Source organism: Streptomyces sp. NPDC107654 (genome assembly GCF_055639035.1).
Genome location: NZ_JBVKBI010000037.1, coordinates 1 through 53,698 on the forward strand (window position 1 = coordinate 1; position 53,698 = coordinate 53,698).

Annotated in this window: 69 protein-coding genes (1 of these 69 cut by a window edge); 49 read left to right on the top strand and 20 right to left on the bottom strand. The window is 72.8% G+C overall.

The features are described 5' to 3' along the window. Positions 1-1,041: 1,041 nt before the first annotated feature. From dnaB to ACZ7N4_RS36645, 4 genes are all read right to left on the bottom strand, one after another. The gene (gene dnaB, locus ACZ7N4_RS36630; protein WP_471367778.1) at positions 1,042-2,451 is read right to left on the bottom strand and encodes a replicative DNA helicase; all 1,410 of its coding nucleotides are present in this window, start codon (positions 2,449-2,451) and stop codon (positions 1,042-1,044) included. Positions 2,452-2,537: 86 nt separating this feature from the next. After that, on the bottom strand, positions 2,538-3,662 hold the full coding sequence (locus ACZ7N4_RS36635; RefSeq protein WP_471367780.1) for a hypothetical protein: 1,125 nt from the start codon (positions 3,660-3,662) through the stop codon (positions 2,538-2,540). Positions 3,663-4,545: 883 nt separating this feature from the next. Next, positions 4,546-5,097, bottom strand: coding sequence for a GNAT family N-acetyltransferase (locus ACZ7N4_RS36640; RefSeq protein WP_471367782.1), 552 nt, complete (start codon positions 5,095-5,097; stop codon positions 4,546-4,548). Beyond that, positions 5,094-5,894, bottom strand: a complete 801-nt coding sequence (locus ACZ7N4_RS36645) for a GntR family transcriptional regulator (RefSeq protein ID WP_471367784.1) — start codon at positions 5,892-5,894, stop codon at positions 5,094-5,096. Before ACZ7N4_RS36645 ends, ACZ7N4_RS36640 begins: the two co-directional genes overlap by 4 nt. A gap of 515 nt (positions 5,895-6,409) precedes the next feature. On the opposite strand from ACZ7N4_RS36645, the gene ACZ7N4_RS36650 reads away from it, so the two are divergent. The 30 genes from ACZ7N4_RS36650 to mobF all read left to right on the top strand — a co-directional run bounded on the left by ACZ7N4_RS36650 (position 6,410) and on the right by mobF (position 27,359). Further along, positions 6,410-6,709 carry a hypothetical protein gene (locus ACZ7N4_RS36650; protein ID WP_432158236.1) on the top strand — a complete coding sequence of 100 codons (300 nt, stop codon included), beginning with the start codon at positions 6,410-6,412 and terminating at the stop codon, positions 6,707-6,709. Beyond that, positions 6,709-6,876 carry a hypothetical protein gene (locus ACZ7N4_RS36655; RefSeq protein WP_471367787.1) on the top strand — a complete coding sequence of 56 codons (168 nt, stop codon included), beginning with the start codon at positions 6,709-6,711 and terminating at the stop codon, positions 6,874-6,876. The genes ACZ7N4_RS36650 and ACZ7N4_RS36655 overlap by 1 nt, the downstream gene beginning before the upstream one ends. Before the next feature lie 5 nt (positions 6,877-6,881). Then, positions 6,882-7,184, top strand: a complete 303-nt coding sequence (locus ACZ7N4_RS36660) for a hypothetical protein (protein ID WP_471367789.1) — start codon at positions 6,882-6,884, stop codon at positions 7,182-7,184. Then, complete coding sequence (locus tag ACZ7N4_RS36665) at positions 7,181-7,981, top strand: hypothetical protein (protein ID WP_471367791.1); 801 nt, start codon at positions 7,181-7,183, stop codon at positions 7,979-7,981. The genes ACZ7N4_RS36660 and ACZ7N4_RS36665 overlap by 4 nt, the downstream gene beginning before the upstream one ends. Beyond that, entirely contained in the window at positions 7,978-8,205 is a 228-nt protein-coding gene (locus ACZ7N4_RS36670) for a hypothetical protein (RefSeq protein ID WP_432158232.1), read from the top strand. Before ACZ7N4_RS36665 ends, ACZ7N4_RS36670 begins: the two co-directional genes overlap by 4 nt. Then, on the top strand, positions 8,202-9,665 hold the full coding sequence (locus ACZ7N4_RS36675) for a hypothetical protein (RefSeq protein ID WP_471367793.1): 1,464 nt from the start codon (positions 8,202-8,204) through the stop codon (positions 9,663-9,665). The genes ACZ7N4_RS36670 and ACZ7N4_RS36675 overlap by 4 nt, the downstream gene beginning before the upstream one ends. Continuing rightward, positions 9,662-10,081 carry a hypothetical protein gene (locus ACZ7N4_RS36680; RefSeq protein ID WP_471367795.1) on the top strand — a complete coding sequence of 140 codons (420 nt, stop codon included), beginning with the start codon at positions 9,662-9,664 and terminating at the stop codon, positions 10,079-10,081. Before ACZ7N4_RS36675 ends, ACZ7N4_RS36680 begins: the two co-directional genes overlap by 4 nt. Before the next feature lie 32 nt (positions 10,082-10,113). Continuing rightward, positions 10,114-10,458: a hypothetical protein gene (locus tag ACZ7N4_RS36685; RefSeq protein ID WP_471367797.1), complete on the top strand. Its 345-nt coding sequence runs from the start codon at positions 10,114-10,116 to the stop codon at positions 10,456-10,458. Beyond that, a complete protein-coding gene (locus ACZ7N4_RS36690; protein WP_471367799.1) occupies positions 10,455-10,745 on the top strand; it encodes a hypothetical protein in 291 nt (96 codons plus the stop codon). The genes ACZ7N4_RS36685 and ACZ7N4_RS36690 overlap by 4 nt, the downstream gene beginning before the upstream one ends. A gap of 83 nt (positions 10,746-10,828) precedes the next feature. Continuing rightward, entirely contained in the window at positions 10,829-13,240 is a 2,412-nt protein-coding gene (locus ACZ7N4_RS36695) for a hypothetical protein (protein ID WP_471367801.1), read from the top strand. A gap of 218 nt (positions 13,241-13,458) precedes the next feature. Then, positions 13,459-14,082 (top strand): hypothetical protein, encoded by a 624-nt coding sequence (locus ACZ7N4_RS36700; RefSeq protein ID WP_471367804.1) that lies wholly within the window; start codon positions 13,459-13,461, stop codon positions 14,080-14,082. Beyond that, positions 14,082-14,753 (top strand): hypothetical protein, encoded by a 672-nt coding sequence (locus tag ACZ7N4_RS36705; RefSeq protein ID WP_471367806.1) that lies wholly within the window; start codon positions 14,082-14,084, stop codon positions 14,751-14,753. The genes ACZ7N4_RS36700 and ACZ7N4_RS36705 overlap by 1 nt, the downstream gene beginning before the upstream one ends. Positions 14,754-14,846: 93 nt before the next feature. Continuing rightward, positions 14,847-15,041 (top strand): hypothetical protein, encoded by a 195-nt coding sequence (locus tag ACZ7N4_RS36710; protein ID WP_471367808.1) that lies wholly within the window; start codon positions 14,847-14,849, stop codon positions 15,039-15,041. A 26-nt stretch (positions 15,042-15,067) separates the two neighbouring features. Next, entirely contained in the window at positions 15,068-15,658 is a 591-nt protein-coding gene (locus tag ACZ7N4_RS36715) for a DUF6919 domain-containing protein (RefSeq protein WP_471367810.1), read from the top strand. 90 nt (positions 15,659-15,748) lie between these two features. Further along, a complete protein-coding gene (locus ACZ7N4_RS36720) occupies positions 15,749-15,943 on the top strand; it encodes a hypothetical protein (protein WP_471367812.1) in 195 nt (64 codons plus the stop codon). Next, entirely contained in the window at positions 15,940-16,158 is a 219-nt protein-coding gene (locus tag ACZ7N4_RS36725; protein ID WP_471367814.1) for a hypothetical protein, read from the top strand. Before ACZ7N4_RS36720 ends, ACZ7N4_RS36725 begins: the two co-directional genes overlap by 4 nt. Before the next feature lie 207 nt (positions 16,159-16,365). Further along, complete coding sequence (locus tag ACZ7N4_RS36730; RefSeq protein WP_471367816.1) at positions 16,366-16,881, top strand: Pycsar system effector family protein; 516 nt, start codon at positions 16,366-16,368, stop codon at positions 16,879-16,881. 46 nt (positions 16,882-16,927) lie between these two features. Continuing rightward, complete coding sequence (locus ACZ7N4_RS36735) at positions 16,928-17,107, top strand: hypothetical protein (protein WP_471367818.1); 180 nt, start codon at positions 16,928-16,930, stop codon at positions 17,105-17,107. Between the two features lie 125 nt (positions 17,108-17,232). Continuing rightward, on the top strand, positions 17,233-17,463 hold the full coding sequence (locus tag ACZ7N4_RS36740; protein WP_471367820.1) for a hypothetical protein: 231 nt from the start codon (positions 17,233-17,235) through the stop codon (positions 17,461-17,463). A gap of 10 nt (positions 17,464-17,473) precedes the next feature. Next, positions 17,474-18,016, top strand: coding sequence for a hypothetical protein (locus ACZ7N4_RS36745; protein ID WP_471367822.1), 543 nt, complete (start codon positions 17,474-17,476; stop codon positions 18,014-18,016). A 97-nt stretch (positions 18,017-18,113) separates the two neighbouring features. Next, the gene (locus ACZ7N4_RS36750; protein WP_471367824.1) at positions 18,114-18,617 is read left to right on the top strand and encodes a hypothetical protein; all 504 of its coding nucleotides are present in this window, start codon (positions 18,114-18,116) and stop codon (positions 18,615-18,617) included. Further along, on the top strand, positions 18,614-18,925 hold the full coding sequence (locus ACZ7N4_RS36755; RefSeq protein WP_471367826.1) for a hypothetical protein: 312 nt from the start codon (positions 18,614-18,616) through the stop codon (positions 18,923-18,925). The genes ACZ7N4_RS36750 and ACZ7N4_RS36755 overlap by 4 nt, the downstream gene beginning before the upstream one ends. Then, the gene (locus tag ACZ7N4_RS36760) at positions 18,922-19,626 is read left to right on the top strand and encodes a hypothetical protein (protein ID WP_471367828.1); all 705 of its coding nucleotides are present in this window, start codon (positions 18,922-18,924) and stop codon (positions 19,624-19,626) included. Before ACZ7N4_RS36755 ends, ACZ7N4_RS36760 begins: the two co-directional genes overlap by 4 nt. 115 nt (positions 19,627-19,741) lie before the next feature. Next, on the top strand, positions 19,742-20,329 hold the full coding sequence (locus tag ACZ7N4_RS36765) for a hypothetical protein (protein ID WP_471367830.1): 588 nt from the start codon (positions 19,742-19,744) through the stop codon (positions 20,327-20,329). Positions 20,330-20,394: 65 nt separating this feature from the next. Beyond that, positions 20,395-21,015: a hypothetical protein gene (locus tag ACZ7N4_RS36770; RefSeq protein ID WP_471367832.1), complete on the top strand. Its 621-nt coding sequence runs from the start codon at positions 20,395-20,397 to the stop codon at positions 21,013-21,015. Then, entirely contained in the window at positions 21,012-21,248 is a 237-nt protein-coding gene (locus ACZ7N4_RS36775; protein ID WP_471367835.1) for a pRL2-19, read from the top strand. Before ACZ7N4_RS36770 ends, ACZ7N4_RS36775 begins: the two co-directional genes overlap by 4 nt. Then, positions 21,245-21,571: a hypothetical protein gene (locus ACZ7N4_RS36780; protein WP_471367837.1), complete on the top strand. Its 327-nt coding sequence runs from the start codon at positions 21,245-21,247 to the stop codon at positions 21,569-21,571. Before ACZ7N4_RS36775 ends, ACZ7N4_RS36780 begins: the two co-directional genes overlap by 4 nt. Continuing rightward, positions 21,568-21,927, top strand: coding sequence for a hypothetical protein (locus ACZ7N4_RS36785; protein WP_471367839.1), 360 nt, complete (start codon positions 21,568-21,570; stop codon positions 21,925-21,927). The genes ACZ7N4_RS36780 and ACZ7N4_RS36785 overlap by 4 nt, the downstream gene beginning before the upstream one ends. Beyond that, positions 21,924-22,220 (top strand): hypothetical protein, encoded by a 297-nt coding sequence (locus ACZ7N4_RS36790; RefSeq protein ID WP_471367841.1) that lies wholly within the window; start codon positions 21,924-21,926, stop codon positions 22,218-22,220. The genes ACZ7N4_RS36785 and ACZ7N4_RS36790 overlap by 4 nt, the downstream gene beginning before the upstream one ends. A 906-nt stretch (positions 22,221-23,126) precedes the next feature. After that, positions 23,127-27,359, top strand: coding sequence for a MobF family relaxase (mobF, locus tag ACZ7N4_RS36795; protein WP_471367843.1), 4,233 nt, complete (start codon positions 23,127-23,129; stop codon positions 27,357-27,359). Positions 27,360-27,456: 97 nt separating this feature from the next. Here mobF and ACZ7N4_RS36800 read toward each other — a convergent pair whose 3' ends face one another. Both ACZ7N4_RS36800 and ACZ7N4_RS36805 read right to left on the bottom strand, forming a co-directional pair. After that, a complete protein-coding gene (locus ACZ7N4_RS36800; RefSeq protein WP_471367846.1) occupies positions 27,457-28,032 on the bottom strand; it encodes an HD domain-containing protein in 576 nt (191 codons plus the stop codon). 14 nt (positions 28,033-28,046) lie between these two features. Next, positions 28,047-29,135, bottom strand: coding sequence for a helix-turn-helix domain-containing protein (locus tag ACZ7N4_RS36805; RefSeq protein WP_471367848.1), 1,089 nt, complete (start codon positions 29,133-29,135; stop codon positions 28,047-28,049). A gap of 151 nt (positions 29,136-29,286) precedes the next feature. On the opposite strand from ACZ7N4_RS36805, the gene ACZ7N4_RS36810 reads away from it, so the two are divergent. Next, a complete protein-coding gene (locus tag ACZ7N4_RS36810) occupies positions 29,287-29,706 on the top strand; it encodes a restriction endonuclease (protein WP_471367851.1) in 420 nt (139 codons plus the stop codon). Positions 29,707-29,906: 200 nt separating this feature from the next. Further along, positions 29,907-30,491, top strand: a complete 585-nt coding sequence (locus ACZ7N4_RS36815) for a hypothetical protein (protein WP_471367853.1) — start codon at positions 29,907-29,909, stop codon at positions 30,489-30,491. A 387-nt stretch (positions 30,492-30,878) separates the two neighbouring features. Here the strand turns inward: ACZ7N4_RS36815 and ACZ7N4_RS36820 are convergent, their stop codons facing one another. After that, a complete protein-coding gene (locus ACZ7N4_RS36820; protein ID WP_471367855.1) occupies positions 30,879-31,166 on the bottom strand; it encodes a hypothetical protein in 288 nt (95 codons plus the stop codon). Next, positions 31,163-31,789, bottom strand: coding sequence for a hypothetical protein (locus ACZ7N4_RS36825; RefSeq protein ID WP_471367857.1), 627 nt, complete (start codon positions 31,787-31,789; stop codon positions 31,163-31,165). Before ACZ7N4_RS36825 ends, ACZ7N4_RS36820 begins: the two co-directional genes overlap by 4 nt. Positions 31,790-32,018: 229 nt before the next feature. On the opposite strand from ACZ7N4_RS36825, the gene ACZ7N4_RS36830 reads away from it, so the two are divergent. Both ACZ7N4_RS36830 and ACZ7N4_RS36835 read left to right on the top strand, forming a co-directional pair. Continuing rightward, positions 32,019-32,906, top strand: a complete 888-nt coding sequence (locus ACZ7N4_RS36830; protein WP_471367860.1) for a hypothetical protein — start codon at positions 32,019-32,021, stop codon at positions 32,904-32,906. Between the two features lie 425 nt (positions 32,907-33,331). After that, complete coding sequence (locus ACZ7N4_RS36835; RefSeq protein ID WP_467943824.1) at positions 33,332-33,538, top strand: hypothetical protein; 207 nt, start codon at positions 33,332-33,334, stop codon at positions 33,536-33,538. Positions 33,539-33,641: 103 nt separating this feature from the next. On the opposite strand, the gene ACZ7N4_RS36840 is transcribed toward ACZ7N4_RS36835, so the two are convergent. The 3 genes from ACZ7N4_RS36840 to ACZ7N4_RS36850 form a co-directional block, all read right to left on the bottom strand. Next, positions 33,642-34,238, bottom strand: coding sequence for a hypothetical protein (locus ACZ7N4_RS36840; protein WP_471367863.1), 597 nt, complete (start codon positions 34,236-34,238; stop codon positions 33,642-33,644). A 265-nt stretch (positions 34,239-34,503) separates the two neighbouring features. Continuing rightward, positions 34,504-34,749 carry a hypothetical protein gene (locus ACZ7N4_RS36845; protein ID WP_471367865.1) on the bottom strand — a complete coding sequence of 82 codons (246 nt, stop codon included), beginning with the start codon at positions 34,747-34,749 and terminating at the stop codon, positions 34,504-34,506. Positions 34,750-34,992: 243 nt separating this feature from the next. Further along, positions 34,993-36,378 carry a hypothetical protein gene (locus ACZ7N4_RS36850; protein ID WP_471367867.1) on the bottom strand — a complete coding sequence of 462 codons (1,386 nt, stop codon included), beginning with the start codon at positions 36,376-36,378 and terminating at the stop codon, positions 34,993-34,995. Positions 36,379-36,613: 235 nt separating this feature from the next. Here ACZ7N4_RS36850 and ACZ7N4_RS36855 point away from each other — a divergent pair, with 235 nt between their 5' ends. The 3 genes from ACZ7N4_RS36855 to ACZ7N4_RS36865 are packed head-to-tail and all read left to right on the top strand — an operon-like array spanning position 36,614 to position 38,555. Then, positions 36,614-37,099, top strand: a complete 486-nt coding sequence (locus ACZ7N4_RS36855; RefSeq protein WP_471367869.1) for a hypothetical protein — start codon at positions 36,614-36,616, stop codon at positions 37,097-37,099. Between the two features lie 5 nt (positions 37,100-37,104). After that, positions 37,105-37,434 (top strand): hypothetical protein, encoded by a 330-nt coding sequence (locus ACZ7N4_RS36860; RefSeq protein WP_471367870.1) that lies wholly within the window; start codon positions 37,105-37,107, stop codon positions 37,432-37,434. Further along, positions 37,431-38,555 (top strand): integrase, encoded by a 1,125-nt coding sequence (locus tag ACZ7N4_RS36865; RefSeq protein WP_471367873.1) that lies wholly within the window; start codon positions 37,431-37,433, stop codon positions 38,553-38,555. Before ACZ7N4_RS36860 ends, ACZ7N4_RS36865 begins: the two co-directional genes overlap by 4 nt. A 76-nt stretch (positions 38,556-38,631) precedes the next feature. Here the strand turns inward: ACZ7N4_RS36865 and ACZ7N4_RS36870 are convergent, their stop codons facing one another. Together ACZ7N4_RS36870 and ACZ7N4_RS36875 are read right to left on the bottom strand one after the other, a co-directional pair. After that, a complete protein-coding gene (locus tag ACZ7N4_RS36870) occupies positions 38,632-39,039 on the bottom strand; it encodes a hypothetical protein (protein ID WP_471367876.1) in 408 nt (135 codons plus the stop codon). A 364-nt stretch (positions 39,040-39,403) separates the two neighbouring features. Continuing rightward, positions 39,404-40,423 carry a replication-relaxation family protein gene (locus ACZ7N4_RS36875; protein WP_471367878.1) on the bottom strand — a complete coding sequence of 340 codons (1,020 nt, stop codon included), beginning with the start codon at positions 40,421-40,423 and terminating at the stop codon, positions 39,404-39,406. 129 nt (positions 40,424-40,552) lie between these two features. On the opposite strand from ACZ7N4_RS36875, the gene ACZ7N4_RS36880 reads away from it, so the two are divergent. Together ACZ7N4_RS36880 and ACZ7N4_RS36885 are read left to right on the top strand one after the other, a co-directional pair. Then, entirely contained in the window at positions 40,553-40,912 is a 360-nt protein-coding gene (locus ACZ7N4_RS36880; RefSeq protein ID WP_471367879.1) for a hypothetical protein, read from the top strand. Between the two features lie 30 nt (positions 40,913-40,942). Further along, positions 40,943-41,302 carry a hypothetical protein gene (locus ACZ7N4_RS36885; protein WP_471367880.1) on the top strand — a complete coding sequence of 120 codons (360 nt, stop codon included), beginning with the start codon at positions 40,943-40,945 and terminating at the stop codon, positions 41,300-41,302. 95 nt (positions 41,303-41,397) lie between these two features. Here ACZ7N4_RS36885 and ACZ7N4_RS36890 read toward each other — a convergent pair whose 3' ends face one another. From ACZ7N4_RS36890 to ACZ7N4_RS36910, 5 genes are all read right to left on the bottom strand, one after another. Continuing rightward, positions 41,398-42,087, bottom strand: a complete 690-nt coding sequence (locus tag ACZ7N4_RS36890; RefSeq protein WP_471367883.1) for a zinc finger domain-containing protein — start codon at positions 42,085-42,087, stop codon at positions 41,398-41,400. Continuing rightward, on the bottom strand, positions 42,084-42,632 hold the full coding sequence (locus ACZ7N4_RS36895) for a hypothetical protein (protein WP_471367885.1): 549 nt from the start codon (positions 42,630-42,632) through the stop codon (positions 42,084-42,086). Before ACZ7N4_RS36895 ends, ACZ7N4_RS36890 begins: the two co-directional genes overlap by 4 nt. A gap of 199 nt (positions 42,633-42,831) precedes the next feature. Beyond that, a complete protein-coding gene (locus ACZ7N4_RS36900; RefSeq protein ID WP_471367887.1) occupies positions 42,832-43,050 on the bottom strand; it encodes a hypothetical protein in 219 nt (72 codons plus the stop codon). Continuing rightward, complete coding sequence (locus ACZ7N4_RS36905; protein WP_471367888.1) at positions 43,050-44,105, bottom strand: hypothetical protein; 1,056 nt, start codon at positions 44,103-44,105, stop codon at positions 43,050-43,052. Before ACZ7N4_RS36905 ends, ACZ7N4_RS36900 begins: the two co-directional genes overlap by 1 nt. Before the next feature lie 586 nt (positions 44,106-44,691). After that, positions 44,692-45,327, bottom strand: a complete 636-nt coding sequence (locus ACZ7N4_RS36910) for a hypothetical protein (RefSeq protein ID WP_471367890.1) — start codon at positions 45,325-45,327, stop codon at positions 44,692-44,694. Positions 45,328-45,628: 301 nt separating this feature from the next. Here ACZ7N4_RS36910 and ACZ7N4_RS36915 point away from each other — a divergent pair, with 301 nt between their 5' ends. The 10 genes from ACZ7N4_RS36915 to ACZ7N4_RS36960 all read left to right on the top strand — a co-directional run bounded on the left by ACZ7N4_RS36915 (position 45,629) and on the right by ACZ7N4_RS36960 (position 52,520). After that, entirely contained in the window at positions 45,629-46,558 is a 930-nt protein-coding gene (locus tag ACZ7N4_RS36915; protein ID WP_471367891.1) for a ParA family protein, read from the top strand. Further along, on the top strand, positions 46,555-46,881 hold the full coding sequence (locus tag ACZ7N4_RS36920; protein WP_435059550.1) for a hypothetical protein: 327 nt from the start codon (positions 46,555-46,557) through the stop codon (positions 46,879-46,881). The genes ACZ7N4_RS36915 and ACZ7N4_RS36920 overlap by 4 nt, the downstream gene beginning before the upstream one ends. A 158-nt stretch (positions 46,882-47,039) precedes the next feature. Further along, on the top strand, positions 47,040-48,305 hold the full coding sequence (locus tag ACZ7N4_RS36925) for a tyrosine-type recombinase/integrase (protein WP_471367913.1): 1,266 nt from the start codon (positions 47,040-47,042) through the stop codon (positions 48,303-48,305). A 172-nt stretch (positions 48,306-48,477) separates the two neighbouring features. Continuing rightward, entirely contained in the window at positions 48,478-48,954 is a 477-nt protein-coding gene (locus tag ACZ7N4_RS36930; RefSeq protein WP_471367893.1) for a hypothetical protein, read from the top strand. A gap of 40 nt (positions 48,955-48,994) precedes the next feature. Further along, the gene (locus ACZ7N4_RS36935; RefSeq protein WP_471367896.1) at positions 48,995-49,498 is read left to right on the top strand and encodes a hypothetical protein; all 504 of its coding nucleotides are present in this window, start codon (positions 48,995-48,997) and stop codon (positions 49,496-49,498) included. Then, positions 49,495-49,848 (top strand): hypothetical protein, encoded by a 354-nt coding sequence (locus ACZ7N4_RS36940; RefSeq protein WP_471367898.1) that lies wholly within the window; start codon positions 49,495-49,497, stop codon positions 49,846-49,848. Before ACZ7N4_RS36935 ends, ACZ7N4_RS36940 begins: the two co-directional genes overlap by 4 nt. Positions 49,849-49,933: 85 nt before the next feature. Further along, a complete protein-coding gene (locus tag ACZ7N4_RS36945; RefSeq protein WP_471367900.1) occupies positions 49,934-51,028 on the top strand; it encodes a RapZ C-terminal domain-containing protein in 1,095 nt (364 codons plus the stop codon). Positions 51,029-51,069: 41 nt separating this feature from the next. Next, positions 51,070-51,621 (top strand): hypothetical protein, encoded by a 552-nt coding sequence (locus ACZ7N4_RS36950; RefSeq protein ID WP_471367902.1) that lies wholly within the window; start codon positions 51,070-51,072, stop codon positions 51,619-51,621. A 131-nt stretch (positions 51,622-51,752) separates the two neighbouring features. Beyond that, positions 51,753-51,968 carry a hypothetical protein gene (locus ACZ7N4_RS36955; protein WP_471367904.1) on the top strand — a complete coding sequence of 72 codons (216 nt, stop codon included), beginning with the start codon at positions 51,753-51,755 and terminating at the stop codon, positions 51,966-51,968. Between the two features lie 90 nt (positions 51,969-52,058). Further along, positions 52,059-52,520: a hypothetical protein gene (locus ACZ7N4_RS36960; RefSeq protein ID WP_471367907.1), complete on the top strand. Its 462-nt coding sequence runs from the start codon at positions 52,059-52,061 to the stop codon at positions 52,518-52,520. Between the two features lie 218 nt (positions 52,521-52,738). Here ACZ7N4_RS36960 and ACZ7N4_RS36965 read toward each other — a convergent pair whose 3' ends face one another. Both ACZ7N4_RS36965 and ACZ7N4_RS36970 read right to left on the bottom strand, forming a co-directional pair. Beyond that, positions 52,739-53,041, bottom strand: coding sequence for a hypothetical protein (locus tag ACZ7N4_RS36965; protein ID WP_471367909.1), 303 nt, complete (start codon positions 53,039-53,041; stop codon positions 52,739-52,741). A gap of 83 nt (positions 53,042-53,124) precedes the next feature. Continuing rightward, positions 53,125-53,698 carry the 3' portion of a hypothetical protein gene (locus ACZ7N4_RS36970; RefSeq protein WP_471367912.1) on the bottom strand. 161 nt of this gene lie beyond the right edge of the window, so 574 of the gene's 735 nt are visible here — the last part of the coding sequence; its start codon lies beyond the right edge, outside the window; its stop codon occupies positions 53,125-53,127.

Sequence of the window (53,698 nt, forward strand, 5' to 3'; positions counted from 1 at the left end):
GGGCTTGGAAGGTCGGGCCCGTAGGGCTCCTTTCTATGCCTTGACCTGCACGGACTCCCCCAGGGACGCCCCACAGCGAGGCCCCGTCACCCGAATGGGTGACGGGGCCGAGCCCCCTCCTACCGGGCTATTAACAGGCCCTTGCGGTAGTTACCGGCCGGTGTTGTCGGGCGCATGACCCCTGGTCGCCCGGCTCTCCGTGGTGCCGAGGCCGGGCTCACAACCTTGGCCAGCAGCGCGAGGGGGTCAAGATCGTTTACGCCGGGACGGACCTGAAAGGTGTCCTGACCTGGGGTAGTGGGTGCGGTGCCAGCCGCACCCACTACCCCCGTCCGGGGCCGCAGGGGCCCGTTAATAGCCGGTGCTGTCCGACGGGGGGCGGGAGCGTCTCGAGGGCGAAGTCTGCGGAACCGTGCGATAGGAGCCGGCCCGCAGACCGGGGCCGGGCAGGAGCAGCAGCAAGGAGGCCGGTGTCGTTCCGGCGAAGCCGCCGCCTCTCTCCTCGCCGTTCGTCCGGCGGGCCCCCACGACCACCGTGACCGTGGGGTCGGTGGTGCGGGAGAGAGAAGAACTTATTGGGGGGGCTTATTAGGGGAGCGCGTTTGCGCAGGTCAGCGACGTGGTGGCGATTTTTTTCCGTCCGGTCCGATCGGAAATCCGTCCAGGTGAGTCGGAAAAACGGCCATCGAAACGACCTGCACAGATGCCGCATCGTGCCTGGTCGTTTCGATGGCCGGATTTCCGGCGGGCGCCCCGTCGGCCGGTGCGCCGGCCCCGGACGACGAGACGTGCAGAACCGTGTGCCGGGCCGCCGCGGCCCGGGCCCCGCAGGAGCACCAGGGCGGCCTGGCGGTGCCGGCGGACCGGCTCCGGGAACGACAGCGCCCCCGGCGCGCAGGAGCGCCGGGGGCGGAGCCGGTGTGTGACTACGAGGACCACCGTGCCAGCCGAAGCGGACAGCGTCGCGTCCTCGCCCGGCCGCCGGGCAGCCCGAAGACGTGCCCGGCCGTGCGGTCATGATTTGTGCCGTTCTGTGACGATTTAGGACGAAGTGATCTCAGACGCCATGTCGACGAACCGGCTGTAATGCCCCTGGAAGGCCACCGTGACCGTCGCCGTGGGCCCGTTGCGGTGCTTGGCCACGATCAGGTCGGCCTCGCCCGAGCGGGCCGACTCCTTCTCGTACGCGTCCTCGCGGTGCAGCAGGATCACCATGTCCGCGTCCTGCTCGATCGAGCCGGACTCGCGCAGCTCGCTGATCTGCGGACGCTTGTCGGTGCGCTGCTCCGGGCCGCGGTTGAGCTGCGAGAGCGCGATGATCGGGATCTCCAGCTCCTTGGCCAGCAGCTTCAGGTTGCGGGAGATGTCGGAGACCTCCTGCTGCCGGTTCTCCGCGCGGCGGCCGGCACCGGACTGCATCAGCTGCAGGTAGTCCACGATCAGCAGGTCCAGGCCGCCCTTGGCCTGCTTGATGCGCCGGGCCCGCGAGCGGATCTCGGTCAGCGACAGGTTCGGGGAGTCGTCCACGATCAGCGGGGCGCCCTCGATGGCGGGCGTGCGCTTGGCCATGCGGGTCAGGTCGTCCTCGGTCACCGTCCCGGACCGGATGTGGTGCAGCGCGACCCGGGACTCGGCGCTGTAGAGGCGCTGGGTGATCTCGGAGCGGCCCATCTCCAAGGAGAAGAACGCCGAGGTCAGGCCGTTCTTGATGGAGGCCGCGCGGGCGATGTCCAGGGCGAGCGTCGACTTGCCCATGGCCGGGCGGGCGCCGATGACGATGAGCTGCCCGGGCTGCAGGCCGTTGGTCATCGCGTCCAGGTCGACGAAGCCGGTCGGCACGCCGGTCATCTTGCCGGTGCCCTTGATCCGGGCGTCGAGCTGGTCCCAGAAGTCGGGGACGTCCTCGCGGACGTAGGCGTAGCCGGCGGTCTGCTCGCGGGTCGCCAGAGCGTCGAGGACCTCGGCCTCCACCGCGCTGCGGACGTCGTCGATGTCGCCCTCGCCGGAGTAGGCGACCTGCGCGATCCGGGTGCTGGCCTCGATCAGGCGGCGGCGCACGGCCCGCTCGTGGACGATCTCGGCGTAGTACGACGCGTTCGCCGCCGTCGGCACCGTCTGGACCAGGGTGTGCAGGTAGGAGGCCCCGCCGACCTTGGTGATGTCACCGCGCTTGGTCAGCTCGGCGGCCACCGTGATCGGGTCGACCGGCTCCCCCTTGCCGTACAGGTACAGGATCGCGGCCTGGATCGTCTCGTGCGCGGGACGGTAGTAGTCGCGCTGCTGTAGCGGGGTGTCGAGGACGTCGGCGATGGCGTCCTTGCTCAGCAGCTGGCCGCCGAGCGCCGACTGCTCGGCGTCGATGTCGTTGGGCGGGACGCGGTCGAAGCCGTCCTCCCGGCCCGAGGGGCGGAACTCGTCGTCAGGAGCGGCGTGGGGTGCGACGATGGACATACGGATCTCCTTCGTGGGGTCTTCTGTGGCGGCCGGTTCTTGACGGGAGTGGCCGCCACAGGTGTGTTCGGATCGTGGCGCGGGGGTCATGCGGGCTGGCCGGCGCGCAGCCGGTCCAGCAGGGCGGCACCGTCGACCGGCGCCGGTTCGGAGGCTTCACGCCGCCGGCGGTCACGCTCGTCGGCCGCGCAGCGAAGGCAGTCCTCCGCCTCGAAGGACGGGTGGGCCTGGCACATCTCGACGGCCGGACGGCCCCGCTGCCCGGGCACCGACGGCTGCGGCGCCTCGGGGAAGGTCATCGCGTCCTCCAGGACCTTCCAGGTCGGCTTCATCCGGCCCATCCACTCAGCCACCCGGCACAGGTGCTCGACGTCGGCACCGGCCTCCAGGAGCTCGACGGCCTCGGCGGCGATCAGCGCGGCGCGCTTCGGCAGGAACGGACGCCCGCCGGCCTTCATGCCCTCCGCCCACGCGTCCACCACCGGCTTCGCCGCCGAGGTGTCGCCGGGAACGTCGGTCCCGCCGTCCTCCTGGTCCTTCTTCGGCGCGGCCTTCTTGGGCGCCGTCTTCTTCGGGGCGGCGGCCTTCTTCGCCGGGGCCTTCTTGCCCGCCGGGGCCTGCTTCGCCGGGGTGTCGCCCTTCGGCTCCTCCGGCTCCGGGGCCGGGGCCGGACGGTCGGCGGCCGTCTGCACGACCTGGTCGCCGCGACGGGTGTGCAGCGGAGGCTGCGGCGGGTTCTCCCGCCAGTCCGGCGTGTACGCGTCGAGCTTGTCCCAGACGTTGCGCCAGCCCACGTACGCGTCCGGCGGCAGCTCGTTGACCTGGTACGTGCGGAAGGAGTTCTGGATCCCGCCCTTGCCCGTCGACTTCACCAGGTGCCCGTCCTCCGGGTTCACCACGAGGTTGAGCTCGGCGAGCAGCTTCAGCGCGTCCTTGACCATGGTCGGGCTGCACGGCTTCTTGTTGACGCCCGGCAGGAGGAAGCAGAGCTGGTCCACCGACATCCGGCGCAGACCGCCGCCCTTGCGCCGGACGTTCTCACGGATCATCGAGCGCAGGACCATGTACAGGTGCAGCGCGGTCCGGGTCATGTCCGGCAGCAGCAGCACCCAGTCACGCACCTGGGTGTGCGTCCAGTAGTCGTTGAGGGTGCCGATGAGCTCGAACTCCTCGTCGCCGCCGTCATCCATCAGGTCGGGAGAGTTCGTCATCGGGCCACCGCCTCGGCGGCCGGGGCGGACACGGCGTCGTTCGTAGTCGTCACGCGGCCGTTGTACGCGCCAAAGCGGACACCCCCATCGGGGCAGGTCATCGGGTTATGAGAGCAAGATGTAATCAACACGGCGCCTTCGTACGCGGTCGCGACGGTTACCGTCGCGGGCTCCGCGGAGGCGAGCCGGAGGGGGCGGTGCTGCGGGTGGTGCATGGGGTGCGAACTCTCCCAATCGGGGGTAGAGAGTCGCACGTCGGTGATCATCACCGGGTAACCGGACGGGCCTATCAGCGGTGCTGCGTAGAACTAGGTCTGCCGGTTACTCTGGTCAGTGGTGACCGGGCCCCGAGGGGTCGGGAGCCCGGCGTTACCGCCGACGTACGACTCAGGGTTCTGGAGGCTGGCGAGCCGAGGACTGAGTCAAGTTGTTGAGTTGAGGGCCGCTCCTGTTGGCGCAGGGGCGGCCCTCGGCGTTACGGGGCGCGAGCAGTCATGACGGACATGGTGCGGTCCTTCCGCCGGTTGGGAAAAACGCCGGTGAGCTGGTATGACGCGTGATCGCATCCGAAGATCGTGCCGGACGCCGGTGTGGTGTTGTACCGGGTTTCCGGCGCGAATACTCCACGGTCCCGTTCTCCGGGAGAGAACTTGCGAAGCCGTCCCGCCACACGGGAAGCGCGGGCCGCCACCGGCGTGTCGCCGTGTCCCGCTGGCCCACTGACAGTGGGCACGCGTAGCCTGCTGACCATCGCAGGCACCTCCTCTACAGGTGCTTGATCGCGGCGCCGACCACCACAACCGGCGAGCGCGATCGACAGGCCCCCGCGGGGGCCTGTTTGCGTTTCGCGGGACATCTTCCTCCCTCCGGCGGTCACGCGGGGTCAGCCAGCCGATTCCGGAGTGTCGGCCTCAGCGAGCAAACCGTGGCTCGGGTCCAGTTGCGCCGCGCGCTGGGCCACCCAGCCTGAGACGACGCCAGGCTCCGTGACGGTCCGGAGGTGGCGGAACCCCTGCTGGCGGTAGTAGGCGTGGAGCCGCGGATTGGTCGTCCAGGCATCCAGGCGAAGCCACTGGGCACCTGCGGCCGCAGCTTGATCGCCAGCCCAGTTGAGAATGCGCGTCCCGAGGCCAGTGCCGGCGAACTCTCGGTCGACGGTCAGTTTGTGCACATAGAGGGCCGACTCGGAGCGCTCCTCCGGAGTCCAGAGCCGCGGATCGGCGTCCCGATCCAGCGTGACCGTGGCGCACGCGTCAGCGGCCGGGAACGGCTTGATCATGTAGACCTCGCCCGCACGGATGCTGGCGAGTATGTGCTCAGGCGGGAAGGGGTTCGACCACTGGTCGATGCCCTGTGCAGAGAGCCAGCCTGCAGTGTCGGTGCGGAACTTGAGCAGCCGAGGCAGATCGGCTTCCTCCGCCTGCGCGATGATCACTTCTCGGCTCCCCAGGGGAAGCGAGGCCGGGCCTCATAGTCCTCCGGGTTCTTGATCCGCTCGTAGACGATGACGTTCCGGTCCCCCGGCACGATGTTGATGGTCACCTGCACCGGCTCGTCGCCTTCAGCGAACGTGGTGGCGATGTGCTCGGCGACCGGGGTGCCGGGCCCGAGCTGCAGACGCCGAACCTCTTCCGGCGTGGGCATGCGGATGTAGATCTCGTCCAGGGCAGCCACCAGCTCCTTGCCGAGCTCGGCGAACACCTGATTCGTCCCCCGGGCCACGTCTCCGGGGGTCATCCAGTCGGTGCCCTCGACCAGGGAGAGCCTGGTGTACGAGTCGTTGAGGTCGTACGGCTCTCGGTCCAGGTAGCGCGTGCGCCGGCGGGCGGCAGCCGTCTCGCCCTCAGCGAGGCCCAGGCGATCCCGGACCGCCTTGGGGGGCTGGACGATAGCGACCTCGATGTCCTGGCTGGGCTCCCGCCCGTCCTCCGAGGCGATCAAGTGGGTGTAGATGTCGACCTCCGGCGGCTTGCGCCGGAACTCCTGCTGCGGGCGGTAGACCTTCGGCCGCATCTCCCGCACGAAGTAGCCCTTCGGCCGACGAGGGACGATCAGCCCTTCGTTGACCAGGAGCGACAGGCCCTGACGCACTGTGGACCGCGCGCTCGTCCCGTACTTCTCGCGAAGCTCGGCCTCGGTCGGGAGCTTGCTGCCAGGGGGCAGAGTGCCATCGGCAATCTGCGCGCGGAGGTCATCCGCGATGCGTTGGTAGATCGGTGTCGTCGGCCTCATGAGGTCCATATGTACCCGTCACGATCACCATTGTCCAGTCAATGAGAACCATCGGAACGATGGGCTTGACGTCGCCCACTCTCGGTGCCAACATCATCGCCACGGGCATTGTCCAGTCAATGCGAACGAACCAGACTGTTCGCATTGCAGGGCTATTGCTTGCAGGGCACAGCCATGCCTGAAACGCGCCCCTTCTGAACGTCCAACGGGACCACCGCGCTCGTCGCGGAAGGCCGGGGGAGGGAGCGCCTGCGGCTTTGAGAACTCAACAGCGTGCTTTAGAGGACAGAAAGAACAGCCCTTTTCGCTGGTCAGAAGGCCATGTGGGCCGCCAGCGAGAGGTTTCGTCCAGACAGATTCGGCCCGGCGCATGCCCGTACGGATGTGCCGTGGCCGTGGCCGTCTGGCCGCGCACGACAACCCCCGCCCGAATGGGCGCGGCCCCGGATCAGGTGGTTGCACACCCCCGGGGCCACTTCGGAATCCACCACACCACAGCAGGGAGTGGAACCGCGATGACCAGTATCCCCAACCCCGCCGCCGGCACCCTCGCCGCCGCCCTCAAGCTCCGCGACGACGCCTCGCAGATCCTCGGCATCGACGTCGACCTGGTCCTCGGGCCGCCCGTCGGGATCGAGGGCCGCGCCGCCCGCCAGGCCCGCGAGGACGCCCTCGCCGACATGGTCGCGACGGGCTTCGTCCAGCCCAAGCAGGTCAGCCGCCGCGCCGAGCTCGCCGTCGTCCTCCTGGAGGAGCTCGACGAGCTGGAGTACGCCGCCGGCCTCGTCGACCTCGATCTCGGGGCGGTGGCCTGATGACGGACACCACCCGCCAGCTCCTGGCCGACATCCTGGAGCGCGTCAGCTCGAACCCCGCCGAGTGGTCGGCCCGCGACACGGAGACGATCAGCCGTCTCCGCGCGGCCGCCGAGTGGGAGGAGGCGTCCGAGAAGGTCGTCGCCGCCGCCCGGATCGGAGGGTGACCGCGATGACGCGCGCCGCCCTCGCCTTACGCGACCTGTTCCGCGCCGGCCTCGACCTCACGGGCCGGATGCCGTCGCAGCTGCTGCTGCTCCTGGTGCCGCTGCTCGCGGTGCTGGCCTACGGCTCCGGAACGGTCCTGCTCGACGCGCTGACCGCGCTGGTCACCGCCGTCGCCCAGGTCACCAAGTGCCTGTTCTGGCTCGGCGCGCTCGGCGTGACCGTCCGCCTGGTGCACCGCCTGGTCGCCCAGCACCTCCGCAACGCCCCGCCCGCCGCACCCTCCGAGACCCGGGAGCCCGTCGCATGATCCGGATGATCCGTACCAAGACCCTCCGGGCCCTTCAGGAGGGCGCGGAACTCGCCTCCGTCCTGGAGGCGGACCTCGAACTCGCCGAGAACGCGATCGAGGGCTTCAAGGCCGACGCGGCCGCCGACGCGGGCCTGCGCCAGCAGTTGGTGACCGACCTCGGCGAGGTCCGTACCGAGCTGGTGGCCGCCGAGTCCCGCAACACCGACCTCCACCGCCTGGTCGAGCTGCTGGTCGGCGCGACGAAGTACGCGTTCGACGCCGCCGACGCCCCGACCGAGGTGGTCCTGCATGAGGGCCGGGTGCGCAGTGCCCACCGCGACCGGAAGTCCGCCCAGGCCGCCACCCCGTACCCGGACGGCAACTGGGTGCCCTCGCAGACCCCGGACCCCGACCCGCTGGGCTGGAAGATCCAGACGGCCCCGCTGCCGCCGCTGGCCGCGCCGGGCACCGCGGGCGAGATCGAGGCCCTGATGGAGCGGCTGGAGCGCCCGGCGCTGGAGCAGCTCGACGAGGCCCGCGAGCTGGAGGCCGTCCGGTCCCAGCGCGACACGGCGATCGAGAACACCGAGACCGCCGCGGCCGCGCTGACCGCCGAGTCCCTGGCCTTCGCCTTCCACCGCGCGGCGGTGACCGAGGCGGTCACCGAGATCGCCATGGCGCTGTCCGCCGACGACCCGCGCGCCGCGCTGCGCGAGGTCTCCGGCCTGCTGCTGCGCCACGCCGAGACGTTCGGCATCGACCCCCACGGCTCCGAGACCGGCGCCGACACCAAGAAGAAGGGAGCGGTCGCGTGACCGCGCTGATCATCCGCAAGGGCGTCGGCCGGGACTGGACCGCCGCCGACTACGACTCCTACACCGTGCTCGCCGAGCTCGGCACCCCCCGCCCGGCCCTCCTGGTGAGCAAGGCCCGCCGGGGCCGGCCGCTGCGCCGCGCGATCCGCGCCGCGCTCCGCACGGTGAAGGCCCCGGCCGTCGCCGCCGTCCCGGCCGTCGTGGACAGGGGGCTCGCCCGATGACCGCGGCCCCCGAGGAGAAGCCGGTGTCGTGGGCCGAGCAGTCCGCGAACGCCGAGAAGATCCGCACCGAGGCCGAGCTCGCCCGCGCGCAGGCCGCCGAGGAGCGCCGGCGGCGCGAGCAGCTCGACGCCCCCGAGATCGCCAAGGCCCAGGCCAGGGCGGAGGCCATCGCACGCAAGGCCCGCGAGGACGCCGAGGCCGCCGAGAAGGCACGCGCCGCCGAAGCGGCCGCCGAGCAGGCCGAGGCCGAGCGTGTCGCCGAGGTCAAGCGCCGCGAGGAGCGGGCCGCCAGGGCCGTGAACATCGGCGTCGTCGCCGCCCTGCTCGTCGCCCTCCCCCTGCAGCTCCGGGCGTTCTGGAACCCCGACCGCTGGTGGGAGGTCGTTGTTCCGTTCGTCCTTGAGGGCCTTGCGTGGGTGTTCATCCGGCAGGCCGAGGCCGCGATCACCGCCCGCCGGATGGTGTGGCACTACCTCGCCGGGGTGTTCGCCTGTTCGGCATTCGCCGCGACGGTCAACGTCCTCGACGGGGTCATGCACGCCGAGATCGGCCCGATCTTCGGTGTGGTCGGCGGTGTCTGCTCGCTCGCCGGACCCGGCATCAAGGTCCTGCACGAGTTCGGCGCCCGCGACAAGCAGGCCAAGGCCACCCGCGCCGAGCGCAAGCTCGCCGAGGCCGAGGCCAAGCGGGTCGAGGCCGAGGCCAAGGCCCGCGAGGTCGAGCTCGAACACAAGCGCAAGGTCGAGGCGGAGCGCCGGGAGGAGCAGCGGGCCGCCGCCGAGGCCAAGCAGGCCGCCGAAGCTGCGCGCCTGGAGGAGCAGGACGAGCAGCGCAAGGCCACGTACCCGGAGGTCTGGGAGAGGTACGAGGCGATCCTCGCCGCGAACCCGCTGGGTGCGATCTCCCGTGACCGGGCGTGGACCGACGCGCAGCGTGCCGCCGCCCATCCGGCGGTGTGGGACCGGTACACGATGCTCGTCACGGCGGCCCCGGCGAGCGTGAAGCCGACGGAGCTGTGGCCCGCCGCGTGGCGGTCGGTGTACGCCCTGCCGGTCGGTCAGACCCCCGAGACGCTCCGCGCCGAGCTCGCCGCGCGGGCCGCCGTCGACGAGGTCCTCGCCGAGGCCGACTACTCCTCCGAGAAGGCCGCCGTCGACGACCTGCTGGCCGATCTGTTCGGCGGTGACGACGACGACCCGAGCGGCAGCCGCAAGGGCGGCCGTGGCGGGCCGGGCGGAAGCCCTACAACCCTTGTGGGTAAAGGGCAGGGCGGGCCTCGCAGCGACGACGACAGGCCCCTCGAAGAGGCCGACCTCGACAAGGTGCGCGACCTCGCCGACGAGCTCGGTGATGCCGCCAAGCTGAGTGCGTCGAACGTGCGCAAGCGGGTCGGCTGCCGACCCGCCTACGCGATCCGGCTTCGTGACGCGGTAAAGGCGGAGCGGGGGATCGAATCGTGAGCGAGGCGATCCCCGCAGCCTTAGCCGGAACCGTGTACGAGGCGGCCGTGGAACGCAGCGGCGGGCACTGCGAGTGCCACCTCGACGAGCCCGGGAACTGCGGCCTGGCCGACGGGGACAAGCCCCGCTGGCACAAGACCGGGAAGCGCTGCCACGAGCGGGGCGAGCACCGCGCCCCGCTCCTGGTGGCCCCGGTCGACCCGGAGGTCTCCGACCGGGACGCGATCACCCTCCCCCTCGACGAGGTGATGGTTCTGTGCCGCGGCTGCTACGTCCGCCGCCGCAACAAGGCCACCCGCGAACGCGAGGCCCGCAACCAGGCCGCCCTCCTCGCCGACGAGAACACCCTCTTCCCGTCAGACCTGTTGGGTCCAACAGGTCCAACCCACCCTGAGCAGCAGCGCGACGCGGCCTGAGCCGCCCGCCCGAATCCCGGAAGGGACCGCACATGCCGCGCCTCGTCCGCGCCACCCGCTACGCCGCCGGCCTCGCCGTCGGCCTGGCCCACATGCTGCTCGCGCTGTGGGCCGGAGTCGCCGCCGGCACCTACGCCTGGCAGCACGGCTACACCCTCCCCCTCGACACCAGCTCCTCGGCGGCCTGGAACGGCGCCCTCGCCATCGGCCTCCTGGTCGCGATGGGCGCGCTGCTGTGGCCGCAGCCCTGGATGACCCAGGTGCGCTACCTGGTCCAGGGCCGCCCGCTGGCCCCCTGCCCGACCTGCGGCGCGCTCGGCGAGCCGCCCGCCGCCCACAACGACCTGAACACGACCCCGAAGGAGATCACCCCGTGAGCGCTTCCGCCGCCAAGCCCTCCCGCCGGATGCCCTGGCGTCTCGCGGTGCTCATCCCGGCCGCGACCTACGTCGTCATCTGGCGCGGCGTCCCCGGCATCACCCCGATGCTCGCCTTCAGCTGGCTGACCGCCCTGCTCACCGGCGGCGGCCTGGTCGTCGCCGGGCTCTACGGCCCGCAGATGCTCGCGGCCGCCGGACGCGCCCAGAAGGAGGGCGCCGCCCGCCGCCGGATCAAGGCCGAGAAGGCCGCCGCCAAGGCCAAGGCCAAGGCCAGCAAGAAGTAGCGCGACCGCGGGGCCCGCAGCTTGCCCGGCCCGGGCCCCGCATCCCTCCACCCCCTGAACCTTCGAGAGCGAGGACGCTCAGCATGACGGACATCTCCCCCGAGCCCGCAGCAGGCGGTCCCGGCGACGAGCGGATTCCGGACGACCTCTCCAGCCTGTTCGCCGACGACCCCGAGCGCCGCGCCCGGCTGGAGGAGTCGGCCCGCGACGCGGTACGCGGCACCAGGGCCGGTATGGCGGACGCCACCACCGGCACGCCCCGCGACCTGCCCGTGGCCGCGCCCGAGGCCGGCGGTCTCGTCTTCGACGACGACCAGGACCCGGACGCCCTCCCGGTCCCCCTGCCCCGGTCCGACTCCGACGGCTGGACCTGGAAGGACGCCTTCCCCACCGGCACCTTCGACTCCGCCGCGTGGGCGCACCGCAAGAAGGTGTTCCTGCACAAGCTCGCCTGGCACGCCGGACACACCCACGTCTACGCGTGGCAGATGACCCGGCTCTCCGGGATCGGAGTGGTGGCCGGCGCCCGCGACGCCTGGCACTACTACACCGCCCAGGAGTACGCGGACATGGTCGACACGGCCCGCCGCAAGAACATGGCCCCGGACATGATCGCCGCGCTGCGCGAGGAGCGCCTCGAGACCGCCCGGGGGCGGCGCCGCGAGCCGATGCTGGTCGGCTCGGTCACCGCGGTGTTCACCGTCGTCGCGGCCGCCGTCGCCGTCGCCCAGGTCTACGGCCTGCTCGCCGCCTCCCCGGCCGCGATGCTCACCCTCGGCATCCTGTCCGCCCTGGGCCTGCGCGAACACCACCGCCGCAACCCCGACGCGAGCCTGTCGGCCGCGTTCAACGTGGCGGCCGCCCACACGGCCGGCCACGCCCCGCTCACCGACGACCTGATCAACCGGGTGCTCCGCATCGCGAAGGTGTTCACCAAGGACGAGCACCAGATCACCCTGCTGGAGCCGATCCGCCCGGCCGAGATCAACGGCATCGAGGCCAAGTTCAAGCTGCCCGACGACATCCAGGTCTCCGCGCTCCTGGCGAAGAAGGAGGCCATCGCCGGCGCCCTCGACGTCGAGACGCACTGGCTCGACATCCGGCAGGACGGCTCCCCCACCCGGGTCTCCTTCTGGTACTGCACCTCCGACCCGTTCGGCGAGCCCCGCGTCTCCCCGCTGGTCGCCGAGCCGGAGCGCCAGGACGTGTGGAACCGCGGCATCCTGATCGGGTTCAACCGGCGCGGCCTGCCCGTCTACCTCAAGCTGCGCCACGTCATGGCGCTGCTGGGCGGCATGTCCCGCACCGGCAAGGGCATGTTGCTGCGCAACCTGATCGTCGGCCTGGGCCTGGACCCGCGCATCAACCTGCGTCTGGTCGCCGGGGCCAAGCCCGGCGAGCACCGCGGCTACGCGCCGATCTGCAGCACGTTCTTCGGCCGTCGCCCCGACCGGCTCATCCACCTGCTGGAGGGCTTCCTGCGCGAGGCGTACCGGCGCGAGGCCGTTCTGGAGGACCAGGGCCGCGCGAAGTTCGGCGAGAAGGACCTCGCGGAATTCCCGCTGGAAATCCTCATCATCGACGAGTACAAGCAGTACGCGAATTCGTCGATGCGGATTCCCGACCCGAGCGACGACGAGGGAAAGCGCACCATCAAGGCGTGCGACCGGATCGCTGAACTGCTCGAAGAGATCGCGGCGTTCGCGGCCGCGCTGAACATGACGGTCCTCATCTCCACCCAGGACCCGGACGCCAACACCGTTCCGCGCGGCTACAAGTCGAACACCGGGGCCCGGGCGGCCACCCGCACCGGCGGCGCCGTCCAGACCAACGCGATCCTCAAGGACGGCGCGACCGGCGCGGGCCTGCGCGCCCACGAAATCCCGGAATCCCTCAAGGGCGGCGCCATCGTCGATATTGACGGAGCGCCCGGCGAACTCATCCGGTCCTATTTCATCGAGGACGAGGAATACGACGGTGCCGCCGACCTGATCGCGGCAGGGCTCGAACTGCGTCAGGAACTGGACCGCGCGCCGGGCCAGTTCGTGGACGAGATCGAGAACTACCTGATCGCCGTCACGGGCGCGTCCTCCCTCGCGGGCGGCCCGACCGGATCGGGCAGGCCCGCCCCGGCGGCGCACGCCGGCGGTGTCGGCACCCTCGTGCGGGTCAGCGTCCTGGAGCTGCTGCTCGACGCGTTCGACGCGGACGCCGACCGGATCACGATGGCCGACGTCCGCGCCTACCTCACCGACCACGACCCCGAGAAGTGGGGGCCGCTGGACGGGGAGGCGGACGCCGCCTACACCGCCCGCGTCGGCAAGCTGCTCGTCGCCGACGTCGAGGAGGCGCTGGAGGGCACCGGCGTCGAGCTGGTGGCCAAGTCCGGCATCCGCTTCGGCAAGGGCCCCGACGGGCGCGAGATCAAGGGCTCCGGCCTCTTCCGCAAGGACGTCGAGGCCGCCGTCGAGGCCGCCCGTAATGCCCGCAAATGACCCCCAGGGCGGGACCTAGGGCGCCCGCCATAGGCGCAGGTCACAGCCCATGGCGCTCCCTGTGGCGGCGACCCGGCACCCCCGGGCGCCGCCACAGGGTCCACCCCCCGGCCCGAGGGTCCGCCCTACGCCCTGACCTGCACAGATGCCCGCCGCCCCGGGTGCTGCCACAGGTCCCAAACCACCCCAAAGCGATCACACGAGGAGAGACGCCGATCATGCCGTCCACCGACCGCTTCGCCCCCCTGGCCGCCCGGACCGAAGGAGAAACCGCCGTGACCGAGTCCACCGTCGACCCGACCACCGCCGACCACGTCCGCCAGCTCCTGGCGGAGGCCAAGCTCGTCGAGTCGGCCTTCGAGACCACCCCGGGCCCGGCCGTCGCCCCGGCCACGCCGACCGTGCCGGTCCCGCCGCCCGGCTACACCCTCAAGACCGTCCACCACACCACCCCGGACGGCGGCAGCCGCGTTGAGTACGAGGTCGTCCCCCTCGCCCCGCTCACCCCCGCCGGCACCCCGGCCGGAGCCGGGAAGGAGCCCGGCGCGCGGCGCAGCCTGCCGGACTGGCTCACCGCCAACAGCCGCAAGATCAAGGCCGCCGTCTACCTCGCCGGAGGCGGCGCCGTCGCCGCCGGAGCCGCGATCTACGGTCCCGCCATCGGCGCGGGCATCAGCGCGGCGGCCGCGGGCGTCTGGGCCGCCACCGTGCTCGTCCTGAAGATCGTCGGGGTCGTCTTCGGCGGCCTGCTGGTCCTGCGCGTGCTGTGCGGCGGCAAGAGCAAGAAGCCCCGCACCGGCACGTTCGAGGGCACCCTGTCCGGCACCTGGAAGCAGGACTGATGGCCGCCGGACCCCTGCAGATCGTCTTCAAGGGCCGCCCGTCCTTCGGCGGCCACTGGGTCGACTGCCCCGAGGCGTCGCCCGGCTGGGGCGGCACGAAGGTCATCAAGCTGTACGTCACCCCGGCCGGGGTGGTCGGCAGTTGCGGGCAGACCCACCGCCCGCGCGGCGACGACGGCCGCAAGGCCAAGGCCGCCGAGTGCGTCTTCCAGGTCAACCAGGTGACCAAGGAGGAGCTCCAGGCGCTCGCCGCGCCCGGCAAGACCGGCCGGGTGCGCGGCAAGCTCCCCACCGGCAAGGCGGTCGACGCGCAGATCATCTCCCTGGGAGCCGCCTCGCCGGGAGGCGGAACACAGTCCGGCGGGGGCAAGGCCGCCCAGGCGTTCGGCGCGGCGAAGAACGGCAAGGGCGCCCCCGCCGCGCCCGCCCGGGTGCCGCGCGGCGGGGGCGGCGCGGCCGCCGCGTTCTTCAACGCCATCGCCGCGACCGCGACCGCCGCGGGCACCGTCGCCGGATCGGCCGCCAGCATCGTCGGCTCCGCCGCCGACCTCGGCAAGGAAGGCGTCGGCCTGGCCCGCGACGGCGTCAAGGAGGCCGGCGCGTACGGGGCCCGCAGGCACGAACGCAAGATGGCCAAGGGCGACGACGGAGACAGCGGAGACGACGAGTAACACCAGCTCGAAGCCGGTTGGACCTATTGCTCCTAACAGGCCCAACCGGCTCCCTGATCCACCACCGACCACCCCGACAGGGAAGGGAACGCGATGTACGAGGCAGGCGAAGAGGTCCTGATCGTCAGCTGTGAGGACGACCCCCGCGCGGCCGGCCGCACCGGCCGGATCGTCGACGAGGTCGCGCCCGGGCCGCTCACCGACTTCCGCTGGACCGTCAACGGCATCGGCCTCCTGATCGGCCCGGTGCTGTGCCACGGCCACGAGCTGCAGTCGACGGGGCGGTGACCGCCGTGACGCTCAGGCTCCCGTGGATGAGCCGCGCCGACCGGCGCCGCTGGGCCGCCGCCCGCACGCTCGCCGACCTCGGCGAGCTGATGGCGCTGTGGCTGGAGGGCGAGATCGGCTCCCGCCCCGGCTACCAGCCCCGCTACGGCCCGGACGAGGAGACCGAGCACCTGGTGCCCGTCCTCGCCGCCCTGTGCCGGGCCGGGTACGTCACCACCTGCTCGCAGCCCGGCCTCGCCGGCCCCGGCTACGACGGACGGTGGTGGGAGCAGCGCGCCGCCGTCGAGCTGGTCGTCACCGACCCCGACCTCAAGAGCCGTCTGGTCGAGGCCGCCCGCACCGCCGGGCTGGTCGTCGTCGTCAACGACTACGTGCGCGGCGACGTCCAGGACCGGCGCGTGCCCGTCACGACCCGCGACGGCGAGCGGATGACCTCCTTCGGCGGCCGCATCGGCCGCGCCGACATGGCCATCCAGTGGCCCGGCCTGAACGGCCGCCTCTACCAACAGGTCACCCACGGCACGTACGTGTCGGTCATCGCCCCCGAGTACGGCCCCGCCGGCGAACGCCTCTGGGAGGCCCTGCGGCCTCTCACGAAGACCCCGCAGACCTGTTAGCCCTAACAGGTCCAACCCTCCCCCGCCGTGCCCGCCCCGGCCCGTCCGGCGCGGGCACGGCGGCCGCCCACCGAACCGAAGGAGGCTGCTGTGCAGCTCTCGATCTCCGCCGTCGTGATCCTGGCCATCGTGCTCGTCGTCCTCATCCGGGGAGGCCACCTCAAGTGGCCCGCCGCCCTGGTCGCCGTCCTGTTTGGCTTCTTCCTCGCGGGCACCACCGTGGCGCCCCAGATCCACGACGGCCTCGACGGGTTCACCTCCACCGTCTCGAAGATCAACCCGTGACGCTGCTGGACCGGATACGCCGGCGGAAACCGCCGGGCCACTGGTGCCCCCAGTGCGACGGCGACGACGTGCTGTGGCAGGAGCAGGGCGACGGCGGACGGGTGTGGTGGTGCGCCGACTGCGGCCACGAGTGGGGCCACCCGGCGGCCCGCCCGCTCACCCGACGACCCGTCGCCCGACCGGCCGTCCGCACCGACGCCGACCCCTACGCGTGACCCGCAGCTCCCTCCAGGCCGCCCCCGCATCGGGGGCGGCCTTTCGCATTTCAGGGCCGGTTGACCCTGTTGGGTCCAACAGGTCCACCCTGGCCAGATTGGCAACTAGAAGTTGGCCAACTCTGTATTGACATAGCCAACTCTGAGTTGGCATTCTGTGGGTGTGGGCAGCGGGCCCGCACCGACCGAGACGAAGGAGTCGCCCTGATGGAGCAGCAGCCGCAGACCGCGCCGCAGGCCCCGGGCCTCGACGAGCTGATCAGCCGCCGGGCCGCCGCCGCCGACGCCAGGCTCCTGCAGGCCCGCACCGACGTGGTCGGCGAGATCGCCCGGACCGACAGCAAGGCATCCGCCCTGCTCGCCGCCTTCGGCATCCCGCTGGCCGTGCTGGTCGCCGCCGTCCCCGGCCACGACCTGCCCGTCCCGGCCGCGATCCTCGTCGGCCTCGGCGCGGTCGGCCTGGTCGCCGCGATGCTCGTCGTCCTCCTGGTCGTCCGCCCCCGCCTCGGCGGCAACGTGCGCGGCTCGTACCTGCACTGGGCCACCTGCACGCCGGAGGAGGTCCGCGCCGACCTCGCCGTCGACCGCAGCGCCGAGCGCGTCGTCAAGCTCTCCCAGATCGCCGCCGCGAAGTACCGCGCGCTCAAGACGGCCATCGACATCACCGCCGGCGCCCTGGTCCTCCTGGTCCTCGCGCTGGCCGCCGCCCTCGCCCTGAACTGACCGCCGACCGAACCCGTCCCGACGAACCCCGAGGAGATCCGCAACGATGCTCACTGACCTGATCCGCCGCATCCTCACCCGCCTGACCACCCCGCTGAAGACCGCCACGTACTCGTGCGGCAAGTGCGGGCTCAAGGTGAAGGTCACCGACTACCCCGACCGCGTCAGCCACGTCCTCGACCTGGCCCTCGGCCACAACTGCAAGCCCCAGCCCAAGACCCTCTGACCCCCGGGGCGGGCGGCCACCGGCTACCCACCACGCGCCGCCCGCCCCGGGTCCGCCCGACCCGCTCCAGGTCGGAGCAGGGGGCAGCCACATCGTCCCTCACACCCGAAACGGAGCCCGACACCATGACCCCCACCCGCCCCGACACCCCCCAGGCCACCGCCGCCAAGAAGCGCCTCGACGCTGCGGCCGCCGCCCGGGACAAGGCCATCGAGGCCGCGCACCGCGCCTACTGGAGCGCCGTCGCCGCCGAGATCGACGCGAAGAACCTCACCCAGGTCGCCACCGCCGCGCACCTGGACTTCTCCCGCGAGCACATCCGCAAGCAGATCAAGCGCTACGTCGAAACGAACTGAGGAGGACCCCGTGGCCTGGTACTGGTGGATGATCCTCGGCGCCGCCCTCTTCGGCGCCGCCCGCTGGTGGATCGCCGACGCCGTGCAGTCCTCGACCGCGTGCACCTGGTGCACCCGCGTCTCCGGGCACCGCGTGGCCGGCCACACCGACGGCCAGTGCCAGGCGCCCCGCAGGGACCAGGAGCTGCGCGAGCAGTACGAGAGCGCCCTCAAGCGCCAGAGCGCCCAGCAGGAGCAGGCCCGCGCCCGCCGCGCCGCCACCCGGGCCGAGGAGGCGACCCGCGCGGCCGCCCGCCTCCGCCTCATCAAGGTCGGCACCATCACCACCCGCACCGGCCGGGGCGGCAACGAGATCCACGTCACCGGCTGGGAGTTCGACGCCGCCCACCTCCCCGGCGCCGAAGGCCGGGCCACCAGCACCCCCCGCCGCGCGTACCACCACACCGGTGCTCCCGAGGCCGCCCACGGCTGGACCCTCGACGAGCTCCACGCGATGGCGCACGGCGGATCGTGCCGCTGCGACGTCGTACGCCTGGCCAGGTACGTGCGCTGAATCAACCCGTCCGCGATCCGGAGGCGGCCGTCACGGCCAAGCGACCGACCGCCCCCGGCTCCCCGTCCCAGAGCAGAAACCGAGGAGAGAAACCAGCATGAACCACCGCTCCACCACCTTCGCCGCCGCCTACGTCCTGATGCGCGTCGCGGCGGATCACGCGGACCACTGGGGGCAGTCGGACTTCGACGCCCAGTGCAAGGGCGCCACCGACGACGCGCCAGTCGAGTACAAGCACGAGGACGGCACGACCGTCACCGTCGGCACCGCCGGCGGCCGCCGCGCCTGCCTCCACCACGTCCTCCAGTACAGCGCCACGCAGGGCCTGGTCCTGGTGGCCGGCACCCGCGTGCTCGGCATCCGCCTGCACCCGGCCGCCGTCGCCGCCGCGCTCGCCGTCAGCGGACTGACTCACTACGCCGCGGACCGCCGCGTGCCCCAGGGCCTCCTGCACCGCCTCGCCAAGGCCACCGGCAAGGAGCGCTTCTACAAACTGTCGGATTTCGGGATGAACGGCGCGTACTGCCTCGATCAGAGCTGGCACCACTCCTGGGAGACGCTCGCCGCCGCCGTCGCCAGCCTCAAGGCCCGCGCGCTGTGAGCGCCGAGCAGACCGAGCGGATCCGCCGCGCGGCCGCCGACGCCCACACCGCCCTGCAGCGGCTCACCGCCGCCACGGCCGGGCTCACCCCCGAGGGCCGCACCGTGCTCCTGGAGGCCCTGCACGACGGGCGCACCGACGGCCTCCTGGTCGTGCTCGGCGGGCTGATCACCGCCACCGGCGAGGACCTGCCCGAGGGCGCGGCCGCCGAGGACATCGACGAGGCCGCCGCGTACGTCGAGGACTACGCCGGGCAGCGCCTGGCCCGGGCCCGCACCGCCCTGAGCGCACAGGAGGACCGGACGTGAGCATCACTGACGAGACCGGCGCCGCACTCGGCGGCGAGTACGACGACTGGTTCGACCGCGGCTACCTGCGCGGCCTGGAACACGGCCGCTTCCACCAGGCGCCCGAACTCGCCGCCCGGATCGAGGCCGCGCCGCCCGAGCTGGACATCCGCTTCCGCGGCGAGCACCTGACCGTCCACACCACCGGCAAGGCCGCCTACGCGGTGCTGTGGGAGGAGTGGTTCGGCAAGGACGCCTCCACCTGGGTCCGGCACGCCTCCCCGGCCGCCGCGCACGCCTGGGCCCACCAGGTCGCTGCGCAGTGGCTGTGCAACGAGACCGGCTACCGCTCCGGCGGCGGCACCCTGCAGAGCTGGGGCCGGACCCCGTGGGCCGCCGAGCGCGACCTCGTCCACGGCCGCTGGCACGTCGCCGTCGGCCTGTTCCCCGGCGTCACCTACGCCAGCACCGAGACCGAGGACCCCGAGGCGGGGTGGGCGTTCCTCACCGGCACGCTCACCGCAGCCGGGTTCCCCGCCGAGACCTGGCCGGCCGCGATGCGTCAGGTCCGCGACGAGGACCTGCCCGACCCGGAGCCGGAGGCCCTGCCCATCGCGGCCGCCGCCCCGGCCCGCACCCCGGAGCCGGAGCGCACGAGCTGGCGCACCCGGCTGCGCCAGCTCCTCGCCCGCCTCCTGGCCAGCCTCCGTCAGACCCGTTAGTCCCAACACCCCCAACGGTGACGTCCCGGCGAACCCGCCCGCACCGTCACCCCGGCACGACAGCATGAGCCCGGGGGCCGCCGAAACCGGCCCCCGGGCTCACCGAGAGGAAATCATGACCGACACCGCCGCCAGCACCACCACCGACGGCCCCGCCTACTCCACCGAGGCGTACGCCGCCGTCGAGAAGGCCAGCCGCTCCCACCGCACCACCCTGTACGTTCCGAGCGTCCTGGAGCACGCCGCCGAACTCCTCACCGACCTGTGGGCCGCCGGCGAGCGCCACGGCGTCACCGCCTCCGAGTGGGGATGGTCGGTCGACCTCGCCAGCGGCGCGCTCGACGTCGTCTCCCGCCGCTACGAGCGGCCGGAGAAGGAACGCACCGCCGAGGAGACCTTCGCCCTGGCCCGGCACCTGCTGGAGGCCCTGACCTCCGACGAGATCGGCCTGAGCGCCAAGCCCGGCCCCCGCGCCAGCGTCATCGTCGAGCGCGGCGCCGACACCCCGCGCGGCGGCTTCCACGGCGACGCGAACCTGATCGTCGGCATCGCCTCCAACGCCGGATGGGACATCGCCTTCAACCAGAACGGCGCCTCCCTCCTGTCGATCGCCGCCCCGGCCTCGAAGGCCGGCGCCTCCCAGGTCGCCGAGATCGTCCGGGCCCTCGTGCACGGAGAACTCGGCAACCCGTTCCGCCGCTGACCCACCACGACCGACCCGAGGCGGGGCCGCCGAAACCGTCCCCGCCTCCCTCCCGAGGAGCCCTCGTGACCGCCTGGTCCAGCACCACCCTTGTCCGCATCGCCGACGACTACGACCGCGAGATGGGCGACAGCAACGCCCCGCTCGACAGCCGCTTCGGCCGCTACCTCGCCCAGCACATGAACGACCTGTGGGACGAGGACCGCACCGACCCGGCCGCCTTCCTGGTGTGGGCCTGGAGCGTCGGCACCGGGCCGATCATGTCCCCCGGCTACGTCCGCATCCGCCCCGACGTCGGCGCCGTCCGGCTCACCCAGTCCCAGGAGGACGGCCGCCTCCTGGTCGAGGTCGAGACCCCCGTCCAGCACGGCCAGCTCGCCCCCAGCGTGCGCCCGCCGTACGCCGCCGTCCGCGACTGGGAAACCGACCGGTACGCGTACTCCTCCGACGGCCTCAGCCCCCTGCAGGCCCCCCAGGACGAGTCCAAGCCCGCGCTGCTCCTGGCCGCCACCCTGCGCGTGCCGGCGGACGGCTGGACACTGCACCGGCCCGCCGGGAAGTGGCCGGTCGAGGAGCTGCTCATCGACGACGCCAAGCAGGCCGTCGCCGTCGCCGTGGCGGCCATCAACCGCGACGTCGGCCCGATGGTGGCCAAGCTCGTCGGCGCCGAGGGCGGCCACTGGTGAGCGGCCTGCCCGACCCGGCGCAGATGTCGCACCGGATGCTGATCGCCGTCCTGATGCACCACGGCGGGAGCATGGACCTGCCCGCGGCCGCGCTCGACGCGGAGGCGACCGGCACCGCCGACGGCACCCACCATGCCGTGCAGCTCGCCACGCTCGACGACGGCACGGTGCGGCTGTCCGTCGTCGCCCGCCCGCCCGTCGACGGCGCAGGCATCGAAGTCCGCGACGCGTGAGCATCCGCCTGCCCGGCGTCCTGTACGCCGCGCTGCAGGTGTGCCACCCCGCCCCCGGCGCACTGCCCGCCTGGCTGAGCCGCCGGGCGGCGCGGTGCGCCACCGGGGCGGTCGTCGACGTCGGCCAGGAGCACGCCGAGGAGCTGGCCGACCTGGTCGCCCACGCGTGGTGGGAGCTCCAGCAGGACGACACCGGCGACCCGTTCACGGCCGCCTTCACCGCGGCGTGCGCCGCCTACCTTGACCCCGCCGCCCCGCGCCCGCCGCTCGACCCGGCCGGGCCCGGGGCGGCACACTCGACACTGTCGGAAGGAAACCGATGAGCCCACAGACCCGCGATCGGGTGGCCCCGATCCCCCGCACCATCGACGGCATCGCCGACGCCCTGCCGTCCGCCCAGCGCGCCGCCTTCAACGCGGAGGCCCGCACCACCGAGGCCGCCGACCTGGAGGCGTGCCTGTCGAAGTGGTGGGGCATCGCCGTCCTCGAGGCCGCCGCGCCGAGCGACACCGTGACCCCGCCCGGCACCGCCTCCATGACGACCGTGTTCCTCCGCCGCATCGCCGCCGGCGGCGCGATCGACTGGAGCGAGATCGACGCCATGCGCGAGCGCCGCGGTGCCCGGCACATCGACTGGGACGCCATCGACCGGGCGCGCGCCGCCGCCGGAGCGGCGTGAGCGAGTATGACGAAGACGACGGCTGGCCCGTCGTCCCCTCCGAGAACGCCATGGCCGTCCTGGAGCACGCCGCGCTCACCGACGCCGACGCCTTCAGCGCCTTCTTCGCCGTCACCGTCGCCATCAGCGAGGCACACGAGATGGGCATCCAGCCGCCCGGCGCGCGCATCGACGACGAGGCCGCCGGCACCTGGACCATCGACCTCCCGCGCGGCCACGGCATCGCCCGCTACACCTACACCGGCAAGCCCCCGACGATCCTCGACGAGGTCGTCATGCTCCGCCTCGAATGACACCTCGAAGCCCCCGGCCGCGAACCCTGCGGCCGGGGGCTTCGGCATGTCCGGGGACCGGTCCCCTGACGCGTTGGGGACCGAGCAGAACGGGACGGTGCGGCTGACGGTCCGACACGGGGACCGTCCCTCTGACGAGCCTTCGGGGACCGTGCGCGGGGGACCGTGTAGCACGTCATCGGGGACCGGTCCCCGTGCACCGGACGGACGACATCGGGGACCGAGCGGTCACGAAACCGCGCCGACCAGCGGGTAAAGCGGGGGCAAAGTGCGCGCGGAACACGGTCCCGGAAGAACGCCAAGAACAGGCAAAGCGCGTGTGCGCCGCAGGTGCGCCAGGACCGTCATGGGACGGAGACGGGGGACCGTCGTGGGGACGCTGCGGGGACCGGGACGGGGACCGTCCTGGGGACGCCGGGGCGGTCGCCCGGGGGCCGAGGCGGGGACCGTCCTGGGGGCGCCGGGACCGTCGCCGGAGACCGGGGAAGGGGGCCGTCGCCGACGACGGCGACGTTTCGCCCGGCGGCGCGGCCCGCCCCCGCCGGCCTCGCCGCGGCGACGCTCGCCGACCACCGTCCGCAGTCGCCTCCCGGGGAAACCGTCCGCGAATCGCGGACGGCTCCCGGGCCGGATTCCCCGCCCGGCAGACCCGCCCGCACACCTGCCGACAGACCCCCTGGCAGACCCGTACCGAGCCAGCAGCCCCACCAGGCCAGACGCCTTTTCGGCAACCTCCGATCACGAGCTACTGTCAATGATCCCTGTGGCTGACTCGATCACCTGTCCACAGGTTCAAGATCAAACAAGACCTAGGCACAAAGGGACCTCCCCCGGCGGGGGAGGTCCGGCACGGCCGGGCCGAACAGCGCACAAGCGCACAAGCGCACAAGCGGGGAGGGCGGCCGGATGGCCTGGCTGACGAAGATCAGGGCGGACGCGCAGGTCGAGTACCGGCTGCGCGAGCAGGCCGGATGCGGTGTCGTCGAGGCCGACGCGGCGGAGACCCTCGTCCTGGACGACTCGGTCGACGCCGCCGTCGACTACCGGCTGCGACCGGAGGGCGACGGCCACCTGGTGTGGGTCGGCAGCGGAATGAGCGCATTCGGGTACGCGGCGGGCGAGCACCTGGACGACGAGGCGAAGGACGCCGCACGCCGGATCATGAACGGCTGCCACCCCGCCACCGGCGCCCGGCTGCTCGCCTCCACCGCCTCCGTACGCGTCCATCCCGACGCGCACCTGACGGTGGCGCGGCTGACCGAGGCGATCGAGGCGCTGGCCGCCGAGAAGGGTGTCGAGCCGGCCGACTTGTTGGAGGGCAAGCCGAAGCAGCAGCGCGAGCTCGCCACCCAGCAGCGGATGGTGCACCGGTTCGGCGAGGGGCAGCGGGTCCAGGTCGGCACGCTGCACAAGCTCGCCCGCGCGGCCGGCCTCGACCTCGCCGACGTCTACGGCACCGAGACGGTCGAGCGGGCGCGGGCGAGCATGGGCAAGCGGATCGACACCCGCGTGCGCGGATGGGACCTCGTGCTCGATCTGCCGAAGTCGGACAGCACGGTGTCCGGGCTCATGCGCGACCTCGACGAGCGCACGTTCCGGGAGCTGGTGCAGCGGGCGAAGGACGACACGGTCCGCCAGGCCGAGGAGTGGATCGGCTACGCCGTCACCGGCGAGGACGGGGAGAAGGTGCGCATCGCGACCGGCGGTCTGCTCGGCTGGTCGGTGGAGCACCTCGCCGCACGTCCGGTGACGCCGGGCGAACCGGGAGACCCGCACCTGCACGTCCACGTCACGATCGCCAACATGGCGCTGTGCGAGGACGGTGAGTGGCGGGCCGTCGCCAACAGCGGGAAAGACTTCCACCGGCACGCCAAGGCCCTCGACGCCTTCTTCAAGGCGCGGGTGCGGGAGCTGACGTACGAGACGTTCGGCGTGCGCCGCGAGTACAACCCGGAGACCCGCGCGTGGGAGATCCGGCACGTTCCCGAGGAGCTGCGCGACGCGTTCTCCCGTCGGCACATCGCGCTCGACGAGCGGGTGGGTTCGGACGCCTCGCGGGAGGACCGGCAGCGCGTCGCCGACGAGACCCGTCGCGCGAAGGTCGACGCCGACGCGTCCGGGATGAGGGCGAGCTGGCGCACCCGCGCCGAGGCGGTCGTCGGCGACGTCGACGCGATGGTGGCGGCCGCCGCGCCCGGGCCGCCCGACGGGGGCGGCGGTGCGGGCATCGACGGTCCCGGCGGCGGCCCGCAGCGGCCCGGTCCGGACGACCTCGCGCGGGTCGTGTTCGACCCCGAGACCGGGCTGACGGCGTCGGAGAAGTCGTTCTCCCGCGCGCAGCTGCTCGCCGCTGTGGCGACGGCGATGGAGTTCGGCATCGGCGCCGAGCCGGGTCTCCTGGACGACCTCGCGGACCAGGTCCTCGCCGTCGAGGGGTACGCGGTGCGCCTGCCGCACGTCGGCTCCACCGTCATGTCGTCGATGGACCGCTACACCACCCGCGACATCCTCGACGCCGAGGAATTCGTCACCGGCCAGGCACTGGCGCGGTTCGACGAGGGGGCGGTGCAGCTGACCGCCGAGCAGGCCGCGGCCGCCATGTCTGTCTTCGAGGTCGCCAACGGCTTCGCCCTGTCCGACGAACAGCGCGCCGCCATCGAGCGGACGCTGACCGCCGGGCACGGCATCGACGCGCACATCGGCGCCGCCGGCACCGGCAAGTCCACGCTCATGGAGGCGTGCCGGATCGCGTGGGACGCCACCGGCCACACCTACGCCGGCGCCACCGTGTCCGCCGTCGCCGCCAAGTCGCTGGACGACGCGTCGGGCATCCCGGCCCGCTCGATCGCCTCCTGGCTCCAGCAGATCCGCGACGGCCAAGGGCTCACCGGCATCGACGTCCTGGTCGTCGACGAGGCCACCATGTCCAACGACCGGCAGGCCGCCGTCCTCATGACGGAGGCGCAGCGCACCGGCACGAAGCTGGTGGCGATCGGCGACCCGCAGCAGCTGCAGGCGATCGGCCCCGGCGGATGGTTCAAGGAGGTCCACCGGCTCGTCGGTGGCCTGGTCCTCACCGAGAACCGGCGTCAGCGCAACGACGCCGAGCGCGCCGCCCTGGAGGTGTGGCGCACCGGTGACCACGAGCAGGCCCTTCGCATCCTGGCCGACACCGGCCGGGTGCACGCCACCGAGAGCGCCGTCGAGGCGCACGGGCAGATTCTGACCACCTGGGACGAGGTGCGCGGCCGCTGGAGCGACCCGCACGACCTGATCGACTCGCTGACCGTGCTGGCCGCCAAGAACGCGGACGTGGACGTGCTGAACCTGGGGGCCCAGCAGATCCGCCGGCAGCGCGGCGAGCTCGGCGCGGAGCACCGCTACGCCCTGTCCGGCGGCGCGGAGCTGAACCTCGCCGTGGGCGACCTGGTCCGCGTGCGCCAGAACGACTACCGCAGCAGGCGCGGCGAGGGCCCCGACGTCCTCAACGGCTACCGGGCCGTGGTCACCGCGATCGACGAGGACCACCGCGTCGAGATCACCTGGCGCGACAAGAAGACCAGCGAGACCGTGTCCGCCTGGTACGAGCCGAAGGCCCTCAGCTCCGGCGCCCTCTCCCTCGGCTACGCCATGACGGTCGCCGCGAGCCAGGGCCTCACCAGCGAGGTGAGCCTGCTCTACGGGCACGGCGCGAACGCCTTCGCCGTCTACCCGGGCATCACCCGGGGCCGTGCCGAGAACCACCTGTGGCTTCCCCTGGCCGCCATCGAGGACGACGACACGCAGGCCCGTCTCGGCGAGGCCCGCACCGAGGCCGAACGCCTGCACCGCGCGGTCACCGCCTTCGCCAAGTTCCTCGGGCAGGACCGGGGCGACTACATGGTCTCGGACCTGCTGCGCGAACCGCCGGCCCCCGCCCGCGTGCCCGTCCAGGCCGTACGCGATGACGAGACCGCCGCCCGTGCCCGCGAGGGGGCCGTCGCCCATGCCCGCGAGGAGTCCGAGGCCGCGCTGCGGCGGGCCCGGGCGGCGACCGCCGTCTCCACCGGCCTCGCGCGCCAGGCGCAGGAGGAGGCGCTGCGGGCCGCCGCCGAGGCACAGGGGGACACCGCGGCCGCCGACGTCGCCGTGCAGGTGCAGCCCGCCACCGAGGACGACGCCCGTGAGCGGGCCGCCAGCGAGAAGCGCCTGGCGGAGATCCAGCGCCTGCGGGAGATGGCCTCGGTGCAGTCCTGGAAGACCCGGCCGTACGGCAAGCGGTCGGACGCCGACCTGGACCGGGCGATCGGGCTGGCCTACGAGCGGGCCGGGATCGCCGAGCGCGCCGCGGCGCAGACGGCGGAGGAGGCCCGCGCCCTCGAGGAGCGCCTCGCCCAGGAGAAGGCGTCCGGGCAGACCCGCGGGCAGGCGTTCGTCGCCGCGGCCGCCACCGTGCTGGACCAGGCGGAGGCCAAGGCGAAGGAGGCGGCCCAAGAGGCCGCCCGCGCCCTCAACGCACGGAAGGAGGCGGAGCAGAGGGACACCTATCTGCGCGAGTACCTGGAGCCCAAGCGAGACCTGAGCTTCATCGAGCGGCGTCGCGCCAAGCTCACCCTGAAGCAGTTGGACGCCGACATCCGCGACGTGTCCGCCGAGCGCGCGGCCCTGCGGGCGGAGGCGAGCCGGGCCGCGAACGCGGCGGACAAGGCCCGCGATGAGGCGTGGAAGCTGGTCCGCGAGAGCAACTTCGTCGGGCAGTTCCGCGACCTCGATGCCGACAAGCCCGCGCCGAAGGACATCGACGTCGTCACCGCGCGGCTGGCCGCGATGCGCGAGCGGCTGCCCGACGTCGAGATGCGCCTGGACCGCCGCGACGCCCAGAAGCTGGCCCGCCTGCAGGGCGACGTGACCCAGTACACCGACGCGGCCGCCAAGAGCCGGAAGGCCGTGGCGGCCGGCCAGGCCGAGCGGGCCCTGCGCAAGACCATCGCCACGAAGTACCCCGAGCTGCACGACATCGAGACCAAGGCCCGCCGCTCGCACATCGTCGAGCAGAAACGCGCAGCCGCCGAGCAGTCCCGGGCCCGGGCCCAGGAGTCGGCCGGCTACCACCACCAGCCGCCCTCCCAGGGCCGTGGAGGGCCGTCCATGGGCCGGTAGACCTGTTGGGTCCAACAGGGCCAACAGGGCGTGAGCAGGCGTGCGTAGGGCCCCCGGCCGTAAGGCGAGTTCCGGGGGCCCGTGGCGTGCGCGGCGGTCAGGACGGCAGGAAGTTCTTCTGCCACTCCAGCGACGGCATCGACAGCGCGGCGTCGGCCAGGGCCTTCGCCGACGGCGTCTTGAGGCTGGCCAGGCTGGTGTCGATCCAGTTCTGGGTGAGGCTGTAGCCCTGCTCCCGGTACTCCACCGCCTGTACCAGGCACTCCAGCTTGTCCGCGTCACGGGCGACGATCGCCTCCGGAGTCTCGCCAGCCTCGTACTCGTCGACCGCGCCCTGCACACCCTGGCGGACCGCCGGGTGGGCGTTGGCGACCTGGTCGGCGGTCACCTCCTGGTTGGGGGCGGCCCTGATGTACTTCCGCCCGATGTGCGGGATGTCCCCGACCCGTGTCTCCTGCGAGTCGTGGAACAGGCACATCAGCGCGACCCGAGCCGGGTCGACGCCTTCCATCATGGCGAGCACCGAGCCGATCACCCCGACCCGGAAGGAGTGCTCCGCTACGGACTCCGGGGCCTTGTTGCCGGTGAACCACCAGCCGGTCCGTGCGACGCGCTTGAGCACGCCCATCTCGGAGATGAAGCTCGCGGTGCCCCTGGTGGTGTCGTCGGCCATGCGGTCCTCCATCGTCAGCGGTTGTGATCGAAAACGTAGTGGACGTGGCCCAACTCGTGCCGCGATCTTGCTGAGATGGCCGTCCCGTCCAAGAGCTGGGCGGCCCGCTCGCGCAGCGGCCCGGCGAGCGGGCCGGCCGCCTGCGGCAGCCAGGGGAACGCCGTCAGCAGAGCCCACAGCGAGTGCGCGTACAGATCGACATAGCCGGGTGCCACGTGCAGCCCCCGGGCCAGGCCGCGCAGCAGGGTCACCGGATCCCAGCCCGTCAGGTCACGGTCGCGCATGAAGGCGTCGTCCGCCTGCGGAACCGGCAGCGCACCGAGCCACAGCGCCCAGTAGTTCAAGTTCGCGGCCTCCGCCGTGTCGTCGTCGGCAAGGGCACGGTCGATGAAGTCCAGCAGCGGCTGCGGGTCTCCCAGGCGGGCCAGTGCTGTGGCGGTGGAGCGGGCTTCCGCCCAGTGCGGCGACCAGCCCCTGCGGGCCAGGAGATCACGCCGACGGTGCAGCGTGTGCGCGGTCCACGCGGCCGCGTCGGGGCCGCGGTCGTACGAGGCCAGATACAGCGCCTGGCGGTGCAGCAGTGCCCCCGATCTCCCCTGCGCCGCCGCCTGCTCGGTGGTGGCCCGAAGGTGGTCGAAGAACACCGTCCGCTCGGCGGGCGCCAGCTGGGGCGCCACGGCGACCGGGCCCCGCCGGGGCCTGGGTAACCGCCCGGCGAGCGCGGGCGGAACGGAGCCGTTCAGCGCCCAGGCCAGCATGTGCGCGGTGTCCCGGGTGTGCACCCACACGGCGAGCGGATGGGGTCCGCCGGTGTCACCGCCCAGTCCGGCGGCAATGATCCGGTCCGCGTCCATCGCCGCGTCCAGCCACTGCACCAGCGCCCCATCCGCGCCCAGCGCGGGCAGTCGCCGGCGCAGATCCAGCAGCGCCCCGGCCCGCATGTTCGCCAGCGGCCGCCGCCCGGACTCCCAGCCCTGCAACGTGTCCAGCTCCACGCCCAGCGCTTCCGCCAGGGCGGCCTGCGTCAGCGGGATGGACTCGCGGACCAGGCGCAGCACGAAGCCGGTGACGGCACCTGCCGATGTTCGTCGCGGCCTGCCCATACCGGCCTGCTCCCCGGTCGCCCTGCGCACCGAAACCCGTACTCACGGTCAGTCCTACCGCACTCAGCGTCCCCATACGGTCGCCTTGCGGTCAACGTACGACGAACGAGACCGCGTCCTCCGCGACCACGCCACCCAGCGAGGCCCCCCGATGACCAGCACACACACGGTCCTGTACGACCCCGAGGGACGCATCGAAGGCACGCTCCCCCTCGACCGCACGACCCACCAGTGCCTGGCCAAGGCCGTACTCGCGTGGACGGACGACCCCGGCCTGCAGACGGCGGACTACCAGCAGCTCGCCCTGCTGCTGGCCGGAGCCGCCCAGGCGGTGGCCGGCGACGTCCGCCGCGCCGCCGCCCGGCTCCCCGAGGACCACCAGGCCCGCGTGCTGGCAGACCTGGTCCTCGAAGAGACCGACCGGTGCCTGTCCGGCGGCCTGCAGGGCACCGCGTCCTGCGTCCAGGACCGCGCCGGGCTCGTCCGTGCCCTGTACGAACGGCTGGACCGGCTGACCGAGGTCAAGCAGCTGCACACCACGCTCACGCCGGACACCGCCCCCGCACCATGACCAGCCACCGCCGACGCCGGCGCTGCGGCCTGCCCTGGTGGGCCTGGTGGCAGACCTGGCTCCTCGGCGGCGCGCTCGCCGCCCTGGTCCTCGTGGTCCTGCGGCCCCTGTAGACCCGGCTGGACCGGGGTCGGACGTCACGCTCCCCCGGTCCAGCCGGCACCACCCGACCGAGCACCACCCCGACGAAGGGAAGACCAGTGACCACCGCAACCGCACTTCCCGCCCCTGCCGATGTCGCCGCGCGGGCCCGTGAGATCCACGGTGCCTGGCAGGCCGACGCCGAGATGAAGACCGTCCTCGACGGCTGCGCCAAGTACAGCAGCGACTGGGACGACTTCTACGGCGGCCCGCTGATCAGCACCTACAGCGTCGCCCGCGACGCCGGTCACCTCCTGGACGACGCCCTCAAGGTGATGGCGCTCAAGACGGCCGTGTACGAGCTGACCGGCGACGAGCTGCTCGCCGAGCTGCCCGTGCCCGTGCCGGTCGACGTCACCTGCCACGCGCTGTGCGCCCAGTTCACCGCCCTGTCCCGCGTCCAGCAGCGCACCGGGCACCTGTTCGTGCACTCCACGGTGAACGAGCACGCCATCGACACGCCGTGGGACACCGGCGACTTCACGCACCAGGCGTACGAGGCCGCGTTCGGCCCGGTCAGCGAGCGCTACTGGATCCCGGCCGCCGAGGCCGAGCGGCGCCGCCAGGTCCTCGACACCGCGTACGCCGCCATCGGCATCACCGACCGCGGAATGACAAGCGCCATCGACTACGCCGCGGCGTAGGCTCCGGCTCGTCCTCCGGCTCCGTCCTGGGCGGCGGGGCGATTCGGTCCGGCTCCAGCCCCACCTTGTGCGGGTGCACGCACGCCGGCGTCCGGTCGTCCAGGGTGTAGCGGAAGCCGTCGGCCGGGTCGAACGGGCACTCCCACGAGGGGCGCGAGTACACCACGAACGCCTCGCGCGGCAGGCGCTTCGACGGGCAGATGCCACATGCCGGATGGTCCTCGCCCTGGGCGAACGGCTCGCTCATAACGGCACGGTAGCCGAGCTACGGCACCCGCCGGGACCGGAACACCCGAACGTGTACGGCGCTCACCCCACAGCAGCACGGGGTGGGCGCCGTCGCACGTCATGCCCTGTCAGCCCTGTTAGGTCTAACGGGGGCAACCGTCAGACCTGGCGGGGCCGGGGCGGCGGGTCGCCGCACTCTCGGGCCAGCGCCTCGGCGGCCGCGCGGGCGTCGGCGGCCCGGTCCTCGGCGTCCTGCGCGAGGTAGCGGGACGACTCGTAGCCGGTGGCGTCGACGAGCCGGTGCAGCAGCGCGGCCCGCTTGTCCAAGTAGTGCAGTCGGGCATCGGCGCCGGCCGTCAGGTAGTGCTCGGCGGAGTTGAGCAGGCCGACGACTTCGGCGATCAGCACGGTGTCCGTACCGGGCGGCAGGGGCTGGCGGGGGGTCACGGCGTCTTCCCGCTCAGCAGGGCCAGACGCTCCATCTCCTGGAGACCGTCACCGCAGCACTGCCCGCACACCAGCCGCCGCCGGTTGGGCTGCTCCGGGAGCCGGATGTCGTAGGGAAGCCGGGCTTCGTCCTTGAAGTCGCGCAGGTCGTAGTCGCACTCCGCGCAGACCAGCCTGGCGGCGCGGGCTTGTTTCTTCGACCAGGCGGGCCAGTCGGCCGACAGCGCCATGTTGAGGATGGCCATGCCCTCGGCGCGGGGCTGGAACAGGTGGAAGGTCCAGCCGGGGCTGTCGTCGGGAATGTCGCCGATCCTCTCCTTCAGCGAGGGCATCCACCGGATCAGGTGCGTCAGATCGTTGCGGACGATCCGGACCTCTTCCCCGCGCCGCATCGCCTTGCTGTGGGAGCTGGCGAGAGGGAAGCGGAAGGCCGTCACGATCGTGTGCGGCACCTCCAGCAGCTCCAGGTCCCGGCTGAGGTCGGCGGCGGTGGCCTTCCACTCGCCGCATCCGTCCTCCCGCCACAGCGCGAGCCCGTCGCCGTTGAACACCCCGGAGACCTGCACCGTACTGATCACGCGCCGTTGTGCGGCCCGTACCTCCGGGGCGACTGCCTCGGACATGGTCTTCACCTCGTCTCGTCGGCGCCGACCGTAGGTGGCCGTCGTCTGCGCTGGTCAACGAGCCGGACCCTAGCGCCGTCGCGCAGTGCGCCGCCCGGTCCTCCACCAGATCCTCCGCCCGGTGGTGGACGACGTCTGTTCCGGCCGGTGTCCGCTTCGCAGGTCACGCTCCCTCCCGCACCGCCGAGACGCGGCGGCCGCGCGCCAACTACAGGGAGAGAGCAAGGCAGTGGAGACGAGGACGACGGGGGTCTACCGGGAGCGGGCGGAACGCCGGCGGCGTACGCGCGGCACGGGCGAGGCCCGGGGAGACGGCTGGCAGCGCACCGAGGAGGACGAGAAGCTGCTGCGACTGGCCACCCGCTACAGCACGCTGACGCTCCACCAGGCCGCGCACGCGTGCTGGGGCGGACGGATCGAGGCCGCCCGGCGGCGGGTCCGGCTGATGACCGAGGCCGGGCTGCTGCTGCGCAGCGCGGACGTGCGGTGGGCCCGGACGGTCCTGTGGCCCACCGAGCGCGGCACACGGATCGCCGGCACCGGGCTGAGCGCCCCACGGCCGCCGGGCGAGCGGCTGCTGCACCGCCTGGCCGTCGCGGACGCCGGGATCGCGCTGGAGACGCACGGGTACGCCGTGCTCTCCGAGCGGGAGGTCCACGCCGCCGAAGCCGTGCCCGGCCGCGCGGCGGAGCTGCTGGCAGCCCTGCGGGTACCCGGGGTACCCACCGGTGCCCGGCGCGGCGAGACCCTGGCCGTACCCGTCGGCGCCCGCGCCGTGCACTGGCCGGACCTGGTCGCCGTGCCGCCCGGGGACCTCCCGGTCGCCGTCGAGGTCGAGCTGACCCCCAAGCCCACGGCCGCGCTCCGTACGATCCTGCGGGCCTACCGGCACGCGCAGCGCCGCGCCCTCTACCTCGGCACCGCCCCCGTCCTTCGCCAACTGCAGGGCGCCCCGGGCCCGGACGGCCGGTGGGTCGACGGCGTCGCCCAGGACGTCGGCCTGCTCCCGCCGGGCGGGCCCGACCCGGGCGCCGGCGGACTCCTGCGCGTACGCCCGTTCACCGCCGTCGACGCCGCCGTCGACCGACAGGTCGCGCGGTACACGCAGCGCCGCTGATGGACCTCTTCGCCGGGCGTGGGGGCCAACGTGGCGGCCGTCAGGCGGGGTTGGGGACGTCTGCACCGCAAGAAATCTCCGTGACCTGCATCACATGGGGTCGGTGGAGCGGCGTACGGGCGAGTTCTCCACAGAACGGGCTTTGACCTGGCGTTTTCCCTGAAGAGGGATCAGCTCGTCTGCTTCGCGCGCGTGTTAGGCGGACGGGGAATCGCGTTCTGGGCGGACGCGGAGGAGGCGACGGTTCGTGGTGACGCTGGACCGGAGCACCACACGGCCACCAGTAACGTGGTTGGGCACCAAACGCCCTTCGGAACGACGAAGGGAGACCGCCTTGCGGAGCCGATGCTTGCCGGCCTGGCTCCGCCGGGATCTCCCACTCGCCTGATGTCGGGTGCCCGCTCACTGTGAGGAGACCGGAGACCTTGACGACCATTGACCGTACCCCAAACGACTTACCGCGCCACCCCAACCTGCTCGCGTGGGTGACCACCCTCACCGCGCTGGTCTCCATCGTCGCGGTGGTCGTACTGGCACTGACGCACAACACAGAGGCCGCGACCGCCGTCGGCACCATCGGAGGCGCGGTGACCGCCCTCGGCGGCTCCTGGGTGAACCTCCGCCGCCGGTAGTCCCGCTGGCAGCCCGCCGCGCGGCCGGTCTGCAACTGGATACGGGGTGGATAACGCGCAGCTCACGCGCGTTGCCACCCCGGCATCCGTCTGTCGCCACCCGTCAGCGGGCGTCGGCCCCGTACGCGGTCTCCTGCAGCGCCCGCAGGATCAGCCGGAGCTCGTCCTCGTCGACGGCCTGGACGACCGCGCCGAGCTGCACCGCGCAGCGGGACACCAGCGACGCGGCCACCTCCAGCATCGCCATCTCGCTGCGCGAGCACTTCAGCGCGCCGGGCCGGGAGATCATCAGCAGCCCGATCGTGTCCCAGTCCACCGAGGGGTGCGTACCGCGGCGGTCGATGACCGGCTTGTCGGCGGTCGCCGACAACTCCGCCTCGTCCTCCAGCAGGCGCCGCAGCCAGAACCCGTCCCGGTGCGCGCCGAGCAACCGGGTTGCCGCCCGCATCCCCTCGTTGCCCACGCCCTGCAGCAGTTCCTCGGCGAGCTGCTCGCCCGTCGTGGTGTCGGTGGCGTTCGTCATCGGCCTCTCCGTTCCCTCGCTGGCCCCGGCCGGGTTGGCTGGCCCCGCCTCACTGTGCGCGGCCGCCGCTCCGCGCCCGCGCCGCACACGCCGGACGATCGCCCGGAAGCCCTCCCCCACCGCCGTACGCACCAGCGGGTCCTCCGCCAGCTCGCGCACGGTGTCCATCCACTCCATCGCCGTCTCCCGTCGACCGTCGGGCAGCACGCCCGCGAAAGGCGCGCTGCCCTTCACCCCCTCTGTGGAGAGGGGCGGTGCAGGACAGGAGAGGGAGGCGAATCGGCTGGATGGGGTGACACCGCGGCGGGCCCGGGCGGGCTGCTCGGGGTGAGGTAGAGGGGTGCGGGGAGAAAGCGGCGGGCGGCGCGGTGTCGCCCCGGGAGACGGCTGTCCGGCCTCCGGCGGCGGGCTGTCCGGCAGCCGTCCGTGAATCGCGGACGAGTCAGCGGCTGCTGCCCGGGCCGGGGCGGTCCCGCGTCCGCCAGGGCGAGGGCTCGGTGCGCTGCCGGAAGAGTTCGCGGGCTTCCGCGTGCTCCCGGCGCTGCCGTGCGGCGACGCTGGCCGGGATCACCCTGACGTGCACCTCGACCTCGTACGGGCCGTGGACGCTGGCCTGGCCGATGGCCTGCATGGCGTGGGCCAGGGCCGCGGCGGCTTCGGCAGGGTCGGCGAAGGGGCTGTCCGTCATCGCAGGCGTCCTCTCGTTCGGCGGGCGTTGGAGGAAGCCTCGCCCGGGCGCGGGCAACCGTGGCGGGACTCCGGAGAGGAACGCGCTCCGCTCCCGCCAGGCGGGCGGGGAGTCGCTCCTTCGCCCGGCCGGCGGGCAGCACCCACGCGTCCCACGGCCGTCGCGGCTACAGTCCACGCGACGGGGGCCGGAGCCACTGGCATTGGCTCCGGCCCCCGTCATCGGGCGGTGAGGACGCTCGGGTCAGTCGGTGTCCTCGTGCGGTTCGAGCAGGGCGAAGTACGTCGCGCGCTGCTCGTCGGTCAGCTCACCGTCGAGCGAGAGCGCCGAGCGCAGCGCGCTCAGGGTGTCCGCCGCCGGCGCCTTCCAGGTGTTGTGGGCCTGGCGCTGGATCTCCCCGATGGTGGCGTACGCCTCGGCGGGGAAGCACCGGATGTACCAGTCCAGCGTCTTGGCCACCGACGGCGTCAGGTTGAGGTGCCACCACGCCTCGAGGCCCTCACCGTCCTCGTCGTCCTTGAACATCCCGACGGACTCGGCGAAGTCGAACAGCACGGCGGCCCGCACGGTCCGGCCCAGGTGCTCGGTGGGGACGATCTCGTCGAGGCTGGCGGCCACCGACCAGGCCAGCGTGCCGGCGACCTCCGAGACGGAGTCCTTGTTGCGGTGGCGCAGCACCCACCGCTTGCGCACGTCGGGCCGGTCGTACAGCGTGTGCTGGAAGTCGACGGCGAACCGGTCGCGGACCTCGACCGCGCCGGGCGAGAGGCTGTCGGGGTCGCCGCCCGACATGGCGGTCTTGACGCCCTGGTAGGAGCGCTGGCGGGACTCGACCCAGTCGTCCGCCACGGCCCGGGCCCACTGGTCGCGGCCGCCGACGACGGCCTGGGGCAGCGGCACCTCGGAGTTGCCGCGCGAGATGTAGGCGCGCAGCGTCGAGGCGGTGATGCCGCCGAGCTCCGCCAGCTCCGGGGCGCCGATCAGCTGCGCGCCGGTCAGCTCGGGGCTGGAGACGTCGACCACGCACCGCTCCAGCGGCAGCGCGTTGTCCTGCTCCTGGTGGCGGGCGGCCCACAGCGCCAGGTGGTCGAGCCAGTTGTCCGGCCGGGCGGCGTCCGGGTCGAAGGTGGCCACCTTGGCGACGTACGCCCTGGCCGGGTCGGCGCGGCCGTCGAGCATGTCGGCGGCGGTGACGGTGACGGCCATGCGGGCCTTGCGCTTCTCGTAGTCCTCCTCGACCGGGTTCCAGACCTGCCCGGGCCGGTACCAGGTCTCGCCGTTCCACCAGTAGCCGCCGGCCCGGAACAGCAGCTGCTCGCCGTCCCAGTCCATGTGCAGGGTGGAGGTGTCGCCGTCGCGCAGCAGGAGCACGGTCCGGCCCAGCTCGGGGTGGTGGCGCACCGCCCAGCCGAGCGTGTGGTCGATCGGGTCGGTGGTGAACGCGCGCCAGCCGCCGTCGGCGCGGTTCTTGTCGAAGCGGCCCCACATGCCCGGGCCCTTGTTGCGGCCGACGGCCTCGATGGCCTCCGCGCCGTCGTCGAGCGGGAGGTGGGAGTCGTCGACGAAGGGCAGGCCCGGCACCGGGTGATCGGTGCGCAGGCCGTTGGCGAGCGGAACGACGTGACTCAAGGCTGATTCCTCGTTTCCCTTCGAGTGCTGCACACGTTGTGCATCACTGAACCTGTCTCCCTTATACATGCACGCCAACCCTCTTCGTGCAGCGAAATCCGGCCAACCTGCCCGGCAGGCGTCCGCGAATCGCGGACAGTGGTGATCACGTCGGATAAGCTCTCCTTATCCGACGCGACAGAACGGGACATGACACCCCGTCAACCCGGGCGCCGGACACAGGGAGGGAAACCGAGTGAGCACCCCCGAGTACGAGCGCTTCCAGGCCGCGACGATCCGCCGCCCCGACGACGTCCCGCCGGCGACCCCGCTCTCCTGGCACGCGGAGCGGCTCACCGAGCACGACAACCGGCTGGCGAACCGCTCCCTGCGCGAGGACTTCCCGTACGAGATCGAGCGCGGGGACCTCGGCGACGCGCTCGCCGCCATCGCCTTGCGCGAGTCCATGCACCGCATGATCGAGGCGCAGCGCGGCAGCAGGATCCGTGAGGCGATGGAGATGGGCGCGACCTGGTACGAGATGGCCGCCGCCCTGGACATCACCCCGGACGAGGCCCGCACGCTGCTGCGCGAGTGGGCCGAAGGACAGCACCGCCTGCACCGCGGCGACGTCGAGCGCGCCGCCGACAGCCCGCTCGGGCTCACCCCCGAGCGGCACGCCCAGGTGCTCGCCCTCACCGAGCTGGGCGACAACGAGACCGTCCGGGCGGCGGTCCGTTGACGGTGGTGACCGAGGACGACGACGCCACCGCCCGCGCGTTCATCGCCTACTACCTGCACGACGTTGCCGCGAACGCCGCCGAGGACGGGCACCCCGCCCTGATCGAGGCGGCGGCCGCCGAGCGCACCGCGTGGGAGGACCACGGACGGCTGGAGGGCAACACCCCGCAGTTCGTCTACGGATGGGCGCAGCAGAACGCCGTCAGGGCCGGGCAGGACGCCATCTTCGGGCGCGGCACCCGGGAGGCGTGGGAGCAGGCCAAGCAGCAGATGGAGGCGGTCGGCCGGTGGCTGACCGCCCACGGCTACCCGACGGAGGGAGTGACGAGGAAGTGACGGTCACGGTGGAGACGGCGGTTGACGCCGGCGACGTCGGCGAGCCGGACGGCGCCGGGGCGCCGGCGGTGCTGGACCCGGCCGTCGCCGAGCGCCAGGCGCTCATCGAGCGGTGGGCCGAACGCCACGGCGTCGACGCCGCCCGGCGCCTGGCCGAGGCCGAGGACCTGGCCGACGCCGTACAGAAGGAGATCACCCCGGACAACACCGTCGACACCTACAACAAGAGCTGGCGGGTGTGGCAGCGGTTCTGCGCCGACGCCCGCCTGCCGGAGCTGGAGGCCACCCGCGGCTCGCTGGTGGCGTTCGTGGCGTGGATGCTGCGCGAGGGCCAGCAGAACGGCAAGGGCTACGCTCCCAGTTCCGCCTCCACCCACCTGGCGGCCGCCGTCGTCGGGCTGCGCCAGCGGGGCGTGACGGTCTCCGGCGACGACCAGGCCGCAGCCCGCACCGCGCTGGAGGGCCTGGCGGTCAAGCTCCTGCAGGCCGGGGAGCGGCGCGGCCGCGGACAGGCGGTCGGCGGCGACATCGACGGCCTGCGGGCCATCGCCCGCTCCTGCCCCGACACCCTCACCGGCGACCGGGACAAGGCCCTCACGCTGACCGGCTTCCACTACGCCAGCCGCTCCCAGGACCCGGCCGGACTGCTGACCGGCGACGTCACCCTGCACCCGCGCGGCCTGGTCGTCGCCGTGCTCACCGGCAAGACCAAGCACTCGGTGCGCAACGCCAAGATCCGCTACGCCGACGATCCCGAGATCTGCCCGGTGCGGGCCTGGACCGCCTACCGCACCCGGCTGGTCGCCGAGCACGGCCCGCAGTGGGCCGACCCCTCGACGCCGGCGTTCGTCGGCATCGACCAGTGGGGCCACATCACCGGCGGCATGGGACCGGACTCCGTCACCCGCGCCATCAAGCGGATCTCGAAGCGGGCCGGGGTGCCGATCGCCTGGACCGGCCACTCCCTGCGCATCGGCCTGGCCTCCGTCGGGCGCAAGAAGGGCAAGGACGGCATCGCCATCGCCGACCAGGGCGGCTGGGCCCGCCACTCCCGCTCGATGCTCGGCTACATGCAGCGCGACGACGGCTGGGACGACAACGCCTCCGCCGGCCTCGCCTGACCGCACACAGCTCAGCCCCGGTCGGACCCGTTGGATCTAACAGGCCCGACCGGGGCTGACGTGTGCTTGCTGCTGCTCAGCCGTTCCCCAGCTCGATGAGACCCGGGTAGTCCTCCTGCGGGTGGTGGACGCCCGGGAAGACGCGGACGCGGTCCGTCCCCACCTCCCGTACGCCCCACGGCGCGTCCGGGAGCGTCACCTTCTCCGTGTACGAGTTGCAGCCGTAGACACAGGTGAAGTGGTCCTCCCAGAGCGTCACCTCCACCCGGTCACCCGGCAGTCGCATGACGTGGATGAGGACGGCGTCCTCCTCGCAGTCGCACTCCTCGCCGTGTAGACCGTCGGCGCTGCCGCACGGGCACGGCTTGCCCGGCTCCTGATCCGGGTCGTCCCAGGACATCTGGGCCGCCACCGCGCGCCGGGCCGCTTCTTCCTCGTCGACGGCGGGGCCGGCCGCCGTGTCTTCCCCCTGCTGAGTCGTCATGTGCTCGACGCTACCGGCGCCATCGGCGCCCGCCGGACGACTTGGGGCACCTTCTCGGCGAAGAGGGAGGCTGCGGCCGAACTGGAGGGCACCACAGACAAGTAGTCGGCGGCCGACGTCGGAGGGAATCGCGCCGAACGCGCTGGTCACGGCGATGCTCAAGGCCCGCGCCGGTGAAGAGCGGTGCAACCCGGGGCGCGACCCAGGACGTGACCCAGGGCGCGACGTAGGAGGAGACCTAGGACGCGACCCAGGGTGCGACCCGCGAGCGGCGCGGCCGCGGGCCGGATCGTCGCCATGACAGCCCCCGCCCGCGGCCAGCTTCGACGTGGACGCCCGGCCCAACGAAGGACGCCCGGCCGGGTCACGCCGCGAGCCGCTCCACCTGATCGTCGGGACAGCCGATCGCCCGCCACTCCCATCGCTCGTACGGGAGCCGCTGGAGCATCGGCAGCGGGGCGTAGTCGATCCGGATGCCGATGCCGCGGATGCGCCGCTCCAGCCGCGCGGCCCGCCGGTTGAGCGCGTCCTCGTCGCCGTTGTCCAGGACCAGGCGCACGACGGGGAACTGGTCGCTGCGCGGGTAGCGCTGCTGCCACAGCAGACGCGTGACGCCGTTGGTGCCGCGCTCGCCCTCCCAGTACGTCGCCCGGCTGTACGCCTCGTACGCGTAGAGCTTCTCGACGAGCCGGGACATCGACATCGTGTAGCGGTCGACCTCGACGAACTCGACCTCGGCACCGCGGTTCGGGCGGTACAGCACCGCGTCGGAGATCACGCCGCGCACCTTGTCGATGGTGTGGGCGACCTCGACGTCCCAGTCCATGAGGGCCGCGTTCCACTGCACCAGGGTCTCGGTGACGGCCAGGCCGTGCTTGGCGAGGCCGGCGGCGATCGCCTTCTCGCCCGTCGCGGCGTTCGGACGGATCGGGATGTCACCGCTCTCCAGCACGGCCCGCTGTCCGGCCGTCGTCAGGTGGTAGGCGTTGTGCCGCCCGGACTTGCCGTGGCCGACGAACCCGAGCGTCTCCAGATCGCGCAGCGCCCTGCGGACGTAGCCGATACCGGCCCGGTTCTCCGTCGTCACGGTGGCGATCTGCAACGCGGTGGCGATCCGTACGCGGGCCAGCATGCCGATCGTCAGACCACGCTGATGCGGGGTGGAGGACAGTGACCTCTCTCCTTCCTCCGCCGGGTCGGAGTCAGGAGTAGAGGTGTCCTGCTCTCCGGAACCCCCTTGACCCGGCTCCTGACCTGCGGATTCGCCGCCATCTGCACGGCCGGACGCGGACCCGGAGCCGTTCCCGGACGGGTGCCCGTCGGGCTGCCCGTCGGCAGGCCCGTCGCCCGGAGTGTCCTGGCGGTCGTGATCGCGGTTGTCCACGGTGGTGCTCCTTCGTGATCGCGGGGCCCCGAGCCGGGCGCCCCTCTCACCTGCTACGGGTGTTGAAGATCGGCTCGGTGTGACACTGCGGGCGAAGAACTTCGGGAGCGGACGGCGACAGGGCGGCTCATGGAACTGGCAGAACGGGCAGCGCCCGGAGTCGAGCAGCACGCCGAGCAGGCCGCCGAGGCCGCCTGCCACCTCGCGGACGCGGCAGGCCCGGGCGGGTGGAACACGGCGGCCGCCGAGGACGTCCTCGACGCGATCGACACCCTGACGGAGGCCCTGGGCAGTGCCGGGCCGGAACTGGCGCGGGCCCTGACCGCCGTGGCGGCCGCGACCGACGGCGCCCGCCGGCTCCTGGGCATCGACGTCGACCGCCAGGAGCCGGAGCAGCCCGCCGCCGCGGCGACGGTGCCCCCGGCCCGCAGGCCGCCGAAGCGGCGCGGCCTCGGACCGGGCTTCCAGGGCATCCGTACGGCCCGCTGACCTTCTCGGACCGCCGCTCGTTGACGGGGCATGGACGACAGCCCCACCCGCGCCTTCAGTGACTTCGCGGAGCCCCAGGACGCCGCAGATGCGATCGTCGACGAGGTCCTGCGCCGCCGCCTCGACATCCAAGCCGACCGACGGAAGATCCGCTATCTGCAGCGGTTCGAGGATCGAAAGCCGCGTCTGGACGAGGGCTACAGCACCACGCAGGGGGTGGCGGGGATCGAGGAGGCTGCTCTGTGCCTGGCCCTGGGGCATGTGCTGGGGACGGGGGCACTGGGGCAGCCGGAGAAGTTCGTCCAGGAGTCGATCCTGCGGCGGTACGTCCGGCCATTCACCGACTGTGAGGTCGTGCCGTCCGCCAGCGATGTCACGGACGGGGAATGACGACGGGCCCCATTAGACCTGTTGGGCCTAACAGGTCTTACAAGGGCCCGTCTGCGGATTCGTGAGCGGGTCTGTCCGGGGGTCTGTCGGCGGGTCTACCGGGCGTCGGGCACGGCGACCGGGTTGTCCCCGAGGTAGCCCAGGCGCTCATCCACGTTCGCCTCGGCCTGCCGCTGGCGGCCGACGTGCGGCTTCTCGGCGGCCCACCCGGTCTTCGTCTTGCACTGCTCGCCCTCGCCGGCCTCGCACTTCTCGCACGGCAGGCGCAGGACCTCGACGGCCACCGCGGCGTCCCGCTCCCGGCGGCGCCGGGCGGACGCGGCCTTGGACTCCCAGCCGATGCCGATGCCGTCCATCGCCTCCGGGTAGGTCGTGGTCTCGCCGCCGGGGCGCTTGGCGTCCTGAGCGAGCTTGAGCAGCTGCCAGACGGTCGGCACGATCGCCGGGCCGCCGAAGCCCGGCCGGTCGGTGCCGCGCGCGGCCACGCCCCACGGGTCGTCGGAGTCGCGGAAGCGGGTGGCGAGCGGCACGTCGCCGTCGACGATCCGGGCCAGCAGGCCCATCCGGTCACCGGTCTCCCGCACCGTCGACGCGGTGGAGCGCAGGGAGTCGATGACGTCCGCGAGTTCCACCGGCGACGCCGGCACCTCGGCGGCCCGGGCGAGCTGCCGGAGCCTGAGCTCGATGGCCGACAGCTCCGTGGCCAGCTCGTCCAGGGTGATGTGCCGCCCCGCCATCACGGCGGAGGTGTCGGTCTCGGCAGCGGTCTCGTGGGTGTTCTTCACGGTCGGGTCTCCTTCTCGTTGGTGGTCGTACGGGCTGCGGGGATGCCGAGGCGGGCGACAGCGTCGACCTCGGCGGTGAGCCGGGCACGGGCCCGGGTGAGCTTCTCCTCGGCCGCGCGCTTGGCGGCCCGGGTGCGGGCCAGGGCCTGCTTCTGGCGCTGCTCCCGCTCGGTGAGGGTCCGAAGGACCTCCTCGTAGTGCGCCGTCTGCTCCGCCGCGATCTCGGCGCCCGGGCGCTGCGGGCTCCTGTGGCCGGTCCGGTCGCGCTCCCTGGTGCGCTGGTCACGGGCGAAGGCCACCAGCTCGACGGCGACGACCCACTTGGTCCGCTTGTGCGGCGGGCCGGTCAGCAGCACGAGGGCCGGGAAGTCCTCCGCGTACCGGTTCTGCCAGTTCGAGACGGCGGCCGCGCTGACGCCGACGAGCCGGGCGCCGGCCGCCAGGGTGACCAGCTCGCCCTGGCGGCCCTGGTACTCGGGCCGGAGCCAGACCACGCCGTCGGCGCAGTCGGCCGGTGAGCCGGGAGGATCGGGTTTCTGGTGCATCTGCGGGTCTCCTGTGGTGGGCCCGGGCCGGGGCCGGTGGCTGCTGGGGGGCTTCGCCGCCCCCCAGACCCCCGCTCCCCCGGCACCGACCGGCGCGGTCAGCGCTCCCGTGGTGCGGGTGCGTGCGCGCCGGACGGCACCGGGGCCGTGGCCTGTGACCTGGGCAAGTTCTAAATTTCCGACCGGAAATGAGGCGGTCTCAGTCCGCGTCGGGGTCGGTGCATCCGGTGTCGAGCTGGAGGTAGGCGCGCTTGCCGTCGTCGTAGTCCCTGGCGCTGGTGGTGCGGAACTCGCGCTCCAGGACGTCGAGGACGGCCTTGACGGTCTCCTCGGTGCCGCAGATCCGGACGTCCGCGATCCCGGGCAGGTACCTGCGCTCCGGACGTTCCGGGCGCTCACGGCGGGCACGGGCGGCCATCAGACGAACGCCACGCGCGCGACGACGGCCAGGAGCTCGCCCGCGTCGCCCGCGGCCTGCAGGGCGCCGGGGTCCTCGGGTGCCTTCACGGGCCCGGCGACCAGGACGTGCTGGACGCGGTCGAGCAGGTTCCACCACTGCGCCGGCAGGCTGACGGTCTCGGCGGCCCGCCACAGCTCGATGTCGTCCTCGCCGTCCGGGCCGACGTGCACCAGGCCCTGCAGGGAGCGGTCGGCGATCCGGGCGCGCACCCGCCAGTGCGGGTCCATGTCCGGCATCCCGTGCAGGCCCCAGTGCTCCCAGTCGGTGCGGCGCTCCAGGTCCTCGATCCCGGCGTCCTCGGTCTCTGGGTACAGCACGAGCATCGGCATCGGCTGGCCGTCGGGCGTGTCCGTCTTCATCAGCGTGACGCCGTAGTTCGGGGCCAGGTGGTAGGGGTCGACGCCGTCGGGCAGGTCGAGGTCGTCGAGTGTGAAGACCTTGATCCCGGCCTTGCGGAAGGCGTCCATCGGGTCGGCCGGCCGCTGGCGCGGCGGCGCGTCCCGGACGACCTTGACCTTGTCGGCGATCTCCTCGGGGGAGGCCCCGCCCACGGCCCAGTGGTCGAGCGCGTCCTCCAGGAGGTCGGAGGCGTCCGCGTCGGTCATCGCCTCGACGGCGGCCAGCGCGTCGGCGGCCGCCGACGCGTCCGTCTTCCCGGCCCGGGCCAGCGGCGCCCACGTCCGGGTGGTGGGCGAGGCGGTGAACCCGGGGGTGGGCACCGTCGCGTAGACCGCCGCGGCGAGCGCGACGAGGGTCGGCCGCTGCTCGGTGCGGAGCTTCTTCGCCAGCGTCCGCTGACACGGCTTGCAGCCGGTGCGGCAGGCGGCGACGAGGCGGGCGGCGAGTTCGGTGTCGAGTTCCCGCCCTGCGCGGTGCGGGAGTTCCTCGAGGATCGCCATGTCCGGCAGCGGCTCGTGCCGGTGGAGGGAGTTGGCGGCCGCCGATGCGTGGGCGGCTCCGGTACGGCGCGAGCGGTTCTTCGCGCGCTGCTTCTTGCCGTGCTTCTTGACCACGAGTTTCTCCTCGGTGGCGCGCAGCGGTTACCCATGACCCGATGCACGCGGAGAACTCGGTGGACCTGCGCGGGCATACGGAAGTACGTCGTCGAAGACGAGCTGGTGGTGCTCTCCGCACTGATGCGCTGGGACCGTGTGGTCCTGGCACCTTCGCCTCAGATCGCTCCCAGTCATGGGCTGAGGCTGGCTTGGGCCTGTGCGTGGCCGTGCACCTCGCACGATATCCGGCGGGTCTGACAGTGGTCACCGGAACGCGCGAGATCCGCCCGAAAGAGGACGGTGGGGAAACTCCGGAGTTCGCCGGCGGACAACTCCCGGCGCCCACCCAGGGTGTAAAGCCACCTGTACACCAGGGTGTGACAGGCGCTGTCCCGCACACCCGCTCCGACCTGCGCGTCCTGCCCCCCAGACATGTGCCCACCCACTCCCCTCGTCCCTCAAGGAGTGGGTGGGCACATCTCAGTTGGTCAGGAAGGTCGGAGCGGGTGTGCGGGACAGCGTGGAAGTACGGGGGATGGCAGTAGTTAACGGAGTTGGGCAGTTTCGGGGCGGGTGAGGCTGGTGTGACGGTGGGTCGGGAGTATCAGGCGGCGGAGGGCGAGAGCGGGGCGGGGAGTTCGGCGGGCGGGGTGTCGGCGGCGGTCGGTTCGAGGACGGCCTGGAGGCGGGCGGCGAGGCTGGCGAGTTCGGTGGAGTCGGCGCAGGCGCGTTCGTCGTGGAGCTCCTGGGCGGTGAACTCGTCGAGGACCTGGTCGAAGCTCAGGGCGTTCGGCCCGTAGTGCTCGGGGAAGACCCGGGCGAGCCACCAGGCGGCCGCCCGCCAGTCCGGGCGCAGGTAGCGCACCTGCCGTTCCTCGACGTTCAGGCCGGTGACGGGGTCGGTGTAGGTGCGCACGCGTTCCTCCAGGACCAGGCTCCCGGCACCGGCCTGCAGCACGCGGGCGAGTGCCCGGGTGGCCATCTGCGAGCGGGCGAGTTCCACCCGCCGGTACAGGTCCACGAACTCGTCCTCGCGCGGGTCGGCGGGTTGTCCGTCCTCGCGGGCCTCGGCGGCGGCGCGGCCGCGGGCGATCCACCGGGCGAGGGTGGCCCGGGAAACTCCGGCGGCCTCGGCGGCCAGGACCGTGTTGGCCCCGACGGCGGAGGCCCTGACGATGGCGTCGACACGCTCCGGGGTCAGCAGGCAGGGGCGGCCGGGGCGGCGGTTGCTCGATCTCATGACGGCGGACCGTACGGACGCCGCTGGCTACCGTCGCGGCCTTATCGCGCGTTGTGCGACAGACCCACGCGGGCGCGTGCGCGAGGTCTCACGGGGGACGCGGGCCGGTTCCTGCTGGTCAACGCGGGCGCCGATCGGTCCTGTTGGACCCAACAGGGTCAACCCCGTTAGGGGCAGGGGTCTGGCCTGCGGTTTTCCCCGATCGAGCGGACCGGGGCGCGGTGCACGTACGGGCCGTGCGGAGACGGTACGGTCTGGCGGTGACGACAGCACGGGGAGAGGCCCGGATGAGGAGAGAGACATGGTCCAGGTAACGCTGGAACCGCTGAAGATCCCGGAGCGGCTGCTGATGCCCACGGTCTTCGAGCGGGCGTGGACGGAGCCGGCCAACCGGCTCAAGCCGCGGATCCTGCTCCCCGCCGCCTTCACGGGCCCGGCCCCGATCCTCCCCGGCGAGCACCGGGTGTTCATGGTCTTCAACCGCAAGGGGGGCGCGGGCAAGACCACCACCACGCTGGAGCTGGCCTGCGCCTGGGCGGCGATGGGCTACACCGTGCGCGTGATCGACGCGGACCCGCAGGACGCGGGCCTGTCCGGCTGGCTGGAGCCGGTCTTCCCCGAGGGCCTGTCCGTCGAGAACCGCCGGACGCTCAAGGACGTGCTGTACGAGAAGGTCGGCCTGGACGAGGCGACCTACTACACGCGGTACAAGAACATCTACATCGTCCCCAGCTACGAGGACTGCGCGGTCGCCGAGTACGACCCGGCCGTCTCCGGGGAGCGCACCCTGCGCCGTGCGATCAAGCGTTCCGAGGCGCCGGTCGACATCACCATCGTCGACTGCCCGCCCAAGGTCGGAAAGCTCTCGACCTTCACCCTCGCCATCGGCGGCAAGGTGATCGTGCCGAGCCAGGTCAGCGCGCTGGACGCCAAGTCCAACAAGTCCCTGCGCAAGACGATCACCGACGCGCAGGACGAGTACGACGTCGAGGTCGTGGCCGCGGTCCTCACCGCCTGGGACGTCACGAACATCGCCAAGGAAGTCGGAAACGAGATGGCCGAGCACTACCCGGGCGCGCTGGTGTGCCCGGTGCGCAAGACCGTGGACGCGAAGTCCGCGCCGGGCGAGAACAAGGCCATCCGCGAGTTCAGCAGGCGCTCGACCACCACGCGCGACTTCGACCAGGTCGGTCGGATGCTGGTGGCGCCGCGAGAGGAAGCAGCAGCATGAGCAACGGACTGCCGTTCGGCCAGGGGAGCATCCTCGGCAAGGAGCTGGGCGACAAGGCACCGCAGGCAGCGCCGGGCACCAAGGAGAAGGTGCCGGCATACGTGACCCCGGACACGATGAACCGGCTGCGCAACACGGTGGTCGCGCTGCAGCGGCTCTCCCTGGACGACGAAGACGTCGACGAGCCCATCTCGCTGTCCGCGTACGTGGAGGCCGCCGTCCTCGCGCAGATCCGCCGCGACGAGCGCGAGCACAACAACGGCAACCCGTTCCCGCAGCGCCGCCAGAAGAACCTCAAGACCGGCCCGCCGGTCACGAAGTAGCCCCCCGGCCTCCCGGCCGCGACGACGGGCCCCGCCGACTCCGGCGGGGCCCGTCGTGTGTCCGCACGTCAGCGACGGTTGGGCCTGTTGGTTCTAATGGGTCTAATTCACCGTTCGGGACGTGGGGCTGTCCGGACGTGGCTACCGTGCGATCCGTGATGAAGAAGCCCGACGTCCTGGAGGAGCTGCCCGAGCTCCGGGAGGCTGTGGATGCCGTGTGCGAGCGGGCGCCCTCCGAGGCCCGCCGCCGGCAGATCCGCGCCCATGCCCGTGAGCTGGTCCGCGCGCTCCACCACCCCGAGCATCCGCTGACCGTTGCCGACGACCTGGCCGACATCCTCGACCGCGACTCGCTCCTGCAGTACGACCGCCTGGCCGTCGCCGGCGAACTGCGTGACCGGGGCGAGGCGGCGCCCACCAGCGAGGCGACGGCGATGGTGCGCTCCGGGGTGATGGTGCTCCTGCAGCGCGAGATCGGCCTGGAGGTCTTTCACCTGCGCCAGCTGCGGGAGCTGCCCGGCAAGGAGCCCGTCGACATCGCCCGGCGCGAGCGCCTGCGCGCCAGCCTGGAGACCTGGTCCGACCTCATCGGCCGCCGCACCCTGTGGACGGTCGACGGCGGCCTGCTCTCCCATGGCTATCCCCAGTGGGTGCGGATGCTCGCCATGGCCTCGGTCGTCCTGGACACCGGATCGCGGGTCGGTGAACTGTGCGCGCTGCGCCTGGAGGACCTCTCCCCCGTCCTGGAGGAGGTGCGCGTCACCCGGCGGCCGCAGAACGCCCGCCCCGACACCCCCGTCTCCGTCGAGGTCTACCCGCTGCGCCGTGCGACCCGGGCCGCGCTCAAGCGCTGGCTCCAGGTCCGCCGCCTGCTGATGACCGACGTGACGGGCGGCGCGGACTGGCTGTGGGTGTCGGTGCGCGGCAACCACGGCGGCGTCGTCGCCGAGGGCATCGACCCGCAGTACCGGCCCGCCGGCACCGCTCTGCAGCCGCGCGGCGTGGCCCGCAGCTGGACCAGCACCGTGGAGCGGGTGAACCTCAGCCTCGCGGGCACCGAGGGCTGGGAGCCGCTGCCCACGCGCATGGAGCAGCTGCGCCGCGGCGTCGCCGCCCCCGAGCTCCACCTGGTGCCACCCGCCCCGGACGCCGAGCGCGCCGCCGAGTACATGACCATGCTGGAGAAGGCCGGCGCCAAGCTGTCCGCCCTGCCCGACGCCGAGGCGGTGGCCACCACCGGCCGCACCGCCCGCCAGCAGGCCCGCCACGCACTGCGCGAGGCGTGGCGCGAGGGTGTCGAGCACCGTGTGCAGCTCGCCGCCCTCGGGGCCAGCGGGCTGTCCGCACTCGACATCCCCCGCACCGGATGGGAGCCGGAGCTGCTGCGGTCCCTGGACCTGGCCGCGCACTTCACGCCGCTTTAGACCTGTTGGACCTAACACCCCTGACCATCGCCGCAGGTCGGGGGTGTTTCTGTGCCGCAGCCACTTTTAGCCAACTAGGAGTTGGCCAACTCTGTATTGACATAGCCAACTCTGAGTTGGCATTCTCAAGGGGTCGGGCCAACCGGGCCCGGCGCACCGGGAGGGGAATCTCGTGGAACTGCTCGTCGCCGTCATCGCCATCGTCGGAACGCTGCTGGGCGCCGTGGTCAGCGGGAAGTTCCAGGAGCGGGCCGCCGGCCGCACCGAGAACGTCGTGCGCGGCGAGCAGCTGCGCCGCGACCGGCTGGCGGCCGTGGCCGACCTCGCCGAGGCGATCAGCACCCACCGGTCCCTGATGTGGCGCCGGGGCGACGCGGTCCTCAAGGAGGCCGGTGCCGAGCGCGTCGACGAGCTGCGTGCCCGGACCCAGGAGTCCCGCTCGAAGGTCACCCGCCCGCTGGTCGCGCTGCGCGTCCTCGTGACCGACCCGGCCGTCCGCGCGGCCGCCGACCGGATGGTCACCCTCACCTACGCCATGCGCGACGCGTACACCACCGCCGACGCCCTCACCCGGGCCCGCGAGGACGCCAAGAACGCCTGCGACGCCTTCGTCGACGCGGCCGCCGCCTACCTCGAACGCACCGTCTGACCGACCACCCACCCACCGCTACGTACGGGAGAAGCCCACCGTGATCTTCGGCAGGAACAAGGCCAGCAGGACCACCACGACCACCACCCACACCCCGACCGGCATCGTCCACGGCAGCCTCCCGCCCCGCCCCGAGCCCCCGCGCGTGGAGTACGTCGGCATCACCCTCGCCGAGGTCGAGGAGTTCGAGCGGATCCTGCTCCACTCCGAGGAGTGCACCCGCCGCTCCCGCCCGGACCTGGGCTACAGCAGCCGCAACAGCGACGTGATCGCCCGCCTCTACCAGAGTGCCGGAGCCGTCTCCGTCGTCCAGCCCGACCCCGAGCTGGCCCGCATCCCGGTCCGGCAGGGCGACTTCCAGTGGCTGGAGTACGCGATCCGCGACATCGAGATGTACCGCGGTGACCCCCAGACCGCCCGCGACGGCCGGGCGCTCCTCAACCGCCTCAACGCCCTGCTGGGCCGGACCCGCGCCGTGATCCACATGGGCGGCACGCCCGTCTTCGACCCCACCGCCCCCGAACTCCCCAAGGAGACGATGTGAACAACGAGACGACGTCGACGGAGCTCGCGACGGTCACCCGCGTCGAGACCGCCGCCGAGCGCACCGGCACCACCGCCGGCGGCGAGGACCTGGCCGTGCTCGCCCCGGCCGCGGCCGCCGCGCTGAACCTGCTCGCCGACGCCATCAAGCGCGGCCGCGCCGACCAGTACGCGATCGTCGAGGCCCTCAAGGCCGCCGGTGTCCACGAGGCGTTCGCCTCCGTCTTCGACGCCGCCGCCGAGCGCGTCATGGACGAGGCTGAGGACCCGTACGACTTCGACGACCGCCTCCAGGCCGACAACCTCGGCGGCGCCGCCTCCGACATCCGCCGCGCCTTCCACTGGCTCTGACCCACCCCGACGGGCGGCGGCACAAAGCACCAGGCCGCCGCCCGTTAGACCCGTTAGCCCCAATGACTCCAACAAGGAGACCCGCATGCCCCGCGTCGAGATCACCTCGTTCGGCTACCTGCACGGTGCCGAGCCCGACGCCCGCATCAAGCTCGACCTCCGGCACCATTTCCGAGACCCGCACGTCAACCCCGAGCTGCGCTACCTCACCGCCCACGACCAGGCCGTGCGCGACGCGGTGATGGCCACCGACGGCGTCGAGCAGCTGCTCCAGGCCGCCGAGGCCATGGTCGACGCGTATCTCGCCGGGCCCCGCCAGGACGAGCCGGTCACGGTCGCGGTCGGCTGTGCGGGCGGCCGGCACCGTGCTGCGACAGCGGCCTCCGCACTCGCCGAGCGCTGCGCCGCCCGCGGCCTGGACGTCGACCTGGTCCACCGCGACCTCGCCAAGGACGTCGTCGAGCGCACCGAGACCGTCCCGGCCGGACGGCGCTCCTGGTCGGTGGACTGGCCGGGGTACACGCCGGTGGACATCACGCCGCCCGAGCTGCTGCCCGCGGCGCTGGCCCGGCAGGTGCCCGACTGGGCGGAGGCCGCCGCGGTGCCGACCGATGTGGACGACTGGGACAGCCGCCGGGCCGCCGCGCTGGTCCCCTTCGAGCTGGACGCGCGGGGCTGGCCGCTGCACCCGCAGGGCCGCACCGGCCGCACCGGCCGGAATCTGGGCCGGTGGGGCGAGAACTCGGCAGCGGACCCGATCGTCGTCGCGGGTACCGGCGACCAGCGCCAGGTTCTGCTGATCACCCGCGACGACCTCGAGGAGGAGGCGATCCCGGGCGGCATGGTCGATCCGGGCGAGACCGCCCCGATGGCCCTGGTCCGAGAGCTGCGCGAGGAGACCGGCGTGGACCTGGCCGGACACCACCCGGTCATCCTCGGCCGGGCGATCGTGGACGACTGGCGGGCCTCGGACCACGCGTGGGTGGCCTCCACCAGCGCCCTGTACCTGCTGCCCGCCACCGTGCCCGCCGTCGCGGGCGACGACGCGGCCGATGCCAACTGGTGGCCGTTCGCCTCCCTCGACGCCCTCGACGCCGCGCTCACCGCCGCCGGACGCACCCTCTACGCCGCCCACCGTCCCCTGCTCCAGCGCGCCCTCGACCACCTCGACCAGGGCTGACACACCCCAGCCCTACAGTGACGCCCCAAGGAGGGGACAGCGTGTACCAGAAGCTCACCGCTGGCACCGTCGGCGAAGCGCGGGAGATCATCGGCCAGGCGGCCGGGGAGATCGACGCCGCCCTGCAGGCCCGCCCGGACGCCGACGAGACCGCCCTGCCGCTGCGCATGAGGATCTTCCTGGTCCTGCCCGACCTCGAAGCCGAGGGCCCGGTCTTTCCGCGCGAGTGCGCCGAGGGCCTCTACACCGACTTCGGCGCGAACACCGTCGTCGAGGCCAGGACCATCCTGGACCGGGCGCTGAGCCGGATCAGCGTGGAGTGCACGCTGCGCCCGCCCCACCGCCGGCACCGCAGGGCGACGCAGGACCGGCCGCTGCGGGCCACCGTCCACTACGACCTGGCCGACCTCGACCGCGAGGGCCCGCTCAGCGTCAACGAGTGCCTGTTCATCCCGTACGAGGGTTTGCCGCCCGGCCTCCAGCCGCGCAACCTGCACCCCGAGTACCGGATCCGCGACTGGCGGCCCGAGCCCCGTCGGCCCGCCCCGAGGCCGCGCCGCACGCTGCTGCAGCGCCTGCTCGGACTGGGCTGACGGTCCACGTCAGAGCTGGTCAGACCCGTTAGATCCAACAGGCTCAACCTGGCCCCGTCCGTGAGTCGCGGACGGGGCCTCGGCGTGCCCCGGGCCGAATCCCGCCCTACGGCCGCCCGGTCGGCGCCACCATGACGAGGTACGACCCCGCGACCCCGCAGGAGAACCACGCCGTGATCCGCGACCACCATCGGCTCAAGGGCGGCGCCGCCCAGCTCGGTGCCGCCCGCCCCGGCCTGCCCGGACCGTTCGGCGTCTGGCCCGCCGACGACCACCAGGACGACGAGGACCAGGAGCACGGTGACCGCCGCGCCGTCGCAGCGTTGGACCGGCCGACCGGCGGATGAGGAGCGCGCCGTGCGCCGCCGTGGTTGGGCCCGGCGCACGGCCGCCTCCGCGGCCTGGCTGTCGTACGACAGCGGACGTACGGTCCGGTTATGGACGACAGCGGCCCTGAGCCGGGTCCGCGCTGCCTGTGGTGCGGCCAGCCGTTCCCCGAGGGCGCCTCTCCCCGTCGACGGTACTGCGCGAGGCCGCGCGGGTGCCGGGACAAGGCGTACCGCGACCGTCGCCGTGCCAAGCAGGCCCAGCCCGCCCGCAACGTCCTCGCCCGCGCCGGGTACAGCCTCGACAGCCACCTGCAGAAGGTCCGCGAGGTCCTGCTCCGGTCCGTGCTGGGCGAGGACGCCTGGCCCGGCATCTTCGCGCTGGCGGCCGCGGGCATCGAGTCCCGCGCGCAGGACCTGGTGCGCGTGTGCGTCCTCGAGGAACGCGCCGCCGGCACCTCCTGGGAGCAGATCGGCAAACCGTTCGGCATCAGCGCGGACGCCGCCCGCAAGCGCTGGGGGCACTGGGCACTCGCCCCGCATCCCGACGACGACCAGCCCGGAGACGGCTGACCCCGTTGGACCCAACAGGTCCAATGGCGCGCTCTCGTGGAACCGCGCCGTGCAACGCACGAGGAGCAAAGCACCTCAATACGGGTGGTCCGGGCGTGCCGTACGGAGTTCCACCGCCGTCAGCGCAAGCCTGTGACCTGCGGAAAGAACACTTCGTGGAACTTCGTGGAACCACTCCACGCGCGCGCGTGTCACGAGGCGGCCGCGGCCGGCCCCGGTCACGACCCGGCGGACACGTCCGCCCGGCCCCGGCCCCGGCCGCGCCACCGCTCCAGCAGGGCGGCGAGCAGGCCGCGCTTCTGGGCCCGCTCGACGCGGCTCTCCCACTTCTCGACCGTGCGCGCCTGGTAGCCGGTCCGCTCGCTGATCTCCGCCGGATCGACCCCGGCCGCCAGGGCCCGCGCGGTCGCCTCCCGCGCCCGGGCCGTCAGCCGCAGCCCCGCCTCGTAGTGCGCGGTGCGCTGCCGTCCGATCTCGTCGAGCTCGCGCAGCACCTGGTCGTCGTCCCCGTTGGCCTCCATGGCGCCGATCTTGCCCGGCCGCCCCGACATCCGTCCGCGATTCGCGGACAGGTACAGGTCAGTGCCGGTTGGACCCGTTGGGGTCAATGGGTCCATTCCCCGGGGGCGTCGACGCTGTGGCGGGCGGCGCGCAGTTCGGCCAGGAGCTCCAGGACCTCGGCGCGGGCGGCGCGGGCCTCGGCGCCGGGGGGCTTCTCGGCGCCGGGCGAGTCGAGGATGTGGCGCAGCGCGTTCAGCCGGGCGGCGAGGCCGGGGCCGTCGAGCTCACGGTGCCAGTCGGCCAGCTTCTCGGCGGAGGCGTGGCGGGCCAGCAGTGCCCAGGAGTCGCCCAGGCAGGCCAGGGACCACACGGCGTCGCGCAGCCGCGGCGCGTTGTCCCGGCACCAGGCGGCACCGGCGCGGTCGCGGGCCCGCTCGGCGCGCTGGCGCTGGGGGTAGCGGTCGCCGCGGTAGGAGGCGGCGTCGCGCTCCAGGCGCACGAAGCGGCTCTCGGCGCTGGAGCGGGAGGCGAGCCCGAGGGAGTCGGCGACCTGCTGCCAGGACGCCCCGCGCCGCCGTGCGGCCCGGGTGAGGTCGCGCTCCAGGGTGTCCAGCGCCGCCCGCGCCTCGTCGAGCTGGGTGAGCGCGGCGAGGACGTCGGCGGCCGGCACCTCCGCC

Coding starts and splice junctions, on each gene's coding strand:
- dnaB (WP_471367778.1), bottom strand. CDS start 2,451: ATGTCCATCGTCGCACCCCACGCCGCTCCTGACGACGAGTTCCGCCCC.
- ACZ7N4_RS36635 (WP_471367780.1), bottom strand. CDS start 3,662: ATGACGAACTCTCCCGACCTGATGGATGACGGCGGCGACGAGGAGTTC.
- ACZ7N4_RS36645 (WP_471367784.1), bottom strand. CDS start 5,894: ATGAGGCCGACGACACCGATCTACCAACGCATCGCGGATGACCTCCGC.
- ACZ7N4_RS36650 (WP_432158236.1), top strand. CDS start 6,410: ATGACCAGTATCCCCAACCCCGCCGCCGGCACCCTCGCCGCCGCCCTC.
- ACZ7N4_RS36655 (WP_471367787.1), top strand. CDS start 6,709: ATGACGGACACCACCCGCCAGCTCCTGGCCGACATCCTGGAGCGCGTC.
- ACZ7N4_RS36660 (WP_471367789.1), top strand. CDS start 6,882: ATGACGCGCGCCGCCCTCGCCTTACGCGACCTGTTCCGCGCCGGCCTC.
- ACZ7N4_RS36665 (WP_471367791.1), top strand. CDS start 7,181: ATGATCCGGATGATCCGTACCAAGACCCTCCGGGCCCTTCAGGAGGGC.
- ACZ7N4_RS36675 (WP_471367793.1), top strand. CDS start 8,202: ATGACCGCGGCCCCCGAGGAGAAGCCGGTGTCGTGGGCCGAGCAGTCC.
- ACZ7N4_RS36685 (WP_471367797.1), top strand. CDS start 10,114: ATGCCGCGCCTCGTCCGCGCCACCCGCTACGCCGCCGGCCTCGCCGTC.
- ACZ7N4_RS36695 (WP_471367801.1), top strand. CDS start 10,829: ATGACGGACATCTCCCCCGAGCCCGCAGCAGGCGGTCCCGGCGACGAG.
- ACZ7N4_RS36700 (WP_471367804.1), top strand. CDS start 13,459: ATGCCGTCCACCGACCGCTTCGCCCCCCTGGCCGCCCGGACCGAAGGA.
- ACZ7N4_RS36705 (WP_471367806.1), top strand. CDS start 14,082: ATGGCCGCCGGACCCCTGCAGATCGTCTTCAAGGGCCGCCCGTCCTTC.
- ACZ7N4_RS36710 (WP_471367808.1), top strand. CDS start 14,847: ATGTACGAGGCAGGCGAAGAGGTCCTGATCGTCAGCTGTGAGGACGAC.
- ACZ7N4_RS36715 (WP_471367810.1), top strand. CDS start 15,068: ATGAGCCGCGCCGACCGGCGCCGCTGGGCCGCCGCCCGCACGCTCGCC.
- ACZ7N4_RS36730 (WP_471367816.1), top strand. CDS start 16,366: ATGGAGCAGCAGCCGCAGACCGCGCCGCAGGCCCCGGGCCTCGACGAG.
- ACZ7N4_RS36735 (WP_471367818.1), top strand. CDS start 16,928: ATGCTCACTGACCTGATCCGCCGCATCCTCACCCGCCTGACCACCCCG.
- ACZ7N4_RS36740 (WP_471367820.1), top strand. CDS start 17,233: ATGACCCCCACCCGCCCCGACACCCCCCAGGCCACCGCCGCCAAGAAG.
- ACZ7N4_RS36750 (WP_471367824.1), top strand. CDS start 18,114: ATGAACCACCGCTCCACCACCTTCGCCGCCGCCTACGTCCTGATGCGC.
- ACZ7N4_RS36765 (WP_471367830.1), top strand. CDS start 19,742: ATGACCGACACCGCCGCCAGCACCACCACCGACGGCCCCGCCTACTCC.
- ACZ7N4_RS36785 (WP_471367839.1), top strand. CDS start 21,568: ATGAGCCCACAGACCCGCGATCGGGTGGCCCCGATCCCCCGCACCATC.
- mobF (WP_471367843.1), top strand. CDS start 23,127: ATGGCCTGGCTGACGAAGATCAGGGCGGACGCGCAGGTCGAGTACCGG.
- ACZ7N4_RS36800 (WP_471367846.1), bottom strand. CDS start 28,032: ATGGCCGACGACACCACCAGGGGCACCGCGAGCTTCATCTCCGAGATG.
- ACZ7N4_RS36805 (WP_471367848.1), bottom strand. CDS start 29,135: ATGGGCAGGCCGCGACGAACATCGGCAGGTGCCGTCACCGGCTTCGTG.
- ACZ7N4_RS36810 (WP_471367851.1), top strand. CDS start 29,287: ATGACCAGCACACACACGGTCCTGTACGACCCCGAGGGACGCATCGAA.
- ACZ7N4_RS36825 (WP_471367857.1), bottom strand. CDS start 31,789: ATGTCCGAGGCAGTCGCCCCGGAGGTACGGGCCGCACAACGGCGCGTG.
- ACZ7N4_RS36840 (WP_471367863.1), bottom strand. CDS start 34,238: ATGGAGTGGATGGACACCGTGCGCGAGCTGGCGGAGGACCCGCTGGTG.
- ACZ7N4_RS36845 (WP_471367865.1), bottom strand. CDS start 34,749: ATGACGGACAGCCCCTTCGCCGACCCTGCCGAAGCCGCCGCGGCCCTG.
- ACZ7N4_RS36870 (WP_471367876.1), bottom strand. CDS start 39,039: ATGACGACTCAGCAGGGGGAAGACACGGCGGCCGGCCCCGCCGTCGAC.
- ACZ7N4_RS36880 (WP_471367879.1), top strand. CDS start 40,553: ATGGAACTGGCAGAACGGGCAGCGCCCGGAGTCGAGCAGCACGCCGAG.
- ACZ7N4_RS36885 (WP_471367880.1), top strand. CDS start 40,943: ATGGACGACAGCCCCACCCGCGCCTTCAGTGACTTCGCGGAGCCCCAG.
- ACZ7N4_RS36895 (WP_471367885.1), bottom strand. CDS start 42,632: ATGCACCAGAAACCCGATCCTCCCGGCTCACCGGCCGACTGCGCCGAC.
- ACZ7N4_RS36900 (WP_471367887.1), bottom strand. CDS start 43,050: ATGGCCGCCCGTGCCCGCCGTGAGCGCCCGGAACGTCCGGAGCGCAGG.
- ACZ7N4_RS36910 (WP_471367890.1), bottom strand. CDS start 45,327: ATGAGATCGAGCAACCGCCGCCCCGGCCGCCCCTGCCTGCTGACCCCG.
- ACZ7N4_RS36915 (WP_471367891.1), top strand. CDS start 45,629: ATGGTCCAGGTAACGCTGGAACCGCTGAAGATCCCGGAGCGGCTGCTG.
- ACZ7N4_RS36920 (WP_435059550.1), top strand. CDS start 46,555: ATGAGCAACGGACTGCCGTTCGGCCAGGGGAGCATCCTCGGCAAGGAG.
- ACZ7N4_RS36925 (WP_471367913.1), top strand. CDS start 47,040: ATGAAGAAGCCCGACGTCCTGGAGGAGCTGCCCGAGCTCCGGGAGGCT.
- ACZ7N4_RS36945 (WP_471367900.1), top strand. CDS start 49,934: ATGCCCCGCGTCGAGATCACCTCGTTCGGCTACCTGCACGGTGCCGAG.
- ACZ7N4_RS36955 (WP_471367904.1), top strand. CDS start 51,753: ATGACGAGGTACGACCCCGCGACCCCGCAGGAGAACCACGCCGTGATC.
- ACZ7N4_RS36960 (WP_471367907.1), top strand. CDS start 52,059: ATGGACGACAGCGGCCCTGAGCCGGGTCCGCGCTGCCTGTGGTGCGGC.
- ACZ7N4_RS36965 (WP_471367909.1), bottom strand. CDS start 53,041: ATGGAGGCCAACGGGGACGACGACCAGGTGCTGCGCGAGCTCGACGAG.